Consider the following 55,866-nt stretch of genomic DNA (forward strand, 5'->3'; position numbering starts at 1 on the left):
CGCCCACCATCTGTCAACATTATTTTTACCTGCAAGCCTATTCTTTATGCTGACAGAACAACCACTTACCCCATCTCATAGCGCCAAAACGACGAGCGGATGGGGCAATCAGCGACTTAGGCTATAGCCGCCAGCAACTTTTCCCACTCTTTGTTTTCTTTCTTCGACACACCACCGAGCAGCTCAATGGCTTGGCGCAGACGGAAACGGGTCAAATCCGGACCAAGGATCTCCATGGCATCGAGTACCGACACCGAGCTGGCCTGCCCCGTAATCGCGGCGAACATCAACGGCATGGCGTCGCGCAGCTTAAGCTCCAAGTGCTCGACTACCGCCTGAATACAGCCAGTAATCGGCTCCTTCTCCCATTGGCGCAAGGCTTCCAGCTTCCAAAGAATGAGCTGCATGACCTGACGCACTTGGTCGGCCGAGAGTTTTTTATGCGCGAACAGTGCGGCATCTGGTGCCACGCCACCGGCGAAGAAGAAACTGGCTAACGGTGCAATCTGGCTAAAGGTTTCCACCCTACCCTGCACATGCGGGGCAATTTGCATCAGATAATCGTTGTTGAAGGCCCACTTCTGCGCACCAGCGGCAAACTCTTCAACGCTCAGCTCACGCATCCACTGACCATTGAGCCAGGACAACTTCTCCAGATCGAAGATCGGCCCGCCCAGTGAGACCCGGTTTATATCGAAGTGCTCGACCATCTCGTCAAGGCTGAACTTCTCACGCTCATCCGGCATCGACCAGCCCATGCGCCCAAGGTAGTTAAGCATCGCTTGCGGCAGGAAGCCCATGCGCTCGTAAAAGGTGATCGAGGTCGGGTTTTTCCGCTTGGACAGCTTGCTCTTGTCCGGATTGCGCAGCAGCGGCATGTAGCACAGTTGCGGTTTGTCCCAACCGAAGTATTCGTACAGCAGAATCAGCTTGGGTGCCGATGGCAGCCATTCTTCGCCACGCAACACGTGGGTGATGCCCATGAGGTGGTCGTCGACCACGTTGGCCAGGAAATAGGTCGGCAGGCCGTCAGTCTTCATCAACACTTGCATGTCCATGCGATCCCACGGGATCTCAACTTCACCACGCAGCATGTCCGGCACCACGCACACGCCGTTAGTCGGCACCTTCATGCGCACTACATTCGGCTCACCTGCCGCCAAACGCTGCTGCACCTCGGCGGCCGACAGGTTCATGCAATGGCCGTCATAACGCGGCGTCTGCTTAGCTTCCATCTGTTCGGCGCGCACTTTATCCAGGCGCTCGGCGCTGCAGAAACAGTGGAAAGCATGGCCTTTTTCCACCAGCTCAGCGCTGTACTTCTGATAGATGTGACCGCGCTCACTCTGCCGATACGGGCCGTGCGGGCCGCCAACATCCGGACCCTCGCTCCACTCAATACCCAACCAACGCAGGGCGTCGTATATCTGCTGTTCCGACTCACGGGTCGAACGCACCTGATCAGTGTCTTCAATGCGCAGGATAAATTCGCCACCGTGCTGACGGGCAAAGCACAGGTTGAATAGGGCGATATAGGCGGTGCCTACGTGCGGATCACCAGTGGGCGACGGCGCGATACGGGTACGAACGGTGGTCATGGCAGCTCTCAGAGGAATATGCAACGGGCAATCGTTTCAAGGCGGCGATATTAACAGGCTGGCCGCCGCCGGCTCCAGCAGCCGACCATCCGACAGAGGCAGACTGGTCATCAGGAAATCAAGAAAGGTTTTCACTTTCATCGCCTGGAAGCGCCGTGAAGGATAGACGGCATACAACTCGCCCTCAGGCAAGCAGGCCTCTGGTAATAGCTCAATCAAGCGGCCTTCAGCCACCGCCAACGCGGTGATCATTACCGGTAGACCGGCAATCCCCGCGCCTGCCAGCGCCGCCTCACGAGCAAAGGTTATGTTGTTACACGCCAATGCGCGCTGGCAGGCAATGCTCTCACCCAATAACGGCCAATATCGCGGCGAGTCATTCGGCAGCACAATTGCCCGATGCCCCAGTAACTCCGCCGTCGCTTGCGGCGTGCCATGCAGGGCCAGGTAGTCAGGGCTGGCATATAAACGCCGACGGGTCTCAAATAATTTGCGCGCGATCAGCGTCGAGTCCTGTGGCTGACCGACCAAAATGGCAATATCAATGCCCTCCTCAACCGGGTCCACATGCCGCGACGTCAGCTCCACTTCGGCATTGATCTGTGGATACAGGCGCATGAAATCGCCCAGCACGCGCCCAAGAAATAACTGGCCGAACTCAATCGGCGCCGTGATCCGCAGCAAGCCGGAAGGCTCCTGCTGCAGTTGCATCACCGCCTGCTCGGCTTCGGCAAAGTCGAGCATGATCTGCCGACACCGCTCGTAATAGGCCTGCCCCACCTCGGTCAGGCGTAATTTACGCGTGGTGCGATTGATCAAGCGCACCCCAAGGCGCTCTTCGAGCAAGGCGATACGCCGGCTGACGGTCGACTTCTGCATACCCAACCCCTGCGCTGCCAGGGTGAAACTGTGACACTCGACCACCCGCGTGAAGATCAGCGCATCATCCAAGCCCATGATTGTTCCCTATAAGCAACAAAGTTTATGAAGTCTAACGACTACAGGCGTGAAAGGAACACTGCTAAATTTGCTTACACTTTTGCCCGAGCGTCGAGCGCCCGCTATGCCCGCCCAACTGAAACGCCGCCTGTTCATTTTCATAACTATTCTTGGCCTAATTGCCGCCGCCCTTTTCGGTCATTGGCTGCTGGTCGGTCGCTACCTTGAAAGCACCGACAACGCCTACGTACAGGGCGAGATCACCCGCGTATCCAGCCAACTTGGCGCGCGCATTGAGCAGGTGTTGGTGCAGGACAATCAACACGTCGAAAAAGGCGAGTTGCTATTGGTGCTGGAAAGCGCCGATTTCGAGCTGGCCAAGCACCGCGCCGTCGCAACCCTGGCGACGCGCGAAGCCGAACTCAGCCAGGCGCGCAGCACGCTGCACCAACAAGGCAGCCTGATTGCCGCCAGCCAGGCCGATGTCTCGGCGAGCGAAGCAACCCTAGGGCGCACGCAGATAGACCTTTCACGCGCCCAAGCCTTGCGCAAGCCAGGTTTCGTCTCCGAAGAACGCGTTACCACCTTGGCAGCCGACAGCCGCATCGCCCGCTCGCACGTCAGCAAAGCTCAGGCTGACTTGCAGGCTCAGCGCCAGCAGATCAACACCCTTAACGCCGAGATCAAGCGCCTGCAAGCACAGATCGCCAGCGCCCGCAGCGACCTGGCGCAAACCGAGCTGAACCTCACACGCACCCAGATTCACGCACCGATTAGCGGCTTTATCGGCCAGCGTGCCGCACGCAACGGCCAAGTCGTCCAGGCGGGTGCTTACCTGCTGTCACTGGTGCCTGACGAGGAAATCTGGATTCAGGCCAACTTCAAAGAGACCCAGATCGGCCGCATGCACCCTGGGCAAAGCGCTGAACTGACCTTCGACAGCTTTCCCGATACCGCCATCGAAGCCCAGGTAGAGAGCCTGTTCGCCGCGTCCGGCGCGCAGTTCAGCCTGCTGCCGCCTGACAATGCCACCGGCAACTTCACCAAGGTGGTGCAACGCATTCCCGTGAAACTGACCTTCGCCGCGGACAACCCGCTCAAGGGCTTGATCCGCCCGGGCATGTCGGTCGAAGTCACAATCGATATCAGCGGCGACACTCGCCATGGCGGCTGATGCCCTGATTCGCCCCGCTGGCGAACCAAGCCGGCGCGACTGGATTGCGGTGATGAGCGCCATGCTCGGCGCATTCATGGCCGTGCTGGACATCCAGATCACCAATTCATCTCTCAAGGACATCCAGGGCGCGCTGTCGGCTACCCTGGAAGAAGGCTCGTGGATCTCCACCTCTTATCTGGTTGCAGAGATCATCATGATCCCGCTCACCGCATGGCTGGTGCAGCTGCTCTCAGCGCGGCGCTTGGCGGTGTGGGTGTCCATCGGCTTTCTGTTTTCCTCATTACTCTGTTCACTGGCCTGGAGCCTGGAAAGCATGATTGTATTCCGCGCCATGCAAGGTTTTACTGGCGGCGCGCTGATCCCCCTGGCGTTCACCCTAACGCTGATCAAACTGCCCGAGCATCACCGCGCCAAGGGCATGGCGCTGTTTGCCCTAACCGCGACCTTCGCGCCGTCAATCGGCCCGACACTCGGCGGCTGGCTGACCGAAAACTTCGGCTGGGAATACATCTTCTACATCAACGTGCCGCCGGGCCTGCTGATGATTGCCGGGCTGATGTATGGCCTGGAAAAGAAAGCCCCGCACTGGGAAATGCTCAAGAAAACCGACTATGCCGGCATCCTCACCCTAGGCCTCGGGCTCGGCTGCCTGCAGGTGTTTCTCGAAGAGGGGCATCGTAAGGATTGGCTGGAGTCCAGCCTAATCAGCGGCCTGGGCAGCGTGGCGGCGATCAGCTTGGTGCTGTTTTTCATCCTGCAGACGTCCAGGCCCAACCCGCTGATCAACCTAGGCGTGCTGCGCGAGCGTAATTTCGGCCTGTCGAGTATTTCCAGTGTCGGCTTGGGCATGGGCCTGTATGGCTCAATCTACGTATTGCCGTTGTATCTGGCGCAAATCCAGGGCTACAACGCCCTGCAGATTGGCGAGGTGATCATGTGGATGGGCGTACCACAACTGTTCCTCATCCCTTTCGTGCCGCTGATGATGAAAAAAATCTCACCTAAGTGGCTCTGCGCCATCGGCTTTGGCTTGTTCGGCGGCGCCAGCTTCCTCTCAGGCGTACTCAATCCAGATTTTGCCGGCGAGCAGTTCAACCACATCCAGATCATCCGCGCACTCGGCCAGCCCTTGGTGATGGTGACAATCTCACTGATCGCCACCGCTTATGTGATGCCACAGGACGCAGGGTCGGCTTCCAGCCTGTTCAACATCCTGCGCAACCTTGGCGGTGCGATTGGCATTGCCCTCCTCGCCACCCTGCTCGACAGTCGGGCCAAGGTGTATTTTGACTACCTGCGCGAGTCACTGGTACCGAGCAACCCGCAGGTCGCCGAGCGCATGGCACTGTTGACCGAGAAGCTCGGCAGCGAACAGGCCGCACTGGCTAAGCTGAGCGAAATCACCCATCAGCAGGCGGCGATCATGGCCTACAATGACGCCTTCCACTGCATTGGCATCGCCCTCGGCATCAGCATGCTCGCCGTGTTGTTTACGCGAAAATTGCCCGTCGGCGCCACAGGTGGTGCCGCTCACTAATCCATGCCCGGCGCCGGCTCTCGGCGCAGGGTTGTTTCAGGTTATCCATGTCTGACTCCGCTGCACGCGCCCGCACATTGTTGCTGATCGGCGCTTTCGCCATTATTTATCTGGGCTGGGGCACCACCTACCTGGCTAACCACTTCCTCCTGCTGGAACTACCACCGTTCGTCATTGGCAGCCTGCGCTTTGCCTTTGCCGGGCTATTGGCCCTGTCATGGGTAATCCTTAGCGGCCAGCTACGCATTCAACGCAGCGATTGGGGCGGCGTGTTGCTGGGTGGCTTAAGCCTGATTGCAGTCGGCCAGGGCGCATTGATCTACGCCAATCAGTTTTTGCCAACCGGCATGCTGGCCATGCTCTACACCTCCTTGCCGTTGTGGAGCGTGGCGCTGGAATGGCTGCTCGGTGAACGTCCGCCGCTGTGGGTGATGTGTGGTCTGGCGCTGGCTTGCAGCGGGATTGTGCTGCTGATGAATAACGGCCTGGACCAGAGCGCTTCAGCCGAGCAGTGGCTCGCCGGCCTGCTGGTGGTCGGCGCCACCTTACTGTGGGCCTGCGGGGCTTGGCTGTTACGCCAGCGCCCGCCGTTTCGATCCAGCTGGCTGGGGCTGAGCCTGCAAATGCTGATCGGTGCACTGCTGCTGGGCTTGTTCGGCCTCTGGCATGGAGACTGGAATAACCTCGACCTGAGCCGCGTAAGCCACAGCGCCTGGCTCTGGTTGGCGTATCTGGTATTGCCAGTGAGCCTGGGGGTTTATCCCGCGTACTTTTGGCTACTACGCGAAGTGCGCCCCAGCCTGGTGTCGACCTTCGCTTTCGTCAACCCGGTGGTAGCACTGCTGCTTGGTTACCTGTTGCTGGACGAGCATTTGAGCCTAATAGCCATGCTTGCCTGCGGCATCACTCTGGGCGGGGTGGTGCTGATTATCTTCGGCCGCCGTTAAACACACTCTACGGAGGGTGCTTTAGCCGCGACGATAAGGCTGCTTATTCGCGGCTAAAGCCCCTCCAAATGAGTCCGTCACACCTGCAATAGCCGATCACGCAGCTTCTGGATCTCATCGCGCATTTGCGCGGCGGCTTCGAACTCAAGGTCGCGAGCTAACGCATACATCTTCTCTTCGAGCTGACGAATGCGCTTAGTGATCTCGCTCGGCGAGCGCAGCTCATTCTCGTACCGCGCATTTTCTTCCGCCGCCTGGGCCATGCCTTTGCGTTTCTTGCTGCGCGAACCTGGCACGGTTGCGCCTTCAAGGATGTCCTTAACATCCCTGAACACACCTTTAGGGGTAATACCATTGGCTTCGTTGAAGGCGATTTGCTTGTCGCGCCGCCGATCGGTCTCGCCAATGGCGCGCTCCATGGAACCCGTCATGCGGTCGGCATATAGAATCGCCCGACCATTGAGGTTACGCGCGGCGCGACCGATGGTCTGGATCAGCGAACGCTCGGAGCGCAGGAAACCTTCCTTGTCGGCGTCGAGAATCGCCACCAACGACACTTCCGGCATGTCCAAGCCTTCGCGCAGTAGGTTGATACCCACCAACACATCGAACGCGCCGATGCGCAGGTCGCGAATGATCTCCACCCGCTCCACAGTGTCGATGTCTGAGTGCAGGTAACGCACCTTGATCCCATGATCGCCCAGGTAATCAGTCAAATCCTCGGCCATGCGTTTAGTCAGGGTGGTGACCAGCACGCGCTCCTCGATGGCCACGCGCTTGCGGATTTCCGAGATAAGGTCATCGACCTGAGTCAGCGCCGGACGCACTTCGATCTGAGGATCAACCAGGCCAGTGGGCCGCACTACCTGCTCAATCACCCGCCCGGCATGCTCGGCTTCGTAGTTACCTGGCGTCGCCGAAACAAAAATAGTTTGCGGGCTAGCCGCTTCCCACTCTTCAAATTTCATCGGCCTATTGTCCAGCGCCGAGGGCAAACGAAAACCGTATTCAACCAAGGTTTCTTTGCGTGAGCGATCACCCTTGTACATCGCCCCAACTTGCGGCACCGAGACGTGGGACTCATCGATCACCAGCAACGCCTTATCCGGCAAATAGTCATAAAGCGTGGGCGGTGGCTGGCCCGAGTCGCGCCCGGAGAGGTAGCGCGAGTAGTTTTCGATACCGTTGCAATAACCCAGTTCAATGATCATCTCCAGATCAAAACGGGTGCGCTGTTCCAGGCGCTGGGCCTCGACCAGTTTGTTATTGCTGCGCAGGTATTCAAGCCGCTCGACCAACTCGACCTTGATCTTCTCCACGGCCTCAAGCAACACCTCACGCGGAGTGACGTAGTGGCTCTTGGGGTAGAAGGTAAAGCGCGGCAGTTTGCGGATCACCTCGCCGGTCAGCGGGTCAAACGCCGAGAGGCTTTCGACCTCATCGTCGAACAGCTCAATACGCACGGCCTCCAGGTCAGATTCGGCCGGGAAGATATCGATCACATCGCCACGCACACGGAAGGTCGAGCGAGCAAAGTCCATGTCATTACGGGTGTATTGCAGATCAGCCAGCCGCCGTAGCAGCTCACGCTGATCCATTTTGTCGCCACGGTCGACGTGCAGCACCATCTTCAAGTACGACTCGGGACTGCCCAGGCCGTAGATACACGACACAGTGGTGACGATGATTGCGTCCGAGCGCTCCAGCAGCGCCTTAGTCGCCGACAGGCGCATCTGCTCGATATGATCGTTGATCGAGGCGTCTTTCTCGATAAAGGTGTCCGAGGACGGCACATAGGCTTCCGGCTGGTAGTAGTCGTAATAGGAAACGAAATACTCCACCGCGTTATTCGGAAAGAAGCTTTTGAACTCGCCATACAGCTGCGCCGCGAGTGTCTTATTCGGAGCCAAAACCAAGGTCGGGCGCTGAATTTGCGCGATCACATTAGCAATGGAAAAGGTCTTACCCGAGCCCGTTACGCCGAGCAAGGTCTGGTGTGAAAGGCCTGCTTCTAGGCCTTCGACCATCTGCCGAATAGCCTCGGGCTGATCGCCGGCAGGCTGGAAACGGGTGACCAACTGGAATTCGGACATGACGGACCTCGACAAGCGACTGTGACGCGATCTGAAAGCCTACGTCATAACACTGAAATGCGTGCGTGCGCTGTCGCGACACGCGTTATGGCTCGGTATACTACCGGGCCACTTACGCAACCCCTAGCATCAGTCGTAGCGGGGTGTTGTTTGATACTCAACTTCCTCTTCGAGTTGCCGCATCCCATGAGCCTGTTCTCTGCCGTCGAAATGGCCCCGCGCGACCCAATTCTGGGCCTCAACGAAGCATTTAACGCTGACCCTCGCACCACCAAGGTCAACCTAGGCGTCGGTGTTTATACCACCGAAGAGGGGCGCATCCCCCTGCTGCGCGCAGTGGCCGAAGCGGAAACCATCCTGACCGCCGCCCATGCGCCACGCGGTTATTTGCCGATCGAAGGCATCGCCGCTTATGACCAGGCTGTGCAGACCATGCTCTTCGGCAAGGGCTCGCCGTTACTTGAACAAGGTCGCGTGATCACCACCCAGGCCATTGGCGGCACGGGCGCACTTAAAGTCGGCGCCGATTTTCTTAAGCGCTTGCTGCCAGACGCCACCGTGGCCATCAGCGACCCCAGCTGGGAAAACCACCGTGCATTGTTTGAGTCCGCTGGTTTCCCAGTACGCAACTACCGCTACTACGATGCCTTCAGCAACGGTGTTAACCGCGGCGGTTTGCTCGAAGACCTGAAAAACCTCCCCGCGCGCTCAATCGTGGTCTTACACGCCTGCTGCCACAACCCGACCGGTGTCGACCTGACGCTGGACGACTGGAAAGCCGTGCTGGAAATCCTTCGCGAGCGCGAGCACGTGCCCTTCCTCGACATCGCCTACCAAGGCTTTGGCGATGGCATCGAGCAAGACGCAGAGGCCGTGCGCCTGTTTGCCGAGTCTGACCTGACCTTCTTCGTGTCCAGTTCGTTCTCCAAGTCATTCTCCCTATACGGCGAGCGCGTGGGCGCGCTGTCCATCGTTACCGGCTCGCAAGAAGAAGCCAGCCGCGTGCTGTCGCAGGTCAAGCGTGTTATCCGTACCAACTACTCCAATCCGCCGACCCACGGTGCTAGCGTAGTGGCCACCGTACTCAACAGCCCTGAGCTGCGCGCCATGTGGGAAGCCGAGTTAGGTGAAATGCGCGAGCGTATTCGCGGTATGCGCCTGGCCATGGTCGAGCAATTGGCAGCCCTGGGCGCCAAACGCGACTTCAGCTTTGTGGCAGCGCAACGCGGCATGTTCTCTTACTCTGGCCTGACCACCGAGCAAGTAGAGCGCCTGCGCAGCGAGTTCGGCATTTACGCAGTCGGTACTGGGCGCATCTGCGTAGCGGCCCTCAACCAGCGCAATCTGCCCGCCGTTACCGAGGCCATTGCAGCCGTTCTCTAAGCCAAAGAGGACGTCAGCCAAGTGTTGACTTCCTCTTTTTAATCAGTAGGATACGCGTCATTGTTCCGCGATAGCTCAGTCGGTAGAGCAAATGACTGTTAATCATTGGGTCCCTGGTTCGAGTCCAGGTCGCGGAGCCAGCAGTACATCGGGGTATAGCGCAGTCCGGTAGCGCGCCTGCTTTGGGAGCAGGATGTCGGGAGTTCGAATCCCCCTACCCCGACCATTTTTGGGTCGTTAACTCAGCCTAGATCAGTTAGTTTTTAACCAACTGTCCGCATGCTGGATAACACATAACCCATCATTTCAAGCTTGCTTGAAAGTAAAAGACCCGCCTAGTGCGGGTTTTTTATGGGCTATTGCCCCGTGAACCGCGGCATGGCGGCTTAGCGAATCAATTATAAAAAGCTATTAAATCCATCCGCATACAATATTTTAATAATCCAACTTGAGCCATTAGGCTACACCTCAATAAAGAGTAATTCTCACTCGAGGTGCGCCATGCTCAAGACTGTGACCTTCACCCTGATGCACTTCTGCATCGCCTTCGCCGTCACCTACGCACTGACTGGCAGTATCGCTGCCAGCGGCCTTGTCGCCGCCATCGAGCCACTCTGTAACTCGGTCGGCTTCTACTTTCATGAGAAGGTCTGGCAGCGTATTGAAGGTCGATCGATCTCAACCGACACACGACCTAAGCATGCCTGGCTACACCACCAGGCATGACGGTTTGAGGCAAGGAAACTTCCTTGATCCGCGCGTAAAATCAGCCCGCCAGGCACGGGGCAATCCGCTACTATGCGCGCCTCAGCCATCATACGCGCCCGCTCATGCCCGCCACTTCCCGCTTCCCTACAGTGCCCTACCTGTTTGCCTGCTTGCTCGGACTGCTGGCACTTTTCGGCCTCTGGTTTGGCATTGGCCAACCGGCTGAGCTGGCCGATGCCGCCACGCCCACGCACAAGCTGCAGTGCGCGTCTTACACGCCGTTCGACAAGGATCAGTCGCCCTTCGATCAGCCGATCCAGTTGCGCCCTGAGCGCATGGACGCGGATCTGGCGATACTGGCCAAGCGCTTCGAGTGCCTGCGCACCTATTCGGTCACTGGCTTGGAACAACTGCCGGACATGGCACGTAAGCATGGGCTGAAATTAATTGTCGGTGCCTGGGTAAGCCGGAACCCCACCGACACTGCCGTTGAAATTGCTGGCCTGGTGAAAGTCGCCAACGCCCACCCTGATGTGGTCCAGGCGGTCATAGTTGGCAACGAGGCACTGCTGCGTAAAGAAGTCACTGCGCAGCAACTGGTGACCCTTATCGAACAGGTTAAGGCGCAAGTTAAGCAACCGGTGACTTATGCCGATGTCTGGGAGTTCTGGCTCAGGCATCCGGAAATAGCGCCAGCGGTGGACTTCATCACCATCCACCTGCTGCCCTACTGGGAAGATAATCCCGCCGGCATCGAGACGGCGCTGCAGGAAGTGGCCGAAGTACGCAAAACCTTCGGCAAGGCCTTCGCACCGAAGGACATCTTGATCGGCGAAACCGGCTGGCCCAGCGAAGGCCGCCAGCGCGAAACAGCACTGCCGAGCCGGGTCAATCAAGCGAAATTCATTCGCGGCTTCGTTGCTATGGCTGAACAGAATGGCTGGCGTTACAACCTGATCGAAGCCTTTGACCAGCCTTGGAAGCGTATCAGCGAAGGCGCGGTGGGCGGTTACTGGGGCTTGTACGACGCCGACCGCCAAGACAAATCGATCCTCGCCGGGTCCGTGTCCAATCTACCGCACTGGCCGGCCTGGCTGGCCTTAAGCCTGTGCCTGTTTGCCGCAACGCTGCTAGTCGCCGGTCGTCCATATTCAGTGCGCACCGCGCTGTTATTGCCAATGCTGGCGGCACTGGGGTCTGGCTGCATCGGCCTGCTTGCCGAGTTGATGTTGATCACCAGCCGCTACCTCGGCGAATGGCTCTGGGCCAGCGCACTGATTGTGCTTAACCTGCTGGTAATGGCCCACGCCTCCTTGCTCCTCAGTCAGCACGCAGGCTGGCGCTTGCGCCTGTTAAACTGGCTGCATAGCAAAGGCGCACTATGGCTGGCGCTGAGCGGCTTTGCCGGAGCAGTGATGATGCTCGCATTGGTCGTGGATGCCCGCTACCGCAGCTTCCCCAGCGTTGCACTGGTGCTGCCGGCGTTGGTTTATTTGTGCCACCCGGTCGGCGGCTACCGCCGTGAAGTCGCCCTGCTCGCCCTACTGATCGGCGCAGGCATTGCGCCGCAGCTGTATCAGGAAACCTTGAGCAACTGGCAAGCCCTGGGCTGGGCCATCACCAGCTTACTACTGGTCGCGGCGCTGTGGCGCAGCCTTCGGATTAAAACACCAACCGGCTAAATCAAGCAGGTTTCGCTGCGCGCACCCAGCGCAGCAGTGCCAGCACTACGGCGAATACGCCGAGGCTAGCGCTATACAGTGCCAATGCGGGTAGACCAAGTAGTAAAGCCGGCACCGCCAAGCGCTTACCCCAAACATCTGGCAGCACAAACGCCAACACGGCACACAGCAAGCCCCCCCAGGCCAATACCCGGAAGTGGACCAGCCAGCCCAGACTCGCACGCACCTGACACGCCAGCAGCTGCGGGGTGTCGACACACAGACCAACCCACTGCGCGCCCTCCATCAACTGATAACGCAGCAGCAAGCTCAGCACCAGACACAGTGCTGCGGCTATCAGCAGAGCAGTCGTGGGCAAATAACGGGGCATAAGTAACTCAGCAGATTGAAGGGCTGCATAGGATAAGCTGACAGATCAACGATAACATCCCCGACATCGCCTACTTATGGGCTCTGCGGATAAAATTTCGCCATGCTTATACGCCGCCTAATACTGATCACAGCCAGCCTGTTGGGCGCCTGGATGCTTTGGGTCACCGTGCTGCCCGCGCCCAACAGTGTGCCGCCGCGCACGCCGTTAACCAGTAGCAGTTGGCGCGTAGCCGAGCACACCGTCAGCACGCTGCAGCCTTTTCAGCTGGAAGCACGCATTCTGGCCCGCGAAGACTATTATCTCGACCGAGGTGCACAGTTATCACCAACCGATCTGGCGCTCGGTTGGGGGCCGATGGCAGACCCCGAGGTGCTGCGTCATATCAGCATCAGCCAGCGTAATCGCTGGTACTTCTGGCGTGCCGAGCCGTTACCGATTGAGCGCCGGCAAATTGAGACCCACAGTGCCAATATGCATTTGATACCCGCCAACCCAGCAGTGGCCAGCATCCTGGCCCAGCTCAAAGCGGGTCAGCACATTCGCCTAAGCGGACAATTGGTAAAGGTCGAGGGCGACGATGGCTATAACTGGGTCAGCTCGCTGAGCCGTGAAGACACCGGCGACGGGGCCTGCGAGCTGATATGGGTCGAGCAATTGGCTGTACTGCCTTAGCCAGACTGACATCACAATGACGCGATCGCCTGCAAAAGTGCTCACCTAGAACTAATACCGCACTTAATTAGGCTTATGTGGTCAAATCGACCCGCATTGCCCGCAGCGCCCGCCCTGCCCTTAAGAGATTTAGCCATGTCACATCTCCCTCGCCTGCTTGCACTACTCAGTTGCCTGGCCGTTATTACCCCCGCCAGCGCGGCTGATATCGACGCCAGCAGCTATGGCTACCCTATCAGCAACCCATTCGAAGCCACGCTGGCGACCACCCCGCCAGCACTTCGCCCGGAGTTGCCGGCCGAAGCCGACATCAACCAGCGCGACTATAAGATCAAACTACGCCCAGAGCGCGAGTTCGAACTGCCGGATAACTTCTGGTCAGTCACTAAAATGCGCTATCGCCTGGCCAAGCAGCCGGGTGAAGCGCCGCTGATTTTTATCATCGCCGGCACGGGCGCGCATTACGCCAGCAGCACCCCGGAGTACCTGAAGAAGCTGTTTTACGGCGCCGGTTATCACGTGGTGCAATTATCTTCACCGACCAGCTATGATTTTATGACCTCGGCCTCGCGCCTTGCCACACCCGGCATTACCCGCGACGACGCGGACGACCTGTACCGCGCCATGCAGGCTGTTCGCGCACAGCACCCGCGCTTGCAGGTAAGCGAGTTCTACCTCACTGGTTACAGCCTGGGTGCGCTGCAGGCCGCTTTTGTCAGCGAGCTGGATGAGACCCGCCGTAGCTTCAACTTCAAGCGCGTGCTGCTACTCAACCCACCGGTTAATCTCTATACCTCAGTCACCAACCTCGACCGTATGGTGCAAACCCAGGTTGAGGGCATCAGTAACAGCACCACCTTCTACGAACTGGTGCTGGGCAAGCTGACTCGCTACTTCCAGGCCAAGGGCTACGTCGATATCAACGACGCCCTGCTCTATGACTTTCAAAACTCGGGCGAGCAACTCAGCGACGAGCAAATGGCCATGTTAATCGGTGCAGCGTTTCGCTTCTCCTCAGCCGATATTGCCTTTACTTCGGACCTGATCAACCGCCGCGGCCTGATCACCCCAATCGACTACCCGATCAGCGAAGGCACCAGCCTCACACCATTTTTCAAACGCGCCCTGCAATGTGACTTCGACTGCTACCTGACTGAACAAGTGATCCCCATGTGGCGCGCGCGCACTGACGGCGGCAGCATAGCCCAGTTGATCGACGAGGTGAGCCTTTATGCAGTGGCTGATTATCTGAAAAACAGCAGCAAGATCGCCGTCATGCACAACGCCGACGACGTGATTCTTGGCCCAGGCGACCTCGGCTTTTTGCGCCGCACCCTGGGCGAGCGCCTGACCGTTTATCCACTGGGCGGCCATTGCGGCAACCTCAATTACCGCGTCAACAGCGACGCCATGCTGGAGTTCTTCCGTGGCTAAGCCCATTTCCCTTGCCGTGCTTTTCACCCTGCTGCTGGGCAGCGGCCTGGCGCAAGCGCAGCATGCTGCCGATGACGATGGTTTTAAACAACCCATGCAGCACCTGCAATTCAACCCGGGGCTGGATCAGCGCGAGTTTGAGCGTTCCACCCTCAGCGCGCTGACGGTTTATGACCCGCTTGAATCGTGGAACCGCCGCGTTTACCACTTCAACTACCGCTTCGATGAATGGGTGTTTCTGCCGATTGTCGATGGCTACCGCTATGTCACGCCCACGCTGGTACAGAGCGGCGTCAGCAACTTCTTCAGCAATCTGGGCGATGTCCCCAACTTGCTCAACAGTGCACTGCAGTTCAAGGGTAAGCGGGCCATGCAGACCACTGCTCGGCTGCTGCTTAACACCACCCTCGGTGTTGCCGGCCTGTGGGACCCGGCCACGCGCATGGGCCTGCCCAAACAGAAGGAAGACTTCGGTCAAACCCTCGGTTATTACGGTACTCCAGCCGGGCCTTACCTGATTCTACCGCTACTGGGGCCGTCTAACCTGCGCGACACGGGTGGTTTAGTGGCGGATTTTACGGCGAAAAGTCAGGTCAACTGGCTGAATATTGCCGAATCCAGCACCAACCACCCAGAAATCACTTTGCTGGAAGTGGTTGACCAACGCTCCACAGTGAACTTCCGCTACGGCCAGCTCAACTCGCCGTTCGAGTACGAGAAAATTCGTTTCTTCTACCACGAAGCACGCAAGCTACAGATCGCCGAGTAAAACGGCACGCTTGACCCAAGGGCGGTCCTCAGGTTTTAACCTGATGCGGCCCTTGTCGATTCTGGAGAGTCACTATGCGCGTCGCCCAACTAGCCAAAGCTGCTGCCGTCAGCGCAGAAACCGTGCGCCATTACACCGATCTTGGTCTACTCAGCCCCATGCGCAACCCGGATAACGGCTACCAGCAGTACTCCAATACGGACCTGCAGCGCCTGCGCTTTATCGCTCGCGCGCGCCGCCTGGGCTTTAGCCTGAAAGATAGCCAACAGATACTCGCCAGCGCCGATAACGGCCTGGCGCCCTGCGCCGACGTACGTGATCTGCTCAGCGAACGCCTGGCCGCCTTGCAGGCGCATATCAAAGAATGTCAGCGCTTGGCGCTGGTGATGCAGAACGCCTTCGACGACTGGGCCAACAAGGGTGATTGCGCACCTGATGGCCAAGCAATCTGCCGTTTAATCGAAGATTTCGAGCCGAATATCGAGCGCCGCCCAGCGACACCCTGCCCTGCCCACTGACGCGACTTACTGCGCGTAGTGGCGAGACAACCCTGGCGGCACACCGCTGCTGTCAGTCGGTAACCAGGGGCCTTGAGGACTACTGGCCCAACTCCAGCCAGCGCTCCAGCGGTAATAGGTACGCTCACGGTAGTAAAGGTGAGGAGTTCCGCCGACTATATACACCCCTAGCCGTCCATCCCACTGACTGCTGACGCCAGGTGGCGGAGCAAACCGTGGGTGGTTGCTGCTGCCACTCGGACTTTTCACTGGCGCACTACTGATCGGCGCCTGCACGCAAGCACCTAGTCCCAGCAGGCTAGCGAGCACTGCACCTCGCCATAGCGGACTCATGGCGTTTTGCTGTCTACGCTATCGATCAGCAATTGCTGAACCTCAGTGGTCTTGCTGGCCAAGGGCTGACTGCTACCGACCCACTCACCGGCAGTAGCATTACCGCTGCGCGAGACGCGTGCGACCAGCTGCACCTGTTCGAAGCCGGAGATTTTCAACTGCGGCATCATTGCATCGCTGTCGGAGAGGCTGACCTCAGCCGGCAGATCCGCCACAGTAAGGCGCTTAACCGCCAGCGGCATCGGCGGCCCGGAAACAGCGCGGGCGAAGATAAACACCGCATCGCCCGGCTGCACCTTGGCTTGCAACTCAGCTGCCAGCGCCACCTTTACGGTCAAACCTTGGCCAGTGGCAGGCGCAGCCTCGGTTGCCGGCGCACCAAGCTGCTCACGAGCGCGGTCAATCCCGCCCTGAATCGCCTGACGCGAAGGATCTTCGACGGGCAAAACCGCCACCAATTGCTGCCAATGACCTATCGCCTGCTGGTACTGACCGCTTTCATAAGCGGCGATACCCAGCAACCCCAGGCTAGTGACTTCTGCCGGATCGGCTTTAAGCGCTTCATCGGTCAGAGCCTGCAACTGCGGCGTCCATTGCTTGCCACCAGCAAAATACAGCGCCTGCGCCAACTGCCCGAGCAACTCAGGCTCGCGCCCGGCAACGCCAATGGCTCGCTCAAAGGCCGCGGTAGCATCAGCAGCACGTTCCTGGGCCATATAAGTACGACCAAGGAAGTACCAGCTTTCGGCAGACTTCGGATCGCTCTTCACCGCCGCTTCCAAGCGCGCGGTCATTTCCTCGATGGTCTTCGGCTGCTCGGCAAAGGTACGCGCACGTTCAACATCGTCGATGGCGCCCCAGTGCTGGTACAGGCCATAACCCAACAGCGGCATCATCAACGCCGCAATCAGTGGGATTTTACCGCCAAGCGAGCGCTGGATCGGCTTTGCCTGTGCGCCTTCGGTATCGGCTAACAGCTCACGGGCGGCCTCATCTCGGCCCGCAGCAAGCTGCTCAGTATTTAAAGCACCTGCCGCATGTTGCGCCTGCAAGTCCTGCAAACGTTCCTGATACAGGGTTACGTTAAGCGCGGTACGGTCTTCCTCAGCCTGGAGCTTGCGCCCACGCAGCACGGGAATCAGCAAAAACGCCAGAGCCGTCAGTAACAGCAGACCGGCGCACAACCAAAATTCAATCATCAGTCTTTCTTATCCACAGGCGGTTGATTGGGGGACCGTTGGCTGGCGGGCGGTTGGCTGAGCAAAGCAGCCAATCGCTGTTGTTCATCTGCAGACAGTCCGTTGGCGGCATCGCCCGACTTGCCGCGACGACGCAACAGAATGACCCCTAACAGGACGAAACCGCCTGCCAGCAAGCCGGCTGGGCCGTACCACAGCAAAAGAGTACGCGCGGTAACCGGCGGCTTGTAGAGGACGAAATCGCCATAACGGCTGACTAAATAATCGATGATCTGCTGATTACTCTGGCCCTCTTCCAACATGCGGTAGATCTGTGCACGCAGGTCCATGGCAATCGGCGCGTCGGAGTCAGCGATGTTCTGGTTTTGGCACTTAGGGCAGCGCAGCTCTTGCACCAGGGTGCGATAACGCTGGCGCTCGACCTCAGTCGCAAACTCATAGGTATCGATGGCCGCCTGTGCAGTGCCCAGCAATGCCAGGCCTAGCACGACGGCGGTGAGTAAACGTCTCATGGCTGAGCCTCATCGACCAGTTCTTGGTAAAGAGGGGCTAATTGCTCACGCCAGACACGCTCATCAATCACGCCAACAAACTTGTGGCGGATGATGCCGGCCTTATCGATCAGAAAGGTCTCAGGCGCGCCATATACGCCCAAATCTAACCCCAGGGTGCCGCGTGCATCATTGATATTCAGTTGGTAGGGGTCATGGAACTCCACCAGCCACTTCTGCGCGGCAGCGTTGTCGTCCTTGTAGTTGACCCCATAAATGTTCACCCCCAGCTCAGCTAATTTGTTCAGCACCGGGTGCTCTACACGGCACGCTACGCACCAGGTCGCCCAGACGTTGACCAGCGCTGGCTTACCTTTGAGGTCAGCCTCGCTGAGCAGCTTGCCGTCCTGTACCGCCGGCAGAGAGAACGCCGGTATCGGCTTGCCGATCAGTGCCGAGGGTAACTCTGACGGATCAAGCCACAAGCCTCGATAGAGAAACACCGCCATACCAAGAAACAGTGCCAAGGGTACGAGCAGCAGTAAACGCCTCATGCCTGCGCCCCTGCCATACCTAAGGCTTCACGCACGCGGGTGCGCACCTTCATCCGGTAGCGCTTGTCGGATGCTGAAAGGAAGCCACCAAAGCCCATCAACAACGCGCCGAACCAGATCCAGCGGACGAAGGGTTTGATGTGTACACGCACCGCCCAAGCGCCGTTTTCCAGCGGTTCACCCAGGGCGACAAACAGGTCGCGAGTGATTCCGGCGTCGATCCCGGCTTCGGTCATTACTGACTGCTGCACGGTATACAGGCGCTTCTCCGGATGTAGCACGGCGATCTGCTTGCCGTCTTCGAGGATACGCACAGTGCCTTTGTCCGAAGTGAAGTTTGGCCCCTCAAAGTGCTCGGCACCTTCGAAGATGAACTGATAACCGCCAATCTCCACTGACTCGCCCGGCGCCATGCGCATATCGCGCTCGAAACTGCCCATGCTGGTCAGCACCACGCCGAGGGCGCAGATGGCCATGCCCAGGTGAGCGGTTTGCATGCCCCAATAACTGCGGGTCAGGCTCGGCAAACCTTTAATCAGGCCCTTGTGCCGAGTTTTCTCGACGATATCGCGCACACCAGCCAGCACCACCCAAGCCGACAACAGGCAGACACCCAGCACCGCCCAGCTGAAATCGCCCACCAAGAAGGTTGCGATCACGGCCAGCACCACACTGCCGATAAGCACCGGCGCGAGCATGCTCAGCAACCACTTGAGCGGCGTGTCTTTCCAGCGCACCAGCACGCCCACGGCGATCATCGCCATCAACAGACCCATCAAGGGCACGAACAGCGCATTGAAGTACGGCGGCCCAACCGACAGTTTGGCCCCGGTCATGGCATCCAGCACCAACGGGTACAGAGTGCCGAGCAGGATCATCGCGGCGCTGACTACCAGAATCAGGTTATTGACCAGCAGCAGGGTCTCCCGCGACCACAGGGCAAAGCCGACTTGGCTTTTGACCACTGGCGCGCGCAGGGCGAACAACGCCAGCGAGCTGCCCACCACAATCAGCAGGAAGGCCAGGATAAACACGCCGCGTTCAGGGTCACTGGCGAAGGCATGCACCGAGGTCAGCACGCCTGAGCGCACCAGGAAGGTACCCAACAGGCTGAGGGAGAATGCCGCGATGGCCAGCAGCACGGTCCAGCTTTTGAACACGCCGCGTTTTTCCGTTACGGCCAGGGAGTGGATCAGTGCCGTGCCAACCAACCAAGGCATAAAGGAGGCGTTTTCGACCGGGTCCCAGAACCACCAGCCACCCCAGCCAAGCTCGTAGTACGCCCACCACGAGCCCAAGGCGATACCGATGCCGAGGAAAGCCCAAGCGACAATGGTCCAAGGCCGCGACCAGCGTGCCCAGGCCGCATCCAGCTTGCCACCGAGCAGGGCAGCAATGGCGAAAGCGAACGCCACGGAGAAGCCGACGTAACCCATATAGAGCATCGGCGGGTGAACAATCAGGCCAAAGTCCTGCAGTAGGGGATTGAGATCACGACCATTGGTAGGCGTATCGAACAGCAGGCGCGCGAAGGGGTTGGAGGTAACGATCAGAAACAGTAGAAAACCGATGCTGATGATGCCCATGACGCCTAGCACGCGAGCGAGCATTTCTTCTGGCAACTGCCGCGAGAAGATCGACACGGCAAAGGTCCAGCCGGCGAGGATCAAGCCCCACAGCAGCAGTGAGCCTTCATGGGCGCCCCACACCGCGCTGAACTTAAAATACCAGGGCAGTGCACTGTTGGAGTTATTAGCCACGTAGGCGACGGTAAAGTCGTCGACCATAAAGGCGTAAGTCAGGCAAATAAAAGAAAACAACATAAAGGCAAACTGCCCCCAAGCTGCCGGCTGCGCCAAACTCATCCACTGGTGGTCACCACGCCAAGCGCCGATGAGAGGCAGTGTCGCCTGCACCAGCGCCATACACAGCGCCAGAATCATCGCCAGATGGCCAAGTTCGGGGATCATTGCGCACTCTCCAATTGGTATGTCTTCTTAGCTGCTTGGGCCGCATCGTGCTTCTGCTTCATACCGCTTTGTTCAAGCGCCTGCATGACTTCCGGAGGCATGTAGTTTTCATCGTGTTTGGCCAGCACTTCATCGGCGATCAGCACGCCACCGGCATTGAGTTTGCCCATGGCAACAATGCCCTGCCCTTCACGGAACAGGTCCGGCAGAATGCCGCTGTAGCGAATGGTCACACTCTTGGCGCCGTCGGTGACGACAAAGTCAGTTTCCAGCGAGTCACTGGAGCGCTTAACCGAGCCTTCCTCGACCAAACCGCCGGCACGGATTCGGGTGTCCTGCGGGGCGTCGCCATTAGCAATTTGCGTGGGGGTGTAGAACAGGTTGATGTTCTGCTGCAATGCGCTCAGGGCCAGAGCCACGGCGATGCCCACACCGGCGATGATCGCCAGGACAATAAACAGGCGCTTCTTACGCAGCGGATTCACTTCGACTCCTCCCGGCGCAAACGACGCGCCTCGTCTTGCAGATAACGGCGACGTGCCAGGATTGGCAGCGCCACATTCAGCCCCAACACAGCGAGGCTGATGGCATAACAGGACCACACATATGGCCCATGGGTGCCCATGGCGAGAAACTCGCTAAAGCTGGCAAAACTCATCGACCCTTCTCCACCTGCGCGCTCACTTCAGCTTTGGCCCAACTGCTGCGCGCCTCGCGCTTGAGCACCTCCAGACGCATGCGCATCAGCAGCACCGCGCCAAAGAAGCAGTAGAAGCCCAGCACCATAATCAGCAGCGGCATCCACATTTCAAACGGCATGGCCGGCTTTGTCACCACGCTGAAGGTGGCGGGCTGATGCAAGGTATTCCACCACTCCACCGAGTACTTGATGATCGGGATGTTTACCACCCCGACAATCGCCAGCACCGCACAGGCCTTGGCGGCGCTGTCACGGTTGGTGATGGCATTGCCCAAGGCGATTACGCCGAAATACAGGAACAGTAAAATCAACATCGAGGTCAGACGCGCATCCCACACCCAGTAGGTGCCCCAGGTCGGCTTGCCCCATACCGCGCCTGTGATCAAAGCGATCACGGTCATCCACGCGCCGATCGGTGCGGCTTGCTGCAAAGCGACATCGGCCAGCTTCATCTTCCACACCAGGCCGACCGTGCCGGCCACTGCTAGCATCACGTAGATCGACTGGGCGAGAAAAGCCGCAGGTACATGGATGTAAATGATGCGAAAGCTGTTGCCCTGCTGGTAATCCGGCGGCGCAAAGGCCAAGCCCCAGACCAGCCCAACCATTAACAGCAAGGCAGCGGCCACGGCCAACCCGGGTAGCCAGCGGCGGCTGATTTCATAAAACCATTTGGGCGAGCCGAGCTTGTGAAACCACGTCCAGTTCATCAGGTTACTCATCAGTGCTAGGGCTGATCGCAGCGCAGGTAAGCAGCAGCGGCAGCCGGCCATTCAGGCTTAATTATTTACTCAGCAACACTGATCGTCAGACCAGCGGCAATGGCAAAAGGTGTCAAGGTCACCGCCAATGCGGTGAGGCTGGCCAACCACAACAGGTGGCCGACCGCCGGCAATCCTTGCAGGCTGGCTTGTAACGCTCCGCTACCAAGAATCAGCACCGGGATGTACAACGGCAAAATCAGCAGTGCGAGTAACAGACCGCCCCGCTTTAGGCCGACGGTCAGCGCCGCGCCGACGGCGCCCAGCAAGCTCAATACGGGGGTGCCCAGCAACAGAGACACCAGCAGCACCGGCAGGCAACGCTCGGGCAATCCCAGCATCAGTGCCAACACTGGCGCCAACAGCACCAGCGCCAAACCTGAGAACAGCCAGTGTGCCAGTACCTTGGCCAGAACCAGAAGGGTCAAGGGGTGCGGCGAAAGGACCCACTGCTCGAGCGAGCCGTCCTCGAAATCACTGCGGAACAGCCCGTCCAGCGAGAGCAGCACGGCCAACAGCGCTGCCACCCAGATCAGCCCGGGCGAAAGGCTTTGTAACAACTGCGACTGCGGCCCCACAGCCAGCGGGAATAGAGCGATGACAATGGCAAAGAACACCAGCGGGTTAGCTAACTCGGCCGGGCGACGAAATAATAGCCGCGCTTCACGGGCCAGTAGCAGGGTAAAAACGTTGCTCATGCGCTGCGCTGCCCTAAGTCAAGCTCGCGATAACCAGCCGGCTTGACCGTTAACTCGTGGTGCGTAGTCAACACCACCAGGCCGCCTTGCTCACAATGCGCGGCCAGATGATTTTCCAGCTGCGCCACGGCGGCCTTATCCAGCGCGGTGAAGGGTTCATCAAGCACCCACAGGTTCGGCCCTGGCAAGTACAGGCGCGCCAACGCCACGCGGCGCTGCTGCCCGGCGGACAGCGTGTGGCAGGGCACATCCTCAAAACCGCACAAGCCCACAGCATCGAGCGCTTGCCAGATGGCCTCGCGCTCGGCTGGCTGATGCAGGGCGCAAAGCCAGATGAGGTTCTCCTCCGCCGTCAGTAAACCTTTGATGCCGGCGGCATGCCCGATCCACAACAAATTGCGCGCCAACTCGCTGCGCTGCGCCGTCAACGGCAGGCCATTCAGGCGGATCTCACCGGCAGTCGGCTGCATCAAGCCGGCGAGCAAGCGCAACAGGCTGGTCTTGCCGCTGCCGTTAGGCCCAGCCACCTGCAACATTTCACCGGGAACCAGACGCACCTCCAGGCGCTCGAAGAGCATGCGCCAGTCTCGCTCACAGGCGAGCGCCACGGCTTCGAGAAGAGGGCTGGTCAAGGCATCGGCACCTAAATGGATGGCAAAAGCTGTTCAAGTCGGCAGACTCTTGGCCGCTATACTGATGCAAATGAAACACATAGCCGGCCCAGACGGGGCGCGATTATACATGCCATGCCCCGCCTTCCGCAGTGGGCATTTTCGACAGGGTGTAACCTGCCAATGAGCGAAATCAGCAGCCCGCGGCCGCTACCACCGTCGCCTCCCAGCAGCCGCCCAAATGCGGTAGCCGCTGACCTAGCGGTGAAGCTGCTGCAACCCCTGCAAGGCCTTCTTGCCAGTGGTGAAACCGCCAAAGCTGAAGTCATGGCCCTCAAAGAAGTGGCACAAAGCTTTCAGCTGCTACTCAAGCTGACGCTGGAGAATGGCCGCCAGACCACCCTTGAAGCCAGCAGCTCAAGGCCTATCACCCAAGGCACAGCACTGGCGGTAACGGCGCTGTCGGAGACTCGCCTGGCCTTGGCCGTGTTAGCAGGTGGCAACACAGCACTGACCAGCTTAGACCTCGAACAATTACCCATTGGCACCCTGTTGCAGGGCAAGGTAGTCGCCCGCGAACAGATACTGCAGGGCAGCGCGCAGCAAGTGGTCTATAAGGTGTTGGTCAATCTGCTCAACACGCCTCTGGCCGGCAGCAAGTTATCTCTGGAAACCCCGCTGGCGCTGCCCGTAGGCAGCCTGCTCAGTGCGCAAGTTCAAGGCAACCAGTCCTTGAGCTTCCTTCCGCTCAGTGGCCGCCTGGATCAACTCGCACTTAACCAGCAACTGGGTACGCAAAGTAACCGGCAGGGCTCACTGGAAGGCCTTTTTAGTGCCCTGCAGGGCTTACGCAATGGTGCAGAGATGAGCGAAGGCTTGCGTACCAGTATCGACAAACTGTTCGGCACCCTCCCCGACGCCGCTCAACTGAGCAACCCAAAAGGGCTGGCCATGGCCCTGGAGAACAGCGGCATTCTGCTAGAAAGCAAACTCCTAGGCGGCCAAGGGCAAGCGCTACCGACCGATCTCAAAGCCAATCTGCTACGTTTGATCACCCAATTACTGCCTAACCTGTCAACTGGTACACCCCTGGCCGCCGCCAATGCAGGCTCGGCAATGGCGGTGGCCATGCCAGCACTGGCCCGCGACCTGCTCGGCAGCCTGGGCAAAGCCAGCAGTCGTCAGCAGGCGCTGAACTTCCCCCTGCCCTCGCGCTTGCTGCAGGCCATGGAGGGCGAGGCCGACTTGGAGGCTTTGCTGAAACTCGCGGCCGCAGCAATCTCGCGACTGCAAACCCATCAACTTTCCAGCCTGGCGCAGAGCCAGGTCGGACCAGACGGTAACCTGTTGACCACCTGGCAACTGGAGCTGCCCATGCGCAACCAGCAGGAACTGGTACCGCTACAGGTCAAGATCCAGCGCGACGAAGGTAACCCGCAAGATAAGCCAGAGAAAAAAGAAACCCTGTGGAAAGTCGAGCTGGCATTCGACCTTGACCCTCTGGGTCCCTTACAGATCCAGGCGCAACTATCCCACGGCCGCCTGAACAGCCAGCTTTGGGCCGAACACAGCAGCACCGTCAGCCTGATCGACGCAGAGCTCGACAACTTGCGCCAGCGCCTGAATGCCGTAGGCGTTCAGGTAGGTGAACTGGCATGCAGCCAAGGCACGCCGCCACGCGGCCCACGCACAACCTTGGAACAACGCTGGGTGGATGAAACCGCATGAATAAGACCGCGCCGCGCCAAGCCATTGCCCTCACCTACGACGGCAAAAATGCGCCCGTACTCAGCGCCAAAGGCGATGACGAGCTAGCCGAAGCCATATTAGCCATCGCCCGCGAATACGAAGTACCGATTTACGAAAATGCTGAGCTGGTGCGCTTGCTGGCGCGACTGGAGTTAGGTGATGCAATCCCGGAGCAGCTTTACCGCTGCATCGCAGAAATTATCGCCTTTGCCTGGCACCTGAAAGGCAAGAGCCCTGCGAGCGGTCAACGTGACAACGATATAACGCCACCACTGCGCCTGTTAGAAGGCCCGGCACATTGAATGCTGATTGCACATTTGGGGGAAATCAAGAGCGCTGCGACTTGGCCTGCTGCATCTTGCTGACCAACTCAGCCTCAGCCTTGCTAAGGCCGCAGGACTGGGTCAGGTCGTCCACACTTGCGCCCATGCCAGCCAAACGCGCGGCCTGGGTAAACGATAGGCTGCTGGGGTCACGCTGCTCAATCTGATTGAGCTTGTCTGGGAGCGGCGCGACAACGCGGCGCAACTCATGCAACTCCTCGCCCATCTGCACACTACCCGTTAGGTAGGCATCCAGACGCCGACTGAGCTCCTTGAATCGCCGGTCACGCGCGGCATCACGCTCGCCTTGCAGCTTGACGGCGTCGCGCAGCTGCCGCACAAGCCACATGCATGCACCTACCAGCCCTATACAAACCAGGCCCAGCACAGCGAGCAGCGCTTCAAGCATGAGCTAGATGCTCTCCAGCTCGGACCACTCTTCTTCACTCATCATTTTGTCCAGCTCAACCAGAATCAGCAGTTCACCGTTCTTGTTGCAGACACCCTGGATAAATTTGGCAGACTCGTCATTGCCCACGTTCGGCGCAGTTTCCACTTCAGATTGGCGCAGATAAACCACTTCAGCCACGCTGTCGACCAAGATGCCGACGACTTGTTTATCAGCTTCGATAATCACGACACGTGTGTTGTCGGTCACCTCGGAGGAGTCCAGACCAAAACGCTGGCGCGTATCGATCACGGTCACCACGTTGCCGCGCAGGTTAATGATGCCCAGCACATAGCTCGGCGCACCCGGTACAGGTGCGATTTCGCTATAACGCAGGACTTCCTGCACCTGCATCACATTGATGCCATAGGTTTCGTTATCCAGGCGGAACGTTACCCACTGCAGGATCGGATCTTCAGAACCTTGTGCCGAACTTTTATTCATGTCCCTAGCCTCGTCATGAACCGCTCACGGCGGTAATCGCGGATGTCTAGCCCGCTGTCATTACTATAGTTGCAGAGCTGCGCAAAACGCACAGCCCGACATTATTCAGTGACCCTTGCTGGCGGCCATGCGTTTGGCCGCACCACTGGCAATCAACTCGGCCAAGGATGCAATATCCAACAGGGCACACATGTGTTCAATAACCGTACCCGCCAACCACGGACGTTGAGTCCGCTGGCTACGCCATTTGACTTCATTCGGATCGAGTCGAATAGAACGGCTGACCTGATGCACGGCCAGCCCCCACTCGTAACCCTGGACGGAAATCACAAACTGTAAGCCTTGACGAAAATCATCACGGTAACGATCAGGCATCACCCAGCGCGCAGTATCGAGCACCTTCAGGTTGCCGGCCTGGCACGGCAGTATGCCGAGAAACCAGTCGGGTTGGCCAAATAACGGCGTGAGCTCCTGGCCTTCCAAGGGATAAATCGAGCCTAGGCACACCAGCGGCACCGCTAATGTCAGACCTGCCACGTCGAACAACAGGCACTCGAAAGGCCCCTGAGCCCACTCCGGCCGCCCCTGCAACTCTGCTTCAGGCAGCATCAGCATCTGAGGCGGCGGCACAGCCTCGACCACAACAGCTGCCTCGGCCACTTGCTGCAGCACCTCAAGGTGCACTTCAACCTTCGGCGCTGATATTTCAATAGTGGGTAACACTAACGGTCGCGCAGCCAGCTCAGCCAAAGGTTTGGTGGCCATAGCTTGCACATGAGGCACGACTCGGGCATCGCGAACCTGCTCTTCGAGCACCGCCGCCTCGAACTCCTCCAGCGTGATGCTATCAGCTAGTTCGACCGCAGCCTCCTGCAACAAGCTATCCAGATAGGACTGCAAAGCCAGTTGCGGACGTGTAGCGGTGGCAAGAGGACGACTCATGAATACAACCCATAATAACAATCTGTACAGACTATCGGCCGCGCTAGCGACAGACTTGAGCCTATATCTTCAACATAGCCGCTCATTTTAGGCGACCTGAGCGGCAACCTGCTGTGCCAGCAAGTGCTTGAGTAGGGCCCGGTAAGCAATCACGCCACGGCTATTTTTGTCGAATTGCGACGGCGTCAGTCCAGCTCGGCTGGCGTCGCGCAAACGCGTATCGACTGGAATATAGGCCTGCCATAGATGTTCAAGGTAGTTGTTGCGCAGTACCCGCAGGGTACTCATGGAAGCCTGTGTGCGGCGATCAAACAGGGTCGGCACGATGGTATAAGGCAGTGCCTGCTGCCGCGAACGGTTGATCATGGCCAAGGTATTGACCATGCGCTCAAGGCCTTTTACCGCGAGAAATTCAGTCTGCACCGGAATCACCAACTGCTGGCTGGCTGCAAGAGCATTGACCATCAACACGCCGAGCAAGGGCGGACTGTCAATCACCGCATGATCGAACTCCTCCCAGAGCTGCGCCAAACTCTTGGCAATCACCAGGCCCAGGCCACTCTGCCCTGGCGATTGGCGCTCCAATGTGGCCAGTGCAGTGCTGGAAGGCAGCAAGGAAATACGCTCATTGCTGGTCGGCAACAGCAACTGCTGTGGCAAGCCACGCGGCACGCTGCCCTTGTGTTGAAACAAGTCAAAACTGCTGTGCTCCAGGCTGTCAGGGTCGTGCCCGAAATAGCTGGTCATCGAGCCATGAGGATCGAGATCGACCACCACCACGCGCTTACCGGCATCGGCCAGCAGGCCCGCCAAGGCGATTGATGTGGTGGTCTTACCGACTCCACCTTTTTGATTGGCTACTGCCCAGACTCTCATCGTTATCATCCTCCCGGTGCAGTTGATGCCTGACCGAGAACGGGGCCACCCTTATGGGACCGGCGACGGGGGGTTGACGGCACCCGCTTGCGGGGCCGGCGCTGCCAGTGTTGCTGCAGGTTGCGTGCCAGCCCGTTTGAGGGCTGCATCAGGTTTAGCATTAGCGCTGCCCACACCACTCACGCTGCGGCGCACATCGAGATTGCGCGATATCACCAACACCACCCTGCGGTTACGTCCACGCCCCTCGGCCGTGGTGTTGTCGGCTACAGGCTGGAATTCACCGTAGCCCACGGCTGCCAAACGACCTGGGTTAACCCCATCTATTGCCAACATCCGCACGATACTGGCAGCGCGGGCGGTAGACAGCTCCCAGTTGGTTGGGAACTGCGCGGTTTGAATCGGCAGATTATCGGTGAAGCCTTCGACATGAATCGGGTTCTCGTAAGGCGCCAAAATTTTGGCTACCTTCTCGATAATATCGAATGCGGCATTGTTAGGTACGGCATCACCGCTAATAAACAGCAGGCTGGAGCTAAGCTCGATCTCGATCCATAGCTCATTGCCGCTAACCTTGAGCTGCTCGGACTGAATCAGGTCACCAAAGGCTTCGCGTATGCTTTGGGCGATGCTTTGCAGAGAATCGGCAGCCGACAGCGTGCTCTCTTCATCCACTAGGGAACGATCGGGTTCGGTGGTACGCGGCCGCTCATCACCGACGGGGATCGGCTTGATCGCCCGATCCGGCTGATTGAACACCCCGGTCAGGCTATCTGAAAAAATTTTGTACTTGCCTTCATTGATCGAGGAAATCGAGTACATCACGACGAAAAACGCAAACAATAAGGTAATGAAGTCGGCGTAAGAGACCAGCCATCGTTCGTGGTTTTCATGTTCTTCTTGATGACGCCTGCGAGCCATACTGTGCCTCCATCAGTCCATAAAGCCTTGCAGCTTCAGTTCGATGGAGCGCGGGTTCTCACCCTCGGCAATCGACAGGATGCCTTCGAGCAGCATCTCGCGATAACGCGATTGGCGCTGGGCAATGGCTTTGAGCTTATTACCAATGGGCAACAGCAACAGGTTGGCAAAGCCCACGCCATAAATAGTCGCGACAAATGCCACCGCAATCCCACTGCCGAGCATGCTCGGGTCAGCCAAATTGCCCATGACATGGATCAAACCCATCACAGCACCGATAATGCCAATGGTGGGCGCGTACCCCCCCATGCTTTCGAATACCTTAGCGGCCTGAATATCTCGACCTTCCTGAGTGTACAGATCAACTTCAAGAATACTGCGAATGGCCTCCGGCTCCGCACCATCAACCAGTAACTGTAAACCTTTGCGGGCGAAAGGATCGGACTCGACATCGGCCATCGCCTCAAGGCCCAACAAGCCTTCCTTACGTGCGGTCATGCTCCAACCAACCACTCGGTTGATTCCGCCTAATAGATCTATGCGCGGCGGGAAAAAAATCCAGCTGATGATTGCCAAAGCACGTTTGAATACATGTACGGGGGCCTGCAAGAACGCTGCACCTAAAGTGCCGCCGATCACGATCAGTGCCGCCGGCCCATTGAGCAAAGCGCCAACATGGCCACCTTCGAGGTAGTTGCCGCCGAGGATGGCGACAAATGCCAGGATGACCCCAATCAGGCTCAGTACATCCATTAAATACAGGTCTCCACCAGATGCCGGCCGATATCATCCAGCGGGTAGACGGCGTCGGCTAAGCTGGCTTTGACGATGGCCATGGGCATGCCATAAATCACGCAACTGGCTTCATCCTGCGCCCATACCTGGCTGCCCATCTGTTTAAGCAGGCGCGCACCTTCACGGCCGTCTGCGCCCATACCCGTCAGCACCACTGCCAGCACTTTGTCCGCGTAAGACTTGGCCACAGAACCGAAGGTGATATCGACACACGGCTTGTAATTGAGACGCTCGTCACCCGGCAGGATCTTCACCATGCCACGGGCGTCGATCATCATCTGCTTGCCGCCAGGGGCCAGCAGCGCCAGCCCAGGCCGCAGCACATCACCATCCTCAGCCTCCTTAACACTAATACGGCACAATTTGTCGAGGCGCTCGGCAAAGGCCTTGGTGAAGGCTGCAGGCATGTGCTGGATCAGCACCAGCGGCGCTGGGAAGTTAGCCGGTAACTGTGTCAACACACGCTGCAGCGCTACCGGCCCACCCGTTGAGGTGCCGATAGCGACTAACTTATAGGGCTTACGCTTGGGTGTAGCACTCGACACCGCTGCAGGTGCACCCGCAGGCCGAACCAGCGTGCTGGCCGTTGAGGCGGGGCGTACCGCTGGCCTGACTGGCGCAGCAGCTATTGCCGCAGGCTGCGGGCTCAGGCTGCGGCGGTTGCTGCGGGCGATGGTATGGATTTTCTCGCAGAGCAGCTGCTTTACCCGCTCGGGGTTGCGCGAAATATCTTCAAAATTCTTCGGCAGAAAATCCACGGCACCCGCTTCAAGGGCATCCAAGGTAACGCGCGCGCCCTCATGGGTCAGCGAGGAAAACATCAATACCGGCGTTGGGCAGCGCTGCATGATGTTACGCACGGCCGTGATGCCATCCATCATCGGCATCTCGTAATCCATGGTAATCACATCAGGCTTGAGGGCCTGAGCCTGCTCAATAGCTTCACGACCGTTAGTGGCGGTACCGATTACCTGAATATTCGGATCGGCTGAAAGAATTTCCGAGACGCGCCGACGAAAAAAACCGGAGTCATCTACCACCAACACCTTAACAGCCATATACAACTCCTAAGCGACGCGAAAAATACCCGCGCCGCGAACAATCAGATACGTCGCGCGTAATGTTTGAGCATGCTCGGCACGTCAAGAATCAGAGCAATACGACCATCGCCGGTGATAGTTGCGCCTGACATGCCTGGAGTACCCTGCAGCATCTTGCCCAGCGGCTTGATTACCACTTCTTCCTGGCCTACCAGCTGATCAACCACAAAGCCAATACGCTGGCTGCCGACGGTCAGAATCACCACATGCCCTTCGCCCTGCACCACATGGGCAGCATTACCGATCAACCAACGCTTGAGGTAGAACAGCGGCAAGGCTTTATCACGCACGACCACCACTTCCTGACCATCAACAATATTGGTGCGCGACAGATCAAGGTGGAAGATTTCGTTAACGTTAACCAGCGGAAAGGCAAACGCCTGATTGCCCAGCATCACCATCAGCGTCGGCATGATCGCCAAGGTCAGCGGCACCTTAATGACAATCTTCGAACCCTGCCCCTTTACCGAAAATACGTTGACGGTGCCGTTGAGCTGGTTAATTTTAGTTTTCACCACGTCCATGCCCACGCCACGACCGGAGACATCGGATATCTCAGTCTTGGTCGAGAAGCCGGGGGCGAAAATCAGGTTGTAGCATTCGAACTCATTGAGACGGTCGGCTGCGTCTTTATCCAGCAGACCTTTCTCCACCGCTTTGGCGCGCAGCACATCCGCGTCCATGCCCTTGCCGTCATCGGAGATCGACAACAGGATGTGATCGCCTTCTTGCTCGGCGGACAGCACCACCTTGCCGCCCCTCGCCTTACCTGAGGCCTCACGCTCTTCCGGGGTTTCAATACCGTGATCAACCGCGTTGCGCACCAAGTGCACCAGCGGATCGGCAAGCGCCTCGACCAAGTTTTTGTCGAGGTCGGTCTCTTCGCCGACCAGTTCCAAGTTAATTTCTTTTTTCAGCTGACGTGCCAGATCACGGACCAGGCGAGGGAAGCGCCCGAAGACCTTCTTGATCGGCTGCATGCGGGTTTTCATCACCGCCGTCTGCAGATCGGCCGTGACCACATCCAAATTGGACACCGCCTTGGACATAGCTTCATCGCCGCTGCTAGAGCCCAAACGCACGAGGCGGTTACGCACCAGCACCAGCTCGCCGACCATGTTCATGATTTCATCCAAGCGCGCAGTGTCGACCCGCACTGTGGTTTCCGCTTCGCTGGGCGGCGCGGCCTTTTCTACTGCAGGCACCTTAACTGGCTCAGCCTTAGCAGCAGGTTTTACGGCGGGTTTAGCTGCAACGCTGGCAGATTCCGCAGGCTTGGTGACAGGTGCTGGCGCAGCGGGCTTAATCACTTCAGGCTCGACAAACTTGCCTTTGCCGTGCAGCTGATCGAGCAAAGCTTCGAACTCATCGTCGGTAATATCACCGCTCGCTGCAGCCGCAGACTCAGCTACCGGAGCGACAGGGGCCGATGCAGCTGGCGCTGCAAACTGCCCTTTGCCATGTAACTGATCGAGTAGCGACTCAAACTCGTCATCGGTTATTTCATTGCCAGCCGTTGACACCGGCGCAACAAAAGCAGGTGCGACAGGTGCCGCAGGAACTTCAGGTGCTACGAATTGACCTTTACCATGCAGCTGGTCGAGCAACGACTCGAACTCATCATCGGTAATTTCATCGCTGCTGGCGGCGCTAGAAACTGGTGCCGGTGATTGATCCAGAGCGCCGAGCAATGTCTCGAATTCACTGTCGGTAATATCGCCAGCAGCATGCCCAGGTTCAAGCGCCGACTCAGCCGGCGTTTCAACCGGCGGTTCAGCGCCGCCAGGCTCAGCCAAGCGCGCCAAAGCAGCCAGCAGTGCCGGGGTGGCTGGGGTTAGATCGGTACGCTCACGCACCTCGGTAAACATGCTGTTGACGGCATCCAGTGCTTCCAGCACCACATCCATCAACGCGGAGTCGACGCGCCGCTCACCCTTACGCAGGATGTCGAAGACGTTTTCTGCGATATGGCAGCATTCCACCAGCTCGTTAAGCTGGAGAAAACCAGCACCACCTTTGACGGTATGAAACCCGCGAAAAATAGCGTTGAGCAGATTCATGTCGTCCGGACGACTTTCCAGCTCTACCAGCTGCTCGGACAATAAATCAAGAATCTCGCCGGCCTCTACCAGGAAGTCCTGGAGGATTTCTTCATCGGCGCCGAAGCTCATAAGACGTGCTCCTAAAATCCCAGGCTGGAAAGCAGATCGTCAACATCATCCTGACTGGATGCGACGTCTTCATGCTTATCGGCATGAATCTGCGGACCTTCACCACGTGAAGGCTCTTTTTGTTTTTCTTGTTCAGCGCGGAGTAACTCATAGTTGTGTTCAATACCGGCGAACTGATCCACCTGGCTGGCCATCAATACAAGTTTCAACAGGTTGCTTTCAACCTCGGTAACCAACTGGGTTACCCGCTTAATCACCTGCCCTGTCAGGTCCTGATAGTCCTGAGCCAGTAAAATATCGTTGAGGTGCCCAGAAATTTTCGCCCCGTCGCGCTCGCTGCTTGCGAGAAAAAGCTCAACGCGCTTAGCCAGTTCACGAAAACCATCAGCGCTCATCTCGCGGCGCATAAAACGCCCCCAGTCTGCACTCAGGCTTTGCGCTTCATCACTGAGGCCATTAACTAGAGGTGCGCTCAACTCAACCAGATCCATGGTGCGATTGGCCGCTCTCTCGGTCATCGTCACCACATAATTGAGGCGTTCGGTGGCATCAGTAATTTGCGAAACTTCAGTGGCATGCGGCACGCGCGGGTCAAGCTGAAAGTTGACAATAGCGTTGTGTAGCTCACGGGTCAGCTTGCCGACCTCGTGATACAGACCGCGGTCACGCGCCTTATTCAGCTCATGTATCAGCTGTACCGCTTCACCAAAGTTGCCTTTTTCTAGGCTGTCTACCAGCTGGCGAGCGCTGTGCTTCAGGGACGTCTCAAGCTCACCCTGGACGGAGTTTTTATGTTCCATAGAACCTCGTGGCAGACATCAGCCATTGACCCGTTCAAAGATCTTCTCAATCTTTTCTTTCAATACCTGAGCGGTGAACGGCTTAACCACATAACCGTTAACCCCAGCCTGGGCGGCCTCGATTATCTGATCGCGCTTAGCTTCTGCCGTAACCATCAGCACCGGCAGACTTTTCAGGCGATCATCCGCACGGACAGCGCGCAACAGGTCAATACCGGTCATACCGGGCATATTCCAGTCGGTTACCAGAAAGTCGAAGCTTCCGCTTTGCAGCATTGGCAATGCAGTCGTGCCGTCGTCGGCCTCTGCGGTGTTGGTGAACCCCAAGTCACGCAGGAGGTTCTTGATGATCCGTCGCATCGTTGAAAAGTCATCAACAATGAGGATTTTCATGTTTTTGTCCAAGTCGACCTCCGTACAGTTCCAAACGCACCCAGCAACCTGCATGCGCCTTTATTCGTGAAACCAGCTGCGCTAGCGAAACAGTTTAATGTGCGCGCCACTCACCCAAGCGAGCGCGTAAGCGAGCGGCACATTGACTGTGTAGTTGGCTTACGCGTGACTCGCTAACCCCCAACACCGCGCCGATCTCTTTAAGGTTCAATTCTTCATCGTAATACAGTGCCAGCACCAAGCGCTCACGCTCCGGCAGATTGGCGATGGCATCCGCCAAGGCCGCCTGAAAGCGTTCATCTTCAAGATCACGAGAAGGTTCAAGGTGGTGGTTGCCCGTATCTTCGGCCAACTCACCGTGCTCGCCGTCCTGCAATAAGTCGTCGAAGCTGAACAGGCGGCTGCCTAAAGTGTCGCCAAGAATGCCGTAGTAATCCTCGAGACTCAATTGGAGTTCGGCCGCAACCTCTTGATCTTTAGCGTCGCGACCGGTTCTAGCCTCAACTTTTCGAATGGCGTCGCTTACCATGCGGCTATTGCGGTGTACAGAACGGGGGGCCCAGTCACCTTTGCGCACCTCATCGAGCATGGAACCGCGAATGCGGATGCCAACGAATGTCTCGAAGCTCGCACCTTTGCTGGAATCGTATTTTTTTGACGCTTCGAGCAGGCCGATCATCCCGGCTTGGATCAAGTCGTCAACCTGCACACTGGCCGGCAAGCGTGCCAGCAGGTGATAAGCAATGCGTTTGACTAGAGGCGCATAGCGCTCGATCAACTGGTGCTGGGAGTCCTGCGCCTGCGCTTTGCTATACATACGAAGTCCAGAGGCTGCTGTCATATGGCCGTGTCTGCGATCGGCTGCTGCACCAAGCGTTCAACAAAGAACTCTAAATGACCACGCGGGTTGGCCGGTAACGGCCAAGCGTCGACTTTCTGAGCGATTGCTTTGAACGCCAGTGCGCATTTCGAGCGCGGGAAAGCTTCGTAAACCGCGCGCTGCTTCTGCACGGCCTTGCGCACTGATTCGTCGTACGGCACTGCGCCCACATACTGCAGAGCAACGTCAAGAAAACGATCAGTGACCTTAGTCAACTTAGCAAAGAGGTTACGACCTTCCTGCGGACTATGGGCCATATTGGCCAATACCCGGAAACGATTCATACCGTGATCGCGGTTGAGCAACTTGATCAGCGCATAGGCGTCAGTAATCGAGGTCGGCTCATCACATACCACCACCAGCACTTCTTGTGCTGCGCGCACAAAGCTGACTACACCATCGCCGATACCGGCCGCGGTGTCGATAATCAGCACATCGAGGTTGTCGCTGATATCGCTGAATGCTTGGATTAATCCAGCATGCTGCATCGGCGACAGCTGCACCATGCTCTGAATGCCTGAAGCGGCGGGCACAATGCGAATACCACCAGGCCCTAGCAACAGCACGTCACGCAGCTCGCACTCGCCACTGATAACGTCTTCAAGAGTGCGTTTAGCACTGAGCCCCAACAATACATCGACGTTAGCCAAGCCCAAATCGGCGTCCATCAACATAACCCGGCGCCCCAGATCAGCCAGGGCCAATGCCAGGTTCACTGAGACGTTGGTCTTGCCGACGCCACCTTTGCCGCCGGTCACCGCAATCACCTGTACGGGATGCATACCCATAATCTCTAACACCTTGTCTAACTTCGACTGGGACCACTTGGTCGGCTACACACCGCTCAATTCCAACAGCATTTCACTTAACTAACGTGCCGTGCGGGCTGCTGGTAAAGACCGGAAAACATCTCCGCCATCGTATCCTCGCTCGGTTCTTGGGTCGCTTGCAGCCCAACGGCCCGGCTAACCAATTGATGACTGCGCGGAATCTGCAGATCATCGGGAATGCGTGGCCCATCAGTTAGATAGGCTACCGGTAGACGTTGGCTAATAGCCAGTCCTAAAACCTCACCCAAACTGGTGGCTTCATCCGCTTTGGTGACAATACAGCCAACCAGGCCACAGCGTTTGTAACTATGGTAGGCGGCTTTCAGTACTTGGCCCTGACTGGTTGCGGCCATCACCAGATAGTTTTTTGCGTTAATGCCTCGGCTGGCCAAGGCTTCCAGCTGCATACGCAGCGCCGGATCATTAGCCGGTAGACCGGCCGTATCGATCAGCACCACACGCTTACGCGCCAACGGCGCTAGGGCCTGGGTCAACGACTGGCCTGGGTCGACCAAGGTGACCGGCACGTTAAGAATACGGCCCAAGGTTTTTATCTGCTCCTGCGCGCCAATACGGTAGCTGTCGAGGCTGACCAAGGCGATATGCTGCGCGCCGTACTTGAGCACATAACGCGCCGCAAGCTTGGCCAACGTTGTGGTCTTGCCCATGCCAGCGGGGCCAACTAGGGCAATCACGCCGCCCTCTTCCATCGGCTCTTGCTGCGGCGTCTTGATCGCATGAGACAGATGCGCCAACAGCATGCGCCAGGCCTGACGCGGCTCGGCAATATTGGCGACGCGCTCAAGCAGCGCTTTCGACAGATCGGCGGATAGCCCCATACGCTGCAAGCGGCGCCATAAATTAGCTTGCTGTGGCTGGCGGTTCTGCAACTGGCCCCAGGCAATCGAACCCAGCTGTACTTCAATCAGCTCACGCAGGCCATGCAGCTCAAAGCGCATGGCGTCCAGGGCACCCTGGTCAGCGGAGGAAGATGATGAGCGCGCCGGTAGCAGCGCCTCAGCCAAGCGATCGACAGGTACGCTGGCCGCAGCGCCAAACAACTGACGATCCTTGCCCGCATCGACTTGAGTGCGCGTAGTCAGTTCGGCCTGGGCCGTGGCGATTTTCGCCTGGGTTTTGCGTAACTCGGCCTCTAACGCCGGATTAGGCTGACGGGACGGCGCGGCAGGCACTTGATAATCCAGTGCGGCAGTCAGTTCGACACCGCCGGCAACCCGGCGGTTGCCAATGATCGAGGCATCGGCACCCAGCTCATCACGCACCAGCTTCATGGCGGTACGCATATCGGCGGCGAAAAAGCGTTTGACCTGCATGGCCTATAACCTCGGTTAGTTCTGCCCCACCGTCGCAACGATGGTGACCTGCTTGTTATCCGGAATTTCCTGGTATGCCAGTACATGGATACTCGGAACCGCCAGCCGCGCGAATCGCGAGAGCATCGCCCGGACCGGACCAGCCACCAGCAGTATCACTGGCTTGCCGAGCATCTCCTGGCGCTGCGCCGCTTCCACTAGGGAACGCTGCAGCTTCTCGGCCATGCCCGGCTCCAGGAGGATGCCCTCCTCGGAGCCTTGACCGGCCTTCTGAATACTATTTAGCAATATTTGTTCCAACCTTGGCTCAAGGGTTATCACAGGCAGCTCCAGCTCTAGTCCCACAATGCTTTGCACAATTGCCCGAGCTAACGCGACGCGCACTGCAGCCACCATCACGGCGGGATCTTGACTCTTCACCGAGACGTTGGCGATGGCCTCGGCAATGGTGCGGATATCGCGCACCGGCACCTGTTCTTGCAGCAAGCTCTGTAGCACCTTGAGCAAGGTCGACAGGGAAATCATTCCAGGCACCAGCTCTTCGGCCAGTTTGGGCGAACTCTTGGCCAGCAGCTGCATCAACTGCTGCACCTCCTCATGGCCAAGCAGTTCATGAGCATGCTTATGCAGCACCTGATTAAGGTGGGTAGCGACCACGGTACTGGCATCCACCACGGTGTAACCGAGGGATTGCGCTTGGTCACGCTGATTCGGGTCGATCCACACCGCCTCCAGGCCAAATGCCGGATCTTTGGCGGCAATGCCATTGAGTGGGCCGAAGACCTGACCAGGATTAATCGCCAGCTCGCGATCTGGATACACCTCGGCCTCGGCTACGCTGACGCCCATCAAGGTCAACCGGTAGGCACTGGGCTGCAGATCAAGGTTGTCGCGGATGTGCACCGAGGGCATGAGAAAGCCCATTTCCTGGGAGAGCTTCTTGCGTACGCCCTTGATTCGCGCCAGCAGCTGACCACCCTGATTGCGATCAACCAGCGGGATCAGCCGATAACCAACCTCTAGGCCGACCATATCCACTGGCGTGACGTCATCCCAGCCTAACTCCTTGACCTCTTGAGCCTTCTGCGCCGGCAGCAACTCCTGCTGGCGCTGCACTTCCTTAACTTCGCTTTCTTTCGTCGTACGCTGCTTGTTGGCTATCCAATACGCGGCACCCGCCGCCACTAGCCCCAGGCTGATAAAGGAGAAGTGCGGCATGCCAGGCACCAAGCCCATGGCGATCATCACCGCAGCCGTCACCGCCAGCGCGCGCGGCGAAGCGAACATTTGCCGATTGACCTGCGCGCCCATATCTTCCGAACTGGAGACCCGGGTGACCATGATCGCGGCAGCCGTCGACAGCAGCAGCGAAGGGATCTGCGCAACCAAGCCATCACCGATGGTCAGCAAGGTATAGATACGGCCCGCGTCAGCAAAGCTCAGGTCATGCTGGAAGATCCCGATGGCCACACCGCCAATCAGGTTGATAAATAGAATCAGCAAACCGGCAATGGCATCACCACGCACAAACTTGCTGGCACCGTCCATGGAGCCATAGAAGTCGGCTTCCTGGGAAACTTCACTGCGCCGCAGCTTGGCCGTTTCCTGATCGATCAAACCGGCATTGAGATCGGCGTCGATGGCCATCTGCTTGCCGGGCATGGCATCCAAGGTGAAGCGCGCACTCACTTCAGAGATACGCCCAGCACCCTTGGTGACCACCACAAAGTTGATGATCATGAGAATGGCAAACACCACGATACCGACCACGTAGTTACCGCCGATCACCACCTCACCGAAGGCCTGAATCACCTTACCGGCGGCATCATGGCCGTCTTGACCATTGAGCAATACCACCCGAGTAGAGGCGACGTTAAGCGCCAGGCGCAGCAAGGTTGCCGCCAGCAGAATGGTTGGGAATACCGCGAAATCCAGCGGGCGCAAAGCATAGATCGCCACCAGCAGCACCACGATCGACAGGGCAATACTGAAGGTGAACAGTACATCGAGCAGGAAAGGCGGAATCGGCAGCATAACCATGCCGAGCATGACCAGCAGCATCAGCGGGATGCCCAGATTGCCCTGCTTTAACCCCGACAGGTTGCTGCGCACGTCACCGATCATTTGCGAGCGATCTATTGCCACACCACTACCCCAGCCAATTCAATCTTTTGACGCTTTGCGCGCCTCTGGGGAAGGAATTGCAAGAAGCTGTCCAACTTTGCCTAGCGTAGGTAAACAGCAGGTAAATGCGCTGATTGCAGCGGACGAATGATCAATCGTCGCGGCGTAAATCCGGCGGGATCGGGATATCTGGCAGCGGCCCTGGACGTTTGCCTTTACCCGCTTGGTACTGACGCAGCTGGTAGACGTAGGCCAGTACCTGAGCAATCGCCAAATAAAGCCCCGCGGGGATCTCCTGATCCAGTTCGGTGGAGTAGAACACCGCTCGTGCCAGGGCCGGAGACTCCAGCACCATGACCTTATGCTCATTGGCGATTTCACGAATCTTCAGGGCTGTAAAGTCGCCCCCCTTAGCCAGCAATACCGGGGCGCTGCCTTTGGCCGGGTCGTACTTCAAGGCCACCGCAAAGTGCGTCGGGTTGGTGATCACCACATCGGCGTCCGGTACCGACTGCATCATGCGCCGCTCGGCCATTTCGCGCTGCAACTGACGAATACGCTGCTTAACCTCAGGCTTGCCCTCGCTGTCTTTGTACTCGTCGCGCACTTCCTGCTTGGTCATCATCAGCTTCTGTTTGGTGCTCCAGAGCTGGAAGGGCACGTCTACGGCAGCAATCAAAATCAACCCGCAGGACATCCACAGCGCACTCCAGCCCACCACAGTCATCGAGTGCATAATGGCCGACTCTATCGGCTCATGGACAATCGCCAGCAGGTCATCCTGCCAAGCCGATAGCACCGTAATGCCCACCAGCAGAATCAGCACGAACTTAGCCAAGGCCTTGAGCAACTCAACCAGCGCCTGGGTGGAAAACATCCGCTTGAGCCCCGCCAATGGGTTCATCCGGCTGGCTTTTGGAGCCATGGCCTCTGCGGAAAAAAGCCAGCCCCCCAAAGAGATCGGCCCAACGATAGAGGCAATCAGCAGCAGGATAAACAACGGGAACAGTGCCTCGAGAGCAATCTGCCCGGAAGCGGCAAGCCACAGCCCCATGCTGCGTTCATCCATGATCACCTCGCGAGGCAAGGAGAAATTGCCACGCATGATCTCCAACATGGAGTTACCCATGCTGCCGCCAAACGCCAGCAAGCCGCCAAAGCCACCCAGGGTTACTGCCAGGGTATTGAGCTCTTTGGAACGGGCAATTTGGCCCTTCTCACGGGATTCGCGTAAGCGTTTCTCCGTGGGTTCCTCGCTTTTATCGGCACCGCTCTCGGATTCGGCCATGAATTACCCTGACCTCGCCATTTCACGGAGAAACTGCAACGCCTCAGTAGCAAACACTTGGTACTGAGCAAGAATATCGCTCATGCCAATCCACACAATCACCAACCCCAGCACCAGCGTCAGTGGGAAGCCGATGGAGAATATGTTGAGCTGCGGGGCAGCCCGGGTCATGACCCCAAATGCCAGATTAACCACCAGCAGTGCAGTGATTGCCGGCAGCACCAACAACAAGGCAGCTCCCATTACCCAGCTCAGTTTATTGGCAATTTCCCAGTAGCTGTCCACCAAAAAACCACCGCCGACCGGCAGGGTGAAAAAGCTTTCGGTGAGCACCTCGAACACCACCAGATGGGCGTTCATGGCGAGGAACAGCAAGGTCACCAAAATCATAAACACCTGGCCGATTACCGGCACCGAAATGCCGTTGGCCGGGTCGACCATAGAGGCGAAACCCAGGCCCATCTGCATGGCCACAATCTGCCCGGCGATGGCGAATATTTGGAAGAAAAGCTGCAGAACAAAGCCCAGCATCACGCCAATCAGGATCTCTTGAGCGATCCAGATAAAAGCCTGCACGCTGATAGCATCGACCACCGGCATCGGCGGCAGGGTCGGCATGATGGCCAGGCAAATAGCCACAGCTAAATACAGACGCACCCGGGTCGACACCAACTGGGTGCCAATGATCGGCATAAACATCAGCAGCCCAGCAATGCGAAACAGCGGCAGCAAAAAGCTACCCACCCATGCGCCGATCTGCTCGTTGCTTAGCTCAAGCATGTCAACCGATCAGCTGCGGAATATTCATGATCAGGTTCTCGGTGTACTCCATCAGCTCCCGCACCAGCCAGGGGCCAGCGAAGATCAGCACCAATAAAATAACCAATAACCTCGGCAAGAAACTTAAGGTCTGCTCGTTGATCTGGGTAGCCGCCTGAAACATTGCCACTAGCAGCCCCACAATCAAACTAGGCACAACCAGGATCGCGACAATGCTAGCGGTCAGCCACAAGGCACCGCGCACAATATCCACTGCTACTTCAGGCGTCATGACTAAGTGCCTCCGAAACTGGCGGCCAGGGTACCCATGATCAACGCCCAGCCATCAATCAGGACAAACAGCATGATTTTGAACGGCAGGGAAATGATCAGCGGCGACAGCATCATCATGCCCATCGCCATCAGAATACTGGCCACTACCATGTCGATGATCAAGAACGGGATAAAGATCATAAAGCCGATTTGGAAGGCGGTTTTCAGCTCGGAGGTGACGAAGGCCGGCACCAGAATAGTCAGCGGTGCATCTTCCGGCGTGGCGATATCAGTGCGTTTGGATAAGCGCACGAACAGTTCCAAATCACTTTCACGGGTCTGCGACAGCATGAAGTTCTTGATCGGCCCTTCAGCTTTGAGGATCGCATCCTGAGCGGTCATCTGCTCGCTGAGGTAGGGCTGCAGGGCTTCGCGATTAATCTGATCAAATACCGGGGCCATGATAAACATGGTCAGAAAAAGCGCCAAACCAACAAGAATTTGGTTCGACGGCGTTTGTTGTAGGCCCAGAGCCTGACGCAGAATCGAGAAGACGATGATGATCCGGGTAAAGCTGGTCATCAGCATGACAAACGCAGGGATAAAACTCAGCGCGGTCATGATCAGCAAGATTTGCAGGCTTACCGAGTATTCCTGCTGCCCTTCGGTGTCGGTACTCAGGGTGATCGCCGGAATCGATAACGGGCTGCTGCCCGACTGAATCAGCGTACTGCCAGTCGGCGGATCTGCGGCGAAGGCAAGCGAAGCCCCCAGGCTAAAAACCAACACCAGTAACAGACGAAGCATCACGACTTGTCCTTCTGATCCTTGCCCAACAGCTCCATCAGGCGCTGGGCAAATTCGGTCGAAGCCGGCTCGGCATCCGGCAAATGTACCGGCTCCTGCATGACATGTAACGCGGTGATATTGCCTGGCGTCAGCCCCAGCAACACTTGCTCGCCGCCCACCTGTACCAGCACCAAGCGGTCGCGCGGCCCCAGGGCTTGGGTGGCCATGACCTTAATCACCTGACCACCACGCGGCACAATCTGCTGAACCCGGCGCATTAACCAGGCCAGCAGAAAAATCAACCCGATCACCAACAGCAAGCCCAACAAAAGCTGCACCAACTGCCCACCCATACCCGTGCTAGCAAGCGGGGCAGCCGCTTGTGCTACGGGTTCGGCAGCCGTTGCGACAAAGGGCAGAGCCAGGCCCAAAAGGAGGGTTCTATGCATGGTTAGCGCAACTTCTTGATGCGTTCACTGGGACTGATCACGTCGGTCAGGCGAATGCCAAATTTCTCATTCACCACCACCACTTCGCCATGAGCAATCAGGGTACCGTTAACCAACACATCCAATGGCTCGCCGGCCAGACGGTCCAGCTCAATCACCGAGCCCTGGTTAAGCTGCAGCAAGTTGCGAATAGTGATATCGGTATTACCGACCTCCATGGAGATCGACACCGGGATATCCAGAATCACATCCAGATTCGGTCCATCCAAGTTAACCGGCAGGTTGTTCTTGGGCGCGCTGCCGAACTCTTCCATGGGTGCACGCGGGACTGACGGCGCCGAATTGCTCGCGGCGAGCATGGCGTCGATATCGTCTTGCCCGGCATCACCGGCCTCAGACAATGCTGCAGCCCACTCATCGGCCAGTGCCTGCTCTTCAGGGGAGCTGGCCTCTTCGCCTTCATCAATATTGTCGTTTTCGTCTGCCATCGTTCTTCCTCGGCTGGCGTGAATAGGGTTAACAGTTAGCGCAGGCGCTCGATCGGGTCGATCACCTGCAAAGCCAGGTTGCCCTTATGGGCACCTAACTTGACCTTGAACGAAGGCACGCCATTGGCACAGAGCACCATATGGTCTGGCAGGTCTACGGGAATCACATCACCAGGCTGCATGTGCAAAATATCGCGTAATTTGAGCTGACGCTTTGCCACAGTGGCCCCCAGCGGCACGCTGACACCAAGGATGTCTTCACGCAGGGCCTTGATCCAACGCTCATCCTGATCGTCGACATCAGACTGAAAGCCCGCATCAAGCATTTCGCGAATCGGCTCGATCATCGAATACGGCATGGTGATATGCAGGTCACCGCCACCACCATCCAGCTCGATATGGAAGGTCGACACCACAATCACTTCACTGGGGCTGACGATGTTAGCCAGTGCTGGGTTCACTTCCGAGTTGACGTACTCGAAGTTGATATCCATCACTGCGTGCCAGGCTTCTTTCAGGTCGATAAACGCCTGATCTAGCACCATACGCACCACGCGCAACTCGGTCGGGGTGAACTCACGCCCTTCAATCTTGGCGTGACGACCATCGCCGCCAAAGAAATTGTCCACCAGCTTGAACACCAGCTTGGCGTCGAGAATAAACAGGCCGGTACCGCGCAGCGGTTTCATCTTCACTAGGTTGAGGCTGGTCGGCACGTACAGCGAGTGCACGTACTCACCGAACTTCATCACCTGCACGCCGCCCACCGCCACATCGGCGGAACGGCGCAGCAGGTTAAACATGCTGATGCGGGTATAACGGGCGAAGCGCTCGTTGATCATCTCCAGCGTCGGCATACGCCCACGGACAATCCGATCCTGGCTGGTCAGGTCATATTGCTTGACGCTTCCCGGTTCGGCCTCGTCCTCGGTTTCAACCAAGCCGTCATCAACACCGTGCAGCAGGGCATCGATTTCATCCTGGGAAAGCAGGTCTTGCATAGCCATATACCGCTCCGGGTTATTGCAATACGAGGTTGGTGAACAACACTTGCTCGACCGTGACCTTACCGGTCTCTTTCTCGGCCAACTCTTGTACGCTGGCAGTCGCCTGCTGGCGCAGCATTTCCTTACCCACCGGAGTGATCAGGGACGCAAAATCCTGACCGGAAAACAGCATCACCAGACGGTTACGCAATACCGGCATATGCACTTTCAGTGCATCAAGCGCCGCCTGATCACGGGTCATCAGGGCCACACTGACCTGCATATAGCGGGCGCGGCCCTGATAATTGAAATTCACCACGAATGCCGGCGACAGTTCTTCATAAATCGCTGCGAGCTTGACTGGCGCCGCGGGCTCGGCGCTGGCATCTGCCTTGGCTTCTTCAGCACCAGCATCCTTCTTGCTCAAAAAGAACCAGGTGCCGCCCACTGAAAGACCGATGGCCAGCAGTACGGCGAGCACGATGATGATGATCAGCTTCATTTTGCCGGCTGGTTTCGCTTCGCCATCTGCCGGCGCTTGCGCTGCTTCTTTCTTAGCCATGCCAATAATCCGTCATTATTCGGAGTTCTATCCGCTTTCAAAGGGTTGAGAGCAAGTGTTATGCCAGTCTGTCAACAAACCTGCTCACTACGGGTGGCCCAGCACCTTAAGATGATGCGGCCAAGGCATCGGTAAGCGCACGCCCCAAACAAAATCGCCCGGCTCCCACACAGTGGCAGCCGGGCGAATCGCAGTTTAGATCAGTGAGCCATGCAACTACAGCAGCAAGCGCCTCAGAATCCACCCAATGCCAACGGTGCATCGGCCCAGCCGGCCTAAAAACCGGCTGGGGCGCTTGCACGCGCCGAGGATCGAGTGAAACAAGTGGTGCTTATTGCCATCGCCACGCTCATCTGTCGAAGGCTGTTACTGGCAGAGCGCCTACATGACGCAAGGCGCGCGAGCCTTTGAATTAATACTCAAGCGTAGTAATCAACCAAACCCCGGACACTGCCAGAGGCCGTGTGGGTTGATTGAACCACGCTCAAGGGCAGCCCTTCTTCCGCACCCTGCGACTCATCGGAGGCTCCGCTACGCCCCCTGCCGTCGCCGTCGCCGCCGCCCTGCCCTTGCCAGCCACGGCTAAGCGACTGATCGGAGACATTCACATCCAGCTGATTCATGCCTTGCTGGGCGAACAGCTCACGCAGGCGATGCATCTGCGCATCCAGCGCCTCACGCACCCCAGCATGCGGGCTAGCGAAAGTGACCTGGCTTTGCTCCTGATTGACACTAATGCGAACCTCCAGGCGCCCCAGCTCGGCAGGATCGAGTTGGATTTCGGCGGATTTGAGATTCTGGCTGGACATCACCATCACCCGGTCCACCACCGCCTCACTCCAACCGCCCTGCTGCATTGGCACAGGCTGCCCCACCACAGGCGCGCGCGCAGACAACGAATTCTGTTGGCCAATGGCCTGAGTCAACGCATTGAGCTTGCTGACAAAGTTTTCTGGTGTGCTATTCGCTGTACCTTCCTTCAGCGCTTCAAGGCTTTTACCTGTCAAGGCTTCGAGCTGTAATTCCGGTAGCTCCAGCGCTTCACCCTCTACCGGCACCTCGTCCTGCATCAATTGGCCGGCCAGCACGCCTTGACTCGCGCTCTGCGTCGCCAGTTTAGCCTGCGCCAAAGGTGAAGCGACTTGTTCGGCCAGCGCTTTTTCCTTTGCCCCAATCTCCAAGGCCATGCGCACCGCCGGAAGTTGGTTGAGCGCATCCAGCTCAGCATCGAAACTGGCCTCGGTCAGGCTCGCCGGCCCCGAACTTATCAGCCCGGTGGTTACCAGAAAAGGCGCAGGCTCGGTGTCGAGCGTGAGTTCTTGCGCCTCTTGCGCAGGTAGCTCGCCGGTTATACCGAGCAACAATAGCGGGTCAAGCGCAGCACCATCGTTTGCCGGATCACTCGGCAAAGGCTTGCCGCTATCGGCAACCTCGCTCTGCCCGGTGGCGGCAACGGACTGCGGATCATCGTCTGGTATTTCTTTCGGTTTGCTTTCACGCGCAGGCTTGGGGGACGCTTCGTTACGCTCTGTGGCCTTAGCCTGGCGTTCATTGGCATACACCTGGGAGAAGCTGGACGCTTGATTTTTATTGGGCTGCGCGGATTTTTCCGGCGGTTTTTCTGCAGCAGCCCTAGGCTTTACGGCTGGTGCCGACTTAAGCAGCAGATCGGGGGCAACGGACATGGATACTCTCCGCACGGGATTGGTCGTGCAGAAGGTTTTGCAAAGGCCGGGCCAACTTATTGGCGCAAAGATAAACGGGGATGGAATGCAGCAGGCGCCTACTCAGCGCAGCAAAACTAGTGCAGGTAACGTTGACGCTCGGATTTAAGCAGGATGCGCACAATGGCAAATTCACGCTCGACCTGCTCAACCAACTCGGGGGCTTGCTCCAGCTGCTCACGCCGCCCGGCTTCTTCTAATTGTTTGCACAGCCCGGCCAGCAGCAGAGCGCCCATATTGCTGCAACTGCCTTTAAAGCTGTGCGCCGCCAAACGCAGACTCTGCGCATCTGCCGCCTGCTCAGCCTGGCGTAGCACCAGCAGGCGCTCTTCAGAGTCAATCAGAAAGGTATCCAGCAGCACCGGGTATTCATCTTCCATGACGTCCTGTAATGCCAGTAACACTGTGCTATCGAGATGAATATCGGACAACGGCTCACTCCCTGGGCGCTATTAGGTGGATTATGCCCCAGGCACCCAGGAAAACTCCACGCGCACTCCCGGTTCGCCATCACCCCAACTGCAACGCTCACTCAATTGCCTGACCAACGCCAGTCCACGACCGCTTAGCCTTTGGGTATCGCGGGGCTGCGCTGACAACAGCGGTGCATTGAAACCCGAGCCACTGTCCTCGACCCGAACAATTAAACGCCCGCCAGCACCCTCGGGGATTAATTGCAGGTGAAAACGCACATAACCGTCTACCAGTGCGGCCAGTCGCACGCTGCGCTGGCGGTAATATTCGGCAAATCCCTCGGCATTCGCCTTGAGCGTCGAATCCAAGCCCAGTACGCCGTGCTCAAGGGCATTCGAATACAGCTCGGCCAGCACACTGAACAAGGCACCGCCTTGAGGCCGCAACCCTTGCACTTCAAGCAGCAACTGCAAGAGGAACGGCAGTGGGTTGAAATGACGCAGGGTTTCACCGCGAAACTCGAAGCTCGCCGACCAATCCAGTGAGTGGCTCTGGCCATTGTCGGCAAAGGCTAGTGGTGGCCGGCTCAAGGCGGCTTGGTCGACCAGACTGACTTCAACCAGGCTGACATCATCCTGCTGCTCGCCACTGAAATGTGCCAACGCCTGTTGAATTTCTGAAAACAGCGCTGCCTGTTGCCGATTGGCGCTGAACACCTCGAGCAAGCGCCCCTCACCGAACAGCTCACCCTGCTTGTTACACGCCTCCAGCACGCCATCGGAGAGCAAGAAAACCCGGTCACCCAGCGCCAGCGGATAAACCTCGTACTTGTCGTTGAACGCGCCTGGCTCCAATACCCCCAGCGGCAAATGCCGCGACACCAGCGGTATCCGCTCACCATTACCGTGCAGCAGATAACCATCCGGCAGACCGCCGTTCCACACCTCAACTACCTGGCGCTGGAAGCTGATGTTGAGCACGGTCGCGCAGCAAAAAACGCCCACGGGCAAGATGTGTTTGAGCTTGGCATTGATCTCACGTAGCACTTCTGCCAGGGAGTACCCCTTGGCCGTCATGCCATAAAACACCTCGGCCAGCGGCATCGCACCTATCGCCGCCGGCAAACCGTGACCTGTGAAGTCGCCCAGCAATACATGCATGCCACCAGACGGTTTGAACGCCGCGAGCAGCAGGTCCCCGTTAAACACCGCATAGGGCGATTGCAGGTAGCGGATGTTAGGCGCATCCAGGCAGCCGGAATGGGTTACCTTGTCAAATACCGCCTTAGCCACCCGCTGCTCGTTAAGCAGGTGTTCGTTGTGCATGGCAATCAGATCACGCTGCTGCAAGACGGTGTCCTGCAAACGCCGCAGACGGTCCATCGCATTGATCTTGGCTTCGAGAATGACCCGATTGTAGGGTTTGGCAAGAAAGTCATCACCGCCGGCCTCCAAACATCGCACCAAGGCTTCGCCTTCGGTCAGGGAGGTAAGAAAGATGATCGGCACTAACGCATCGCCGGCCGCCTGCTTAATCCGCCGCGCGGCTTCGAAACCATCCATTACCGGCATCAATGCATCCATCAGCACCAGCTGTGGACGCTCCTGCTCGAACAAAGCGACTGCCTCTAGGCCATTGCTAGCAGTCATTACCCGGTGCCCCTGACGGCTGACGATGGTCGACAGCAGCATGCGATCAGCGGCGTTGTCTTCAGCGATTAGAATGGACAGGCGCTCTGGCATAGCACGCGCCCCGATCAGGTGATTTTGAACAACTGCTCGAAATTCGAGATGGCGAGAATTTTGCGCACATCCGGGTTGCAGTTGAGCAGACTGATCTGCGCACTGTCGCCGCCGGCGTGATCACGCAGTAACAGCAGCATACCCAGCGCCGAGCTGTCCAGATAGGTAGTGCCCTTGAGGTCTACTACGTAGCGCTGCGGCGAGCTGCTGACGCGCTCATAGGCATTGCGAAACTCCTGATACGCAGCAAAATCGAAGCGTCCCTGAATCACAATGGTCAGCTCTTGCCCATCGGATGAGGGCTGCGAGGTGATGGCCATGAATTACTCCTATCAACGAAAAGACAAGGCGCACACTCAGGTGAGCCAGCTGCAAGCTCTGCACAATCAAGATGTAGCACCGCAGGGCCCATGCAGCAACTGTTTAGGCGCTATTGAGCCGTCATTGAGGCCGTTATAACCGCGTTTAATACTGCGAGTCACGCGCCACTAAGCGCTGCGAGAGCTCATCGAGCAGCTTCTGCTCGCGCTTGTCTTCAGCCATGCGCGCTTCGTCCTGATAGCGTTTGACCAATTTGCGTAGCCCTTCCATACGGGCATAGCGCTGCTGCCAGACCTCGCGCACCTTGTCCATATTGGCCCGGTGCCAATCGACGCTGTTGCGCTGCTGGCCGATGGCACCTTCTAGTTGAGTGAGAAAGCGCTGGTAGTTCATCAGCCACTGCCCGGAAACGCCGTGCTGACCTTCGCTGATCCATTGCTGCTGGTAATCACCGCGGTAGCGTTCCAGGTCTCCTAGCTGCACTTCAGCCTGACGCAGCAAGCCTTGACAATGGCCTAACTGGAGGGCCGCTTCTCGCTCGGCACGCTCAGCCATGATCACTACTGGCCCCAGCCGTGCTGCACGGCTTTGCGCCATGACTTATGGCCCTGTTGCAGCAGGGTTGAAGATCGCAGCCAGCTGCGCACTGCTGTCTTCCAGGCTTTCGTTATCGTGCAGACCCTGTCGCAGGTACTTGACCATGGCAGGCTGACGGGCAATGGCCAGGTCGGTATCAGGATCACCACCCGGCACATAGGCACCCACGCTGATCAAGTCGCGGCTCTGCTGATAACGCGACCACAACTGCTTGAACCGCTGCGACTGGCGCAGATGCTCGGCACTGACTACCTGTGGCATCACTCGACTGATCGAGGCTTCGATATCGATAGCCGGATAATGCCCCTCTTCCGCCAGCCGGCGCGACAGCACGATATGACCATCGAGCACGCCACGAGCGGCGTCAGCAATCGGGTCCTGCTGGTCATCGCCCTCACTGAGCACGGTGTAAAACGCAGTAATTGAACCGCCACCCTCTTCCGCATTACCGGCACGTTCTACCAGCCTAGGTAGGCGGGCAAATACCGAAGGTGGATAACCCTTGGTCGCAGGCGGCTCACCGATGGCCAAGGCGATTTCACGCTGCGCTTGAGCAAAACGCGTCAGTGAGTCCATCAGCAGCAAGACGTTCTTGCCTTTGTCGCGGAAGTATTCGGCTATACGCGTGCAATACATGGCGGCACGCAGGCGCATCAACGGCGCATCGTCGGCCGGTGAGGCCACCACCACCGAGCGTTTGAGACCCTCGTGACCGAGAATCTCGTCGATAAACTCTTTTACTTCACGGCCCCGCTCACCAATCAGGCCGACCACAATGATGTCGGCTTCGGTAAAGCGCGTCATCATGCCCAGCAGCACAGATTTACCCACACCGGTACCAGCAAATAAGCCAAGGCGCTGGCCACGACCGACGGTCAGCAGGCCATTGATCGAACGGATACCCACATCCAACGGCTCACTGATTGGGTGGCGTTTGAGCGGATTGATCGTTGGGCCATCCATCGGCACCCAGTCTTCGGCCTTCATCCCGCCTTTGCCATCGAGGGCGCGACCGGTGCCATCGAGTACCCGGCCGAGCATCGACATACCCATGGGCAGTCGGCCGGTATCCGGCAGCGGCACTACACGCGCACCAGGCGCGATACCAGCCAGACTGCCGACCGGCATTAGAAAGATTTTGCCATTGGAAAAACCCATCACCTCGGCTTCCACCTGCACCGGATGATAGCTGTCGTCGTTGATTACCAGGCAGCGGCTGCCGAGTGCGGCACGCAGGCCTTCAGCTTCTAAGGTCAGGCCAACCATGCGCAATAAACGGCCTTCAACCTGGGGCTGGGTTGGCAGCGCCACAACATCGCTGTAACCGGCCAAGCGCTTGGCAAAACTGACCCGCTCAAGGCGCATCCGGCGTCGCCTCAGGGGTTGCTTCAGGAGTTGCCTCTGGAGTGTCTAGCTCAGTCTGCAGATCGGCTTCCAGCGGATGCATGGCCTGCTCACGCTGCTGTTCGAATAACTGCTTGATGGCCTGATTCAAGCGGGTTTCCACAGTGGCATCGATACGGCTGAGTTCACTTTCCACCCGACAACCGCCAGGCAGTAAAGCGACGTCTTCGAGAATTCGCCAGCTCTCTTCGTGGCGCTCACGCAACGCTTTGACCATCTCGAAATCTTGCGGATTAAGGTGAATGCGGATATTGCCAGCGCCCATCGGCAGCAACTTGAGCGCCTCGCTCAGCACCTGACGAATCTGACTGGAGTCGCTCACCAGCTCACGCTGAATCACTTGGCGTACGATCTGCTCAAGCAGCTTGATCAGTGCTTCTTCGACCTGCTGATCCTGCTCAGCAATCGGTTCGAACAGCTGAGTCATCAGTTGCTCCAACCCGCCTATTTTTGCCGCCAAGGCGGTATCGGCTTCCTGCTTGGCTTTGAGCTGGCCGGCATGGAAGCCATCTTTTTCGCCAGCGGCAAAGCCTTCGTTATAGGCATCCTGACGAATCGCTTCCAACTCATCCAACGTCAAGGGTTTGACGTCTTCCAGGGCCACCTCTTCGCTATCGGCCCGTTTGTCCGTCTCTGCGGTCGACTCGATGGCTTGCTCTTCTGCAAGAGGCTCTGGCGTCGCCGCTTGCGGGTCAAAGCTGGGCAACGCCCAGACGTCAACGCCCTTGAGGTCCTTGGCGCGAATCAGTTCGCTGGCCGGCTCTTTACTGGACATGGCGTTAGGGTCTGATGACATTTGTTCGCGAGCCGCGTTGCCGCGTCAAACCCTGCCAGGCAAGGCGCGAGACGTAGGCAATGGTCGCTCCCTTGCCAAGTCCCGCAACGCCGCATTGCAGGGGTTGACTCGCAAGCCGAAGGGACGGGGCACGCTTGGCGCAGGCCGTCGTTACTCGTCGTTCATTTGGAATAGCCAAACCACTCTCCTCATGCCTAGCCCTGCGCCAAGCGGACTACCGTCGCGGCCGCGCACAAATGTCATCAGACCCTACACCATTTCCTCGCCACCCTTGCCGCCCAAGACAATTTCCCCGGCTTCGGCCATACGCCGGGCGATGGTGAGAATTTCCTTCTGTGCAGTTTCCACGTCGCTGACGCGAACTGGGCCTTTGGCCTCCAGGTCGTCGCGCAGCAGTTCGGCGGCACGTTTGGACATGTTCTTGAAGACCTTTTCCTTGATGGCCTCGTCAGCACCCTTGAGCGCCAACACCAGCACGTCGGACGACACTTCACGCATCAGCGCCTGGATACCACGGTCATCGACATCGGCCAGGTTGTCGAAGACAAACATCAGGTCTTCGATCTGGCTGGACAGGTCCTCGTCGACTTCGCGGATCGAGTCCATCAACTGGCCTTCAACCGAGCTGTCGAGGAAGTTCATGATATCGGCGGCACGCTTGACCCCACCCATTGCCGCGCGAGTAGTGTTGGAGCTGCCGGAAAACTGTTTTTCGAGTATCTGGTTGAGCTCTTTCAACGCGGCTGGCTGCACGGTATTCAGCGAAGATACACGCAGCACGATATCCAACCGCACCTTGTGGTCGAAATGGCCGAGCACTTCACCCGCCTGATCAGGGTCGAGGTAGGCGACGACGATGGCCTGAATCTGCGGGTGCTCATAGCGAATCACATCCGCCACGGCGCGCGGTTCCATCCATTTAAGGCTGTCTAGGCCACTGGTGCTGCCGCCCAGGAGAATGCGATCAATCAGATTGCCGGCTTTGTCTTCACCCAAGGCCTGAGTAAGCATCTTGCGGATATAGCCGTCAGCACCGACGCCCAAGCTGGTCTGATCGCCGACGATATCGACAAACTCGCCCATGACCTGCTCGACCTGCTCGCGCTGGATGTTGCGCATACCAGCCATGGCCACGCCAACCCGCTGCACTTCCTTCGGCCCTAGATGGCGCAATACTTGGGCCGCGTCCGTTTCGCCGAGCGACAACAGCAAAATCGCGGCTTTTTCGACCTTGTTCAACTTAGCGACGGTTCGATTATCACTCATCGGCGTTGATCCACTCTTTCACAACCTGGGCTACGCGGCCCGGATCTTCAGCGACCAGGCTCTTGATGGCGTTTAGCTGCGCATCATACCCCTCACTTGGGCTAGGCAGGAGGATGCTTTGCGGTCCACCCAGGCTGACCCGATCCTCGGCCAAATCACCGCCTAGCCCGCCCATCTCACCGAGTTCAACATCGCGGCCACGGCCATCACCTTGCCCTCTGCCTGCGCCGGTAATGTTGTTCAGCACGGGGCGCAGCACACCAAATACCAACACCAGGATAAATAGAACGCCAAGCACTTGCTTGACCACGTCCCAGAACCACGGCTGGGTGTAGAACGGAATTTCAATCAGCTCTTCACCCAGCTCGGTGGAGAACGGCGTATTGATCACGCTGACGCTGTCACCACGACTGGCATCGAAGCCCACCGAGTCCTGCACTAAGCGGGTAAAACGCGCCAGGTCATCACTGCTCCACGGCACCCGAGTGACCTCACCGGTCGCAGCATCGACCTTGGCTTGATCGTCGACCACCACGGCTACCGACAAGCGGCGCAAACGTCCCTGCTGCTGTTTGGTGTAGCTGATAGAGCGGTCCAGCTCGAAGTTACGCGTGGATTGCTCGCGCTTGTCCGCCGGATAAGGCGCGAGCATCGCCAGGCCGGTAGCGGGATCGATGATCTGCGCGCCATTGGCATCTAGCAGCGGCTGCCCAGGCGCAATCGCCCCTGGCACGGCCGCAGCACCGGCGCCCGCTTGCTGCGGCGCGGCAGCGGCACCTGGCGGCTGATTGCTCAGGGCCCCGGGCACGCCTTGCGGTGACAGGCTGGTAGTGCGCTGTTCGTTAACCGACTGCTCACTGCGTAACGCTGGTTGGTCGGGGTTGAACATTTCCGAGGTGGACTCCACCGCGCTGAAATCCACATCCGCTGACACTTCGGCCTTGTAACGACCGGAGCCCAGCACCGGCTGCAGAATATTGTGCACGCGCTGCGTAAACAGGCTTTCCATACGGCGGCTGTAATCAAATTGCTTACCGGCCATGGTCAGCTCGGACATTTCCTGAATGTCCGAGAGCAGGTTGCCCTTCTGATCGACCACGGTGACCTGGGCCTTATTCATTTCCGGTACGCTGCTCGCAACCAGATTGACGATGGCCATCACCTGGCTCGGCTCCAGACTGCGCCCCGAATACAACTCAACCAGCACCGAGGCGCTGGGCTTACGTTCATCGCGTACGAACACCGAGCTTTTCGGAATAGCCAAGTGCACGCGGGCTGCTTTGATGTTGTTCAGGCTGGCGACCGTACGCGCCAGCTCGCCTTCGAGGCCACGACGGTAGCGGGTGGCTTCCATAAACTGGCTGGTCCCCAGGCCTTGCTCCTGGTCGAGAATCTCAAAGCCTACGCTGTTGTCTTTCGGCGCAACGCCAGCAGCAGCTAGACGCATACGTGCCCGGGCCAGGTCATCCGCCTTGACCAACAACGCGCCAGAGTTAGGTTCCACGGTGTATTTGATATCGGCAGCGGCGAGCGTCTCCATCACCTGCGAGGCATCCATACCGTCAAGGCTGCCATACAGCGGACGGTAATCCGGCTGTTGCGACCACAGCACCACGGCAAAGCCGATGGCCACGCTGGCAGCTAGACCAACCAGCAAACCAATCTGCCGCAACATCGACATATCGGAGAGGTTTTCCAGAAAGGTCAGGCCGAACAATGGTTTTTTCGGCTCACTACCACCGGTGGTGGCAGGTACGTTTGCGGCGACAGCTTCAGCCATGATTTAGCCCTACCCTTAAACCGGCATCTGCATAATGTCTTGATAAGCCTGAACCAGCTTGTTACGCACCTGGGTCATGGCTTGGAAGGAAACGCTGGCTTTCTGCGAAGCGATCATCACGTCGGTCAAATCCACACCGCTGGTGCCCATTTCAAAGGCAGTCGACAGTTGGCTAGAGGCCTGCTGGGTTTCGTTGACCTTGCCCACCGCCTGCCCGAGCATTTCGGAGAAACTCGGCGCGCCGGGTTCAGGTGTGCTGGCGACAGGCTTCTGACGCACCATGGCGTCGGCCTGCATAGAACGCATTTCCAGCATCAAACGGTTGAATTCAACACCCTGGCTCATCTCTACCTCCACTGGCCGCAGTTTTTTGACGCTTTGCGGCGTTTGCAGAGGTATTGCAACAAGGGTGCCAGGTTACCGTCTTGGAGCTCAGTGCCTATCTACGTGCTTGCGAACGGATATACAGCGCTTCAACCTTCTCCCGCGCCCAAGGCGTCTTACGCAAAAAGGTCAGGCTGGACTTGATGCTCGGGTCGCTCTTGAAGCAGCGAATGTCGATACGTTGCGCCAAACCATCCCAACCGTACTGGGCAACCAGGCCGGTGAGAATGGTTTCAAGGGTCACGCCATGCAGCGGATTATTCGGTGATTGAGTCATGCAGAACCTGTACGGACAGCCTGGTTGAAAATATGCGCCACCTTAGCTAAGCGCGCGCCTGACAGAAAGTGCAAAAACCAATACCGGAGCGCCTGTATCGCCATAACCGCGCCTAGAACAATTTTTGACGTCGCCAAGGGAAGCCGCAGAGTGATTACCTGGATGGCGAAAAAAACCGGCCCAACACAAAAGGTGTGGGCCGGCAAAGTAACGTCGATAAGTTGGACAGTGCGAGCAAGGCATAAGCCATTAACCCTTGTCTGCCTGTCGCGCCTGCAAGCAATCACTTA

59 protein-coding genes and 2 tRNA genes are annotated in these 55,866 nt (G+C 58.0%); 14 read left to right on the forward strand and 47 right to left on the reverse strand.

Features of this window, described 5'->3' with window-relative positions; translation table 11 throughout:
- Positions 1-116: 116 nt before the first annotated feature.
- Both gltX and BMZ32_RS18445 read right to left on the reverse strand, forming a co-directional pair.
- Positions 117-1,598 (reverse strand): glutamate--tRNA ligase, encoded by a 1,482-nt coding sequence (gene gltX / locus BMZ32_RS18440; RefSeq protein WP_090243033.1) that lies wholly within the window; start codon positions 1,596-1,598, stop codon positions 117-119.
- A gap of 36 nt (positions 1,599-1,634) precedes the next feature.
- Positions 1,635-2,555, reverse strand: a complete 921-nt coding sequence (locus BMZ32_RS18445; protein ID WP_090243035.1) for a LysR family transcriptional regulator — start codon at positions 2,553-2,555, stop codon at positions 1,635-1,637.
- A gap of 106 nt (positions 2,556-2,661) precedes the next feature.
- Here BMZ32_RS18445 and BMZ32_RS18450 point away from each other — a divergent pair, with 106 nt between their 5' ends.
- The 3 genes from BMZ32_RS18450 to BMZ32_RS18460 are packed head-to-tail and all read left to right on the forward strand — an operon-like array spanning position 2,662 to position 6,198.
- A complete protein-coding gene (locus BMZ32_RS18450; protein WP_090243036.1) occupies positions 2,662-3,711 on the forward strand; it encodes an HlyD family secretion protein in 1,050 nt (349 codons plus the stop codon).
- On the forward strand, positions 3,701-5,251 hold the full coding sequence (locus BMZ32_RS18455) for an MDR family MFS transporter (protein ID WP_090244765.1): 1,551 nt from the start codon (positions 3,701-3,703) through the stop codon (positions 5,249-5,251). The genes BMZ32_RS18450 and BMZ32_RS18455 overlap by 11 nt, the downstream gene beginning before the upstream one ends.
- Positions 5,252-5,298: 47 nt before the next feature.
- On the forward strand, positions 5,299-6,198 hold the full coding sequence (locus BMZ32_RS18460; protein WP_090244768.1) for an EamA family transporter: 900 nt from the start codon (positions 5,299-5,301) through the stop codon (positions 6,196-6,198).
- Between the two features lie 77 nt (positions 6,199-6,275).
- On the opposite strand, the gene uvrB is transcribed toward BMZ32_RS18460, so the two are convergent.
- Positions 6,276-8,291: an excinuclease ABC subunit UvrB gene (uvrB, locus tag BMZ32_RS18465; protein ID WP_090244770.1), complete on the reverse strand. Its 2,016-nt coding sequence runs from the start codon at positions 8,289-8,291 to the stop codon at positions 6,276-6,278.
- Between the two features lie 186 nt (positions 8,292-8,477).
- On the opposite strand from uvrB, the gene BMZ32_RS18470 reads away from it, so the two are divergent.
- From BMZ32_RS18470 to BMZ32_RS18490, 5 genes are all read left to right on the forward strand, one after another.
- A complete protein-coding gene (locus BMZ32_RS18470; protein ID WP_090244773.1) occupies positions 8,478-9,674 on the forward strand; it encodes an amino acid aminotransferase in 1,197 nt (398 codons plus the stop codon).
- Positions 9,675-9,738: 64 nt separating this feature from the next.
- Positions 9,739-9,814: transfer RNA gene (locus BMZ32_RS18475), tRNA-Asn, on the forward strand.
- A 9-nt stretch (positions 9,815-9,823) separates the two neighbouring features.
- A tRNA-Pro gene (locus BMZ32_RS18480) sits at positions 9,824-9,900 on the forward strand.
- Positions 9,901-10,175: 275 nt separating this feature from the next.
- Positions 10,176-10,400, forward strand: a complete 225-nt coding sequence (locus BMZ32_RS18485) for a DUF2061 domain-containing protein (RefSeq protein WP_090244776.1) — start codon at positions 10,176-10,178, stop codon at positions 10,398-10,400.
- Positions 10,401-10,504: 104 nt separating this feature from the next.
- Entirely contained in the window at positions 10,505-12,064 is a 1,560-nt protein-coding gene (locus BMZ32_RS18490) for a glycoside hydrolase family 17 protein (RefSeq protein WP_090244777.1), read from the forward strand.
- Between the two features lies 1 nt (position 12,065).
- Here BMZ32_RS18490 and BMZ32_RS18495 read toward each other — a convergent pair whose 3' ends face one another.
- Positions 12,066-12,434, reverse strand: a complete 369-nt coding sequence (locus tag BMZ32_RS18495; RefSeq protein WP_090244780.1) for a hypothetical protein — start codon at positions 12,432-12,434, stop codon at positions 12,066-12,068.
- A gap of 102 nt (positions 12,435-12,536) precedes the next feature.
- On the opposite strand from BMZ32_RS18495, the gene BMZ32_RS18500 reads away from it, so the two are divergent.
- The 4 genes from BMZ32_RS18500 to BMZ32_RS18515 all read left to right on the forward strand — a co-directional run bounded on the left by BMZ32_RS18500 (position 12,537) and on the right by BMZ32_RS18515 (position 15,830).
- Entirely contained in the window at positions 12,537-13,109 is a 573-nt protein-coding gene (locus BMZ32_RS18500; protein ID WP_090244782.1) for a hypothetical protein, read from the forward strand.
- Positions 13,110-13,244: 135 nt separating this feature from the next.
- Positions 13,245-14,543: an alpha/beta fold hydrolase family protein gene (locus BMZ32_RS18505; RefSeq protein WP_090244785.1), complete on the forward strand. Its 1,299-nt coding sequence runs from the start codon at positions 13,245-13,247 to the stop codon at positions 14,541-14,543.
- Entirely contained in the window at positions 14,536-15,312 is a 777-nt protein-coding gene (locus tag BMZ32_RS18510) for an MlaA family lipoprotein (protein WP_425272887.1), read from the forward strand. Before BMZ32_RS18505 ends, BMZ32_RS18510 begins: the two co-directional genes overlap by 8 nt.
- A gap of 74 nt (positions 15,313-15,386) precedes the next feature.
- Complete coding sequence (locus tag BMZ32_RS18515; protein WP_090244788.1) at positions 15,387-15,830, forward strand: MerR family transcriptional regulator; 444 nt, start codon at positions 15,387-15,389, stop codon at positions 15,828-15,830.
- A gap of 6 nt (positions 15,831-15,836) precedes the next feature.
- On the opposite strand, the gene BMZ32_RS19610 is transcribed toward BMZ32_RS18515, so the two are convergent.
- From BMZ32_RS19610 to ccmA, 10 genes are all read right to left on the reverse strand, one after another.
- Complete coding sequence (locus BMZ32_RS19610; protein WP_090244790.1) at positions 15,837-16,163, reverse strand: hypothetical protein; 327 nt, start codon at positions 16,161-16,163, stop codon at positions 15,837-15,839.
- Positions 16,160-17,362 carry a c-type cytochrome biogenesis protein CcmI gene (gene ccmI / locus BMZ32_RS18525; protein WP_090244792.1) on the reverse strand — a complete coding sequence of 401 codons (1,203 nt, stop codon included), beginning with the start codon at positions 17,360-17,362 and terminating at the stop codon, positions 16,160-16,162. The genes BMZ32_RS19610 and ccmI overlap by 4 nt, the downstream gene beginning before the upstream one ends.
- Positions 17,362-17,874 (reverse strand): cytochrome c-type biogenesis protein, encoded by a 513-nt coding sequence (locus BMZ32_RS18530; RefSeq protein WP_090244794.1) that lies wholly within the window; start codon positions 17,872-17,874, stop codon positions 17,362-17,364. The genes ccmI and BMZ32_RS18530 overlap by 1 nt, the downstream gene beginning before the upstream one ends.
- Positions 17,871-18,407 (reverse strand): DsbE family thiol:disulfide interchange protein, encoded by a 537-nt coding sequence (locus BMZ32_RS18535; protein ID WP_090244798.1) that lies wholly within the window; start codon positions 18,405-18,407, stop codon positions 17,871-17,873. The genes BMZ32_RS18530 and BMZ32_RS18535 overlap by 4 nt, the downstream gene beginning before the upstream one ends.
- Positions 18,404-20,377 carry a heme lyase CcmF/NrfE family subunit gene (locus BMZ32_RS18540; RefSeq protein WP_090244801.1) on the reverse strand — a complete coding sequence of 658 codons (1,974 nt, stop codon included), beginning with the start codon at positions 20,375-20,377 and terminating at the stop codon, positions 18,404-18,406. Before BMZ32_RS18540 ends, BMZ32_RS18535 begins: the two co-directional genes overlap by 4 nt.
- The gene (gene ccmE / locus BMZ32_RS18545; RefSeq protein ID WP_090244803.1) at positions 20,374-20,862 is read right to left on the reverse strand and encodes a cytochrome c maturation protein CcmE; all 489 of its coding nucleotides are present in this window, start codon (positions 20,860-20,862) and stop codon (positions 20,374-20,376) included. Before ccmE ends, BMZ32_RS18540 begins: the two co-directional genes overlap by 4 nt.
- Positions 20,859-21,035, reverse strand: coding sequence for a heme exporter protein CcmD (gene ccmD, locus BMZ32_RS18550; protein ID WP_090244811.1), 177 nt, complete (start codon positions 21,033-21,035; stop codon positions 20,859-20,861). Before ccmD ends, ccmE begins: the two co-directional genes overlap by 4 nt.
- Complete coding sequence (locus BMZ32_RS18555; protein ID WP_208598748.1) at positions 21,032-21,790, reverse strand: heme ABC transporter permease; 759 nt, start codon at positions 21,788-21,790, stop codon at positions 21,032-21,034. The genes ccmD and BMZ32_RS18555 overlap by 4 nt, the downstream gene beginning before the upstream one ends.
- A 74-nt stretch (positions 21,791-21,864) precedes the next feature.
- Positions 21,865-22,536: a heme exporter protein CcmB gene (ccmB, locus tag BMZ32_RS18560; protein ID WP_090244816.1), complete on the reverse strand. Its 672-nt coding sequence runs from the start codon at positions 22,534-22,536 to the stop codon at positions 21,865-21,867.
- Positions 22,533-23,168, reverse strand: a complete 636-nt coding sequence (gene ccmA / locus BMZ32_RS18565; RefSeq protein ID WP_090244819.1) for a cytochrome c biogenesis heme-transporting ATPase CcmA — start codon at positions 23,166-23,168, stop codon at positions 22,533-22,535. Before ccmA ends, ccmB begins: the two co-directional genes overlap by 4 nt.
- 162 nt (positions 23,169-23,330) lie before the next feature.
- On the opposite strand from ccmA, the gene fliK reads away from it, so the two are divergent.
- Positions 23,331-24,875 carry a flagellar hook-length control protein FliK gene (gene fliK / locus BMZ32_RS18570; protein WP_090244821.1) on the forward strand — a complete coding sequence of 515 codons (1,545 nt, stop codon included), beginning with the start codon at positions 23,331-23,333 and terminating at the stop codon, positions 24,873-24,875.
- Positions 24,872-25,198 carry an EscU/YscU/HrcU family type III secretion system export apparatus switch protein gene (locus BMZ32_RS18575; protein WP_090244824.1) on the forward strand — a complete coding sequence of 109 codons (327 nt, stop codon included), beginning with the start codon at positions 24,872-24,874 and terminating at the stop codon, positions 25,196-25,198. Before fliK ends, BMZ32_RS18575 begins: the two co-directional genes overlap by 4 nt.
- 25 nt (positions 25,199-25,223) lie before the next feature.
- Here BMZ32_RS18575 and BMZ32_RS18580 read toward each other — a convergent pair whose 3' ends face one another.
- From BMZ32_RS18580 to BMZ32_RS18740, 33 genes are all read right to left on the reverse strand, one after another.
- Positions 25,224-25,628 carry a DUF2802 domain-containing protein gene (locus BMZ32_RS18580; RefSeq protein ID WP_090244825.1) on the reverse strand — a complete coding sequence of 135 codons (405 nt, stop codon included), beginning with the start codon at positions 25,626-25,628 and terminating at the stop codon, positions 25,224-25,226.
- Positions 25,629-25,631: 3 nt separating this feature from the next.
- Entirely contained in the window at positions 25,632-26,111 is a 480-nt protein-coding gene (locus BMZ32_RS18585; RefSeq protein ID WP_090244828.1) for a chemotaxis protein CheW, read from the reverse strand.
- A 105-nt stretch (positions 26,112-26,216) separates the two neighbouring features.
- On the reverse strand, positions 26,217-27,053 hold the full coding sequence (locus BMZ32_RS18590) for a CheW domain-containing protein (RefSeq protein WP_090244832.1): 837 nt from the start codon (positions 27,051-27,053) through the stop codon (positions 26,217-26,219).
- Between the two features lie 87 nt (positions 27,054-27,140).
- Positions 27,141-27,929 (reverse strand): ParA family protein, encoded by a 789-nt coding sequence (locus BMZ32_RS18595; protein WP_090244834.1) that lies wholly within the window; start codon positions 27,927-27,929, stop codon positions 27,141-27,143.
- A gap of 51 nt (positions 27,930-27,980) precedes the next feature.
- Positions 27,981-28,850 carry a flagellar motor protein MotD gene (gene motD / locus BMZ32_RS18600; protein WP_090244837.1) on the reverse strand — a complete coding sequence of 290 codons (870 nt, stop codon included), beginning with the start codon at positions 28,848-28,850 and terminating at the stop codon, positions 27,981-27,983.
- Positions 28,851-28,862: 12 nt separating this feature from the next.
- On the reverse strand, positions 28,863-29,603 hold the full coding sequence (locus BMZ32_RS18605; protein WP_090244840.1) for a flagellar motor protein: 741 nt from the start codon (positions 29,601-29,603) through the stop codon (positions 28,863-28,865).
- Positions 29,603-30,703 carry a protein-glutamate methylesterase/protein-glutamine glutaminase gene (locus BMZ32_RS18610; protein WP_090244842.1) on the reverse strand — a complete coding sequence of 367 codons (1,101 nt, stop codon included), beginning with the start codon at positions 30,701-30,703 and terminating at the stop codon, positions 29,603-29,605. The genes BMZ32_RS18605 and BMZ32_RS18610 overlap by 1 nt, the downstream gene beginning before the upstream one ends.
- A gap of 44 nt (positions 30,704-30,747) precedes the next feature.
- Positions 30,748-32,916 (reverse strand): chemotaxis protein CheA, encoded by a 2,169-nt coding sequence (locus tag BMZ32_RS18615; protein ID WP_090244844.1) that lies wholly within the window; start codon positions 32,914-32,916, stop codon positions 30,748-30,750.
- A gap of 11 nt (positions 32,917-32,927) precedes the next feature.
- Complete coding sequence (locus BMZ32_RS18620) at positions 32,928-33,716, reverse strand: protein phosphatase CheZ (protein ID WP_090244847.1); 789 nt, start codon at positions 33,714-33,716, stop codon at positions 32,928-32,930.
- Between the two features lie 18 nt (positions 33,717-33,734).
- Positions 33,735-34,109: a chemotaxis response regulator CheY gene (locus tag BMZ32_RS18625; RefSeq protein WP_208598743.1), complete on the reverse strand. Its 375-nt coding sequence runs from the start codon at positions 34,107-34,109 to the stop codon at positions 33,735-33,737.
- Positions 34,110-34,203: 94 nt separating this feature from the next.
- Positions 34,204-34,950, reverse strand: a complete 747-nt coding sequence (gene fliA, locus BMZ32_RS18630) for an RNA polymerase sigma factor FliA (protein ID WP_090244852.1) — start codon at positions 34,948-34,950, stop codon at positions 34,204-34,206.
- Positions 34,947-35,777 (reverse strand): flagellar synthesis regulator FleN, encoded by an 831-nt coding sequence (gene fleN / locus BMZ32_RS18635; protein ID WP_208598744.1) that lies wholly within the window; start codon positions 35,775-35,777, stop codon positions 34,947-34,949. Before fleN ends, fliA begins: the two co-directional genes overlap by 4 nt.
- Positions 35,778-35,854: 77 nt before the next feature.
- Positions 35,855-37,153: a flagellar biosynthesis GTPase FlhF gene (gene flhF, locus BMZ32_RS18640; RefSeq protein ID WP_090244855.1), complete on the reverse strand. Its 1,299-nt coding sequence runs from the start codon at positions 37,151-37,153 to the stop codon at positions 35,855-35,857.
- A 15-nt stretch (positions 37,154-37,168) separates the two neighbouring features.
- Positions 37,169-39,292, reverse strand: coding sequence for a flagellar biosynthesis protein FlhA (flhA, locus tag BMZ32_RS18645; RefSeq protein ID WP_090245062.1), 2,124 nt, complete (start codon positions 39,290-39,292; stop codon positions 37,169-37,171).
- Between the two features lie 136 nt (positions 39,293-39,428).
- Positions 39,429-40,565, reverse strand: coding sequence for a flagellar biosynthesis protein FlhB (flhB, locus tag BMZ32_RS18650; protein WP_090244858.1), 1,137 nt, complete (start codon positions 40,563-40,565; stop codon positions 39,429-39,431).
- A 3-nt stretch (positions 40,566-40,568) separates the two neighbouring features.
- Positions 40,569-41,345, reverse strand: a complete 777-nt coding sequence (gene fliR / locus BMZ32_RS18655; RefSeq protein ID WP_090244859.1) for a flagellar biosynthetic protein FliR — start codon at positions 41,343-41,345, stop codon at positions 40,569-40,571.
- Between the two features lies 1 nt (position 41,346).
- Positions 41,347-41,616, reverse strand: coding sequence for a flagellar biosynthesis protein FliQ (gene fliQ, locus BMZ32_RS18660; protein WP_090244862.1), 270 nt, complete (start codon positions 41,614-41,616; stop codon positions 41,347-41,349).
- A gap of 2 nt (positions 41,617-41,618) precedes the next feature.
- The gene (fliP, locus tag BMZ32_RS18665; RefSeq protein WP_090244865.1) at positions 41,619-42,404 is read right to left on the reverse strand and encodes a flagellar type III secretion system pore protein FliP; all 786 of its coding nucleotides are present in this window, start codon (positions 42,402-42,404) and stop codon (positions 41,619-41,621) included.
- On the reverse strand, positions 42,404-42,835 hold the full coding sequence (gene fliO / locus BMZ32_RS18670; RefSeq protein WP_090244868.1) for a flagellar biosynthetic protein FliO: 432 nt from the start codon (positions 42,833-42,835) through the stop codon (positions 42,404-42,406). The genes fliP and fliO overlap by 1 nt, the downstream gene beginning before the upstream one ends.
- Before the next feature lie 2 nt (positions 42,836-42,837).
- Positions 42,838-43,323, reverse strand: a complete 486-nt coding sequence (gene fliN / locus BMZ32_RS18675) for a flagellar motor switch protein FliN (protein WP_090244870.1) — start codon at positions 43,321-43,323, stop codon at positions 42,838-42,840.
- Between the two features lie 35 nt (positions 43,324-43,358).
- Positions 43,359-44,330, reverse strand: coding sequence for a flagellar motor switch protein FliM (gene fliM / locus BMZ32_RS18680; protein WP_090244873.1), 972 nt, complete (start codon positions 44,328-44,330; stop codon positions 43,359-43,361).
- 13 nt (positions 44,331-44,343) lie between these two features.
- A complete protein-coding gene (fliL, locus tag BMZ32_RS18685) occupies positions 44,344-44,871 on the reverse strand; it encodes a flagellar basal body-associated protein FliL (RefSeq protein ID WP_090244875.1) in 528 nt (175 codons plus the stop codon).
- A gap of 419 nt (positions 44,872-45,290) precedes the next feature.
- Positions 45,291-46,556, reverse strand: coding sequence for a flagellar hook-length control protein FliK (locus BMZ32_RS18690; protein ID WP_090244878.1), 1,266 nt, complete (start codon positions 46,554-46,556; stop codon positions 45,291-45,293).
- Between the two features lie 116 nt (positions 46,557-46,672).
- Positions 46,673-47,026 (reverse strand): Hpt domain-containing protein, encoded by a 354-nt coding sequence (locus BMZ32_RS18695; RefSeq protein WP_090244880.1) that lies wholly within the window; start codon positions 47,024-47,026, stop codon positions 46,673-46,675.
- Positions 47,027-47,056: 30 nt separating this feature from the next.
- The gene (locus tag BMZ32_RS18700; RefSeq protein WP_090244883.1) at positions 47,057-48,751 is read right to left on the reverse strand and encodes a fused response regulator/phosphatase; all 1,695 of its coding nucleotides are present in this window, start codon (positions 48,749-48,751) and stop codon (positions 47,057-47,059) included.
- Positions 48,752-48,765: 14 nt separating this feature from the next.
- Positions 48,766-49,071, reverse strand: coding sequence for an STAS domain-containing protein (locus BMZ32_RS18705; RefSeq protein ID WP_090244886.1), 306 nt, complete (start codon positions 49,069-49,071; stop codon positions 48,766-48,768).
- A 145-nt stretch (positions 49,072-49,216) separates the two neighbouring features.
- Complete coding sequence (gene fliJ / locus BMZ32_RS18710; protein ID WP_090244888.1) at positions 49,217-49,669, reverse strand: flagellar export protein FliJ; 453 nt, start codon at positions 49,667-49,669, stop codon at positions 49,217-49,219.
- A gap of 3 nt (positions 49,670-49,672) precedes the next feature.
- Positions 49,673-51,034 (reverse strand): flagellar protein export ATPase FliI, encoded by a 1,362-nt coding sequence (gene fliI, locus BMZ32_RS18715; RefSeq protein WP_090244891.1) that lies wholly within the window; start codon positions 51,032-51,034, stop codon positions 49,673-49,675.
- Entirely contained in the window at positions 51,024-51,848 is an 825-nt protein-coding gene (gene fliH / locus BMZ32_RS18720) for a flagellar assembly protein FliH (RefSeq protein ID WP_090244893.1), read from the reverse strand. The genes fliI and fliH overlap by 11 nt, the downstream gene beginning before the upstream one ends.
- A 270-nt stretch (positions 51,849-52,118) precedes the next feature.
- Positions 52,119-53,135: a flagellar motor switch protein FliG gene (fliG, locus tag BMZ32_RS18725; RefSeq protein ID WP_090244896.1), complete on the reverse strand. Its 1,017-nt coding sequence runs from the start codon at positions 53,133-53,135 to the stop codon at positions 52,119-52,121.
- Positions 53,128-54,915 (reverse strand): flagellar basal-body MS-ring/collar protein FliF, encoded by a 1,788-nt coding sequence (fliF, locus tag BMZ32_RS18730; protein WP_090244898.1) that lies wholly within the window; start codon positions 54,913-54,915, stop codon positions 53,128-53,130. Before fliF ends, fliG begins: the two co-directional genes overlap by 8 nt.
- A 15-nt stretch (positions 54,916-54,930) precedes the next feature.
- Positions 54,931-55,260: a flagellar hook-basal body complex protein FliE gene (gene fliE, locus BMZ32_RS18735; RefSeq protein WP_090244902.1), complete on the reverse strand. Its 330-nt coding sequence runs from the start codon at positions 55,258-55,260 to the stop codon at positions 54,931-54,933.
- A 94-nt stretch (positions 55,261-55,354) separates the two neighbouring features.
- Positions 55,355-55,576: a VF530 family protein gene (locus BMZ32_RS18740; RefSeq protein WP_090244905.1), complete on the reverse strand. Its 222-nt coding sequence runs from the start codon at positions 55,574-55,576 to the stop codon at positions 55,355-55,357.
- Positions 55,577-55,866 lie beyond the last annotated feature (290 nt).

This window comes from Pseudomonas guineae, from assembly GCF_900113745.1.
In the GTDB taxonomy this organism is placed as follows: domain Bacteria; phylum Pseudomonadota; class Gammaproteobacteria; order Pseudomonadales; family Pseudomonadaceae; genus Aquipseudomonas; species Aquipseudomonas guineae.

What these genes read in the sequence shown, in the direction of transcription:
- BMZ32_RS18455 (WP_090244765.1), top strand. Translation starts at nt 3,701, where the DNA reads ATGGCGGCTGATGCCCTGATTCGCCCCGCTGGCGAACCAAGCCGGCGC.
- ccmB (WP_090244816.1), bottom strand. Translation starts at nt 22,536, where the DNA reads ATGAGCAACGTTTTTACCCTGCTACTGGCCCGTGAAGCGCGGCTATTA.
- fliA (WP_090244852.1), bottom strand. Translation starts at nt 34,950, where the DNA reads ATGACAGCAGCCTCTGGACTTCGTATGTATAGCAAAGCGCAGGCGCAG.
- BMZ32_RS18515 (WP_090244788.1), top strand. Translation starts at nt 15,387, where the DNA reads ATGCGCGTCGCCCAACTAGCCAAAGCTGCTGCCGTCAGCGCAGAAACC.
- BMZ32_RS18740 (WP_090244905.1), bottom strand. Translation starts at nt 55,576, where the DNA reads ATGACTCAATCACCGAATAATCCGCTGCATGGCGTGACCCTTGAAACC.
- BMZ32_RS18540 (WP_090244801.1), bottom strand. Translation starts at nt 20,377, where the DNA reads ATGATCCCCGAACTTGGCCATCTGGCGATGATTCTGGCGCTGTGTATG.
- BMZ32_RS18495 (WP_090244780.1), bottom strand. Translation starts at nt 12,434, where the DNA reads ATGCCCCGTTATTTGCCCACGACTGCTCTGCTGATAGCCGCAGCACTG.
- fliN (WP_090244870.1), bottom strand. Translation starts at nt 43,323, where the DNA reads ATGGCAGACGAAAACGACAATATTGATGAAGGCGAAGAGGCCAGCTCC.
- fliO (WP_090244868.1), bottom strand. Translation starts at nt 42,835, where the DNA reads ATGCATAGAACCCTCCTTTTGGGCCTGGCTCTGCCCTTTGTCGCAACG.
- BMZ32_RS18445 (WP_090243035.1), bottom strand. Translation starts at nt 2,555, where the DNA reads ATGGGCTTGGATGATGCGCTGATCTTCACGCGGGTGGTCGAGTGTCAC.
- ccmD (WP_090244811.1), bottom strand. Translation starts at nt 21,035, where the DNA reads ATGAGTTTTGCCAGCTTTAGCGAGTTTCTCGCCATGGGCACCCATGGG.
- gltX (WP_090243033.1), bottom strand. Translation starts at nt 1,598, where the DNA reads ATGACCACCGTTCGTACCCGTATCGCGCCGTCGCCCACTGGTGATCCG.
- BMZ32_RS18615 (WP_090244844.1), bottom strand. Translation starts at nt 32,916, where the DNA reads ATGAGCTTCGGCGCCGATGAAGAAATCCTCCAGGACTTCCTGGTAGAG.
- fleN (WP_208598744.1), bottom strand. Translation starts at nt 35,777, where the DNA reads ATGGGTATGCATCCCGTACAGGTGATTGCGGTGACCGGCGGCAAAGGT.
- uvrB (WP_090244770.1), bottom strand. Translation starts at nt 8,291, where the DNA reads ATGTCCGAATTCCAGTTGGTCACCCGTTTCCAGCCTGCCGGCGATCAG.
- BMZ32_RS18620 (WP_090244847.1), bottom strand. Translation starts at nt 33,716, where the DNA reads ATGGAACATAAAAACTCCGTCCAGGGTGAGCTTGAGACGTCCCTGAAG.
- BMZ32_RS18700 (WP_090244883.1), bottom strand. Translation starts at nt 48,751, where the DNA reads ATGCCAGAGCGCCTGTCCATTCTAATCGCTGAAGACAACGCCGCTGAT.
- BMZ32_RS18500 (WP_090244782.1), top strand. Translation starts at nt 12,537, where the DNA reads ATGCTTATACGCCGCCTAATACTGATCACAGCCAGCCTGTTGGGCGCC.
- BMZ32_RS18505 (WP_090244785.1), top strand. Translation starts at nt 13,245, where the DNA reads ATGTCACATCTCCCTCGCCTGCTTGCACTACTCAGTTGCCTGGCCGTT.
- BMZ32_RS18450 (WP_090243036.1), top strand. Translation starts at nt 2,662, where the DNA reads ATGCCCGCCCAACTGAAACGCCGCCTGTTCATTTTCATAACTATTCTT.
- BMZ32_RS18705 (WP_090244886.1), bottom strand. Translation starts at nt 49,071, where the DNA reads ATGGCCATCACCTCGCAGCCCTCATCCGATGGGCAAGAGCTGACCATT.
- fliH (WP_090244893.1), bottom strand. Translation starts at nt 51,848, where the DNA reads ATGTCCAGTAAAGAGCCGGCCAGCGAACTGATTCGCGCCAAGGACCTC.
- fliG (WP_090244896.1), bottom strand. Translation starts at nt 53,135, where the DNA reads ATGAGTGATAATCGAACCGTCGCTAAGTTGAACAAGGTCGAAAAAGCC.
- BMZ32_RS18530 (WP_090244794.1), bottom strand. Translation starts at nt 17,874, where the DNA reads ATGAGACGTTTACTCACCGCCGTCGTGCTAGGCCTGGCATTGCTGGGC.
- fliL (WP_090244875.1), bottom strand. Translation starts at nt 44,871, where the DNA reads ATGGCTAAGAAAGAAGCAGCGCAAGCGCCGGCAGATGGCGAAGCGAAA.
- fliI (WP_090244891.1), bottom strand. Translation starts at nt 51,034, where the DNA reads ATGCGCCTTGAGCGGGTCAGTTTTGCCAAGCGCTTGGCCGGTTACAGC.
- BMZ32_RS18585 (WP_090244828.1), bottom strand. Translation starts at nt 26,111, where the DNA reads ATGAATAAAAGTTCGGCACAAGGTTCTGAAGATCCGATCCTGCAGTGG.
- fliQ (WP_090244862.1), bottom strand. Translation starts at nt 41,616, where the DNA reads ATGACGCCTGAAGTAGCAGTGGATATTGTGCGCGGTGCCTTGTGGCTG.
- BMZ32_RS19610 (WP_090244790.1), bottom strand. Translation starts at nt 16,163, where the DNA reads ATGAGTCCGCTATGGCGAGGTGCAGTGCTCGCTAGCCTGCTGGGACTA.
- BMZ32_RS18470 (WP_090244773.1), top strand. Translation starts at nt 8,478, where the DNA reads ATGAGCCTGTTCTCTGCCGTCGAAATGGCCCCGCGCGACCCAATTCTG.
- flhB (WP_090244858.1), bottom strand. Translation starts at nt 40,565, where the DNA reads ATGGCCGAATCCGAGAGCGGTGCCGATAAAAGCGAGGAACCCACGGAG.
- BMZ32_RS18460 (WP_090244768.1), top strand. Translation starts at nt 5,299, where the DNA reads ATGTCTGACTCCGCTGCACGCGCCCGCACATTGTTGCTGATCGGCGCT.
- fliF (WP_090244898.1), bottom strand. Translation starts at nt 54,915, where the DNA reads ATGGCTGAAGCTGTCGCCGCAAACGTACCTGCCACCACCGGTGGTAGT.
- BMZ32_RS18535 (WP_090244798.1), bottom strand. Translation starts at nt 18,407, where the DNA reads ATGAGGCGTTTACTGCTGCTCGTACCCTTGGCACTGTTTCTTGGTATG.
- motD (WP_090244837.1), bottom strand. Translation starts at nt 28,850, where the DNA reads ATGGCTCGCAGGCGTCATCAAGAAGAACATGAAAACCACGAACGATGG.
- ccmI (WP_090244792.1), bottom strand. Translation starts at nt 17,362, where the DNA reads ATGATTGAATTTTGGTTGTGCGCCGGTCTGCTGTTACTGACGGCTCTG.
- BMZ32_RS18490 (WP_090244777.1), top strand. Translation starts at nt 10,505, where the DNA reads ATGCCCGCCACTTCCCGCTTCCCTACAGTGCCCTACCTGTTTGCCTGC.
- fliP (WP_090244865.1), bottom strand. Translation starts at nt 42,404, where the DNA reads ATGCTTCGTCTGTTACTGGTGTTGGTTTTTAGCCTGGGGGCTTCGCTT.
- BMZ32_RS18595 (WP_090244834.1), bottom strand. Translation starts at nt 27,929, where the DNA reads ATGAGAGTCTGGGCAGTAGCCAATCAAAAAGGTGGAGTCGGTAAGACC.
- fliR (WP_090244859.1), bottom strand. Translation starts at nt 41,345, where the DNA reads ATGCTTGAGCTAAGCAACGAGCAGATCGGCGCATGGGTGGGTAGCTTT.
- fliK (WP_090244821.1), top strand. Translation starts at nt 23,331, where the DNA reads ATGAGCGAAATCAGCAGCCCGCGGCCGCTACCACCGTCGCCTCCCAGC.
- BMZ32_RS18580 (WP_090244825.1), bottom strand. Translation starts at nt 25,628, where the DNA reads ATGCTTGAAGCGCTGCTCGCTGTGCTGGGCCTGGTTTGTATAGGGCTG.
- BMZ32_RS18605 (WP_090244840.1), bottom strand. Translation starts at nt 29,603, where the DNA reads ATGGATGTACTGAGCCTGATTGGGGTCATCCTGGCATTTGTCGCCATC.
- BMZ32_RS18485 (WP_090244776.1), top strand. Translation starts at nt 10,176, where the DNA reads ATGCTCAAGACTGTGACCTTCACCCTGATGCACTTCTGCATCGCCTTC.
- fliJ (WP_090244888.1), bottom strand. Translation starts at nt 49,669, where the DNA reads ATGGCGCAAAGCCGTGCAGCACGGCTGGGGCCAGTAGTGATCATGGCT.
- BMZ32_RS18575 (WP_090244824.1), top strand. Translation starts at nt 24,872, where the DNA reads ATGAATAAGACCGCGCCGCGCCAAGCCATTGCCCTCACCTACGACGGC.
- fliM (WP_090244873.1), bottom strand. Translation starts at nt 44,330, where the DNA reads ATGGCTATGCAAGACCTGCTTTCCCAGGATGAAATCGATGCCCTGCTG.
- BMZ32_RS18590 (WP_090244832.1), bottom strand. Translation starts at nt 27,053, where the DNA reads ATGAGTCGTCCTCTTGCCACCGCTACACGTCCGCAACTGGCTTTGCAG.
- fliE (WP_090244902.1), bottom strand. Translation starts at nt 55,260, where the DNA reads ATGAGCCAGGGTGTTGAATTCAACCGTTTGATGCTGGAAATGCGTTCT.
- BMZ32_RS18690 (WP_090244878.1), bottom strand. Translation starts at nt 46,556, where the DNA reads ATGTCCGTTGCCCCCGATCTGCTGCTTAAGTCGGCACCAGCCGTAAAG.
- BMZ32_RS18610 (WP_090244842.1), bottom strand. Translation starts at nt 30,703, where the DNA reads ATGGCTGTTAAGGTGTTGGTGGTAGATGACTCCGGTTTTTTTCGTCGG.
- BMZ32_RS18625 (WP_208598743.1), bottom strand. Translation starts at nt 34,109, where the DNA reads ATGAAAATCCTCATTGTTGATGACTTTTCAACGATGCGACGGATCATC.
- flhF (WP_090244855.1), bottom strand. Translation starts at nt 37,153, where the DNA reads ATGCAGGTCAAACGCTTTTTCGCCGCCGATATGCGTACCGCCATGAAG.